The organism is Desulfopila sp. IMCC35006 (assembly GCF_005116645.1).
GTDB lineage: Bacteria > Desulfobacterota > Desulfobulbia > Desulfobulbales > Desulfocapsaceae > Desulforhopalus_A.
In genome coordinates this window covers 1-45,020 of record NZ_SWCM01000024.1, presented here as the reverse complement: position 1 = coordinate 45,020, position 45,020 = coordinate 1, and the positions used below count along the sequence as shown (strand labels likewise).

Below are 45,020 nucleotides of genomic sequence, written 5' to 3'. Positions count from 1 at the left end.
GAAGAAAAAGGAGGGGAAGAAGATTGGTTTATTTTAATTTTTAGGAAGAAAATCAAGAAAAGGAAAAAGAGAGATTATACATTTTCAAACCGCTGAAGAAAATACACTTTCAGATCGCCGCTGACAGTAAACACTTCTGCGAACATTCTATTTAAAGAATTTTACGATACCAACAAGCTAATATTCATTGTTGCTTCAATAGCCTCAATCGTTATCTTTGGGATTATGGTTTATGGCTTGATTGCATCCGAGGGAATGAGTTCCTCAACCAAAGCCACCTTTTTTTTCGTATTTGATATTAAAAATAACAGATTTATTGATATTGATTTTCACCCACCAAGTATTCATGCGAGGGTAGATTGGGAATCACTGACAATTGAACACCGAGAATACTTATTAACACTTTTGAATTATGATGATTTTTTTGAAAGTGATTTTAGTAAATTTATTGATTCTATAATTCAACTTTTAGTCATTGGAATTGTAACAAGAAATGTGGGGTTAATTGAGAAAAGTTATAAGAAAATTACTCTAAACCAACTTCCCAAATTTATAACGAATAAAAAACGTTTAGAAGTGTTCCCTGAACCTTTAATACAAATCCCACACGATGTATCTATAAGTAGAGTTACAGAAGATGAACCCTTTATCAAGTTTTTGTCAAAATATGGTGATCTAGTTTTTTCTTGGAGCATGGGCTTCGCGATGTTTCAAACAGATTCTAAACCATTTATTGAATTTGGGCACGAATATGGAGACGAAGATATTTGTGAAATAGTAGTAAATGTTGAATGTAAGTCCCAAATAAACTACTGGAGAATATTTTCTGGAGAATCAAGTATATTTTTTGATTGGGCTGAAAAAGTCCAATCATATCTGCAAACCATGTGCTGGGATCAATCCAAAGAAAATTATTTAATATTCCTTATGAAAAAAATTCATGAATCCACTGTTAATAATAAAATATAATCTGATTACCCCTGAAACTCAGCTTGTGGAGAAAAAATTCAGGGTAGTCACTATATGATACCCCAGGTGTGTCATACTCCTCTTACCTAAAACAAAAGGAGGAGATGACATGGCAAAGAATTCGGTTCAATTTCAAAAAGGGTACAGCTTGCCTAAATTCCTTAAAGCATACGGCTCTGAAGAAAAGTGCCGGGAAAAGCTCTTCAAGTATCGCTGGTCTGAGGGTTTTCAATGCCCAAAATGTGGCCACACTCACTACTATGAGCTAAAAACCCGTCAACTTTTCCAGTGCACTCGATGCAGACATCAGTGTTCCATCACCAGCGGCACCATTTTTGACTCATCAAAATTGCCTCTTCCTACGTGGTTTCTGGCAATCTATCTCATAACGCAAGCAAAAGAGGGAATGTCCGCCCTTAGTTTGCGCCGGTTCCTGGGCATATCAGTCAATGCAGCTTTTAAAATGAAACACAAGCTGCAGCACGTGATGAAGAATGCTGATGATCAACTTGTCCTTGAAGGCTTCATTGAACTGGATGACGTGTACTGGGGCGGCAAGAAGAGTGGTGGTAAACGAGGTCGAGGAGCGCCAGGTAAAACACCGTTCCTTGCTGCCGTTTCACGTAACGAACAAGGCCACCCTATTCATATGAGGATGAGTAAAATAAACGCCTTCAACTCATCTGAGGTAACATTTTGGTCTCAAAAGCACCTTCATCCAGATGCGGTGGTTATTTCTGATGCTTTCAATCCCTTTAATTGCTTATCCGATCTCGTAGCTTTTCATGGCAAAATCAAAACCTCTGGAATTTACGAGAATCCTGACAACAGGATCTTTCACTGGGTCAACACCATGATCAGCAACGTAAAGAGGGCTATTCATGGAACATATCATTCTATAAGCTCAAAGCATTTACCTCGTTACCTGGCCGAATTTTGTTTTCGATTTAATAACAGGTTCTATATAGGCGCAATGATAGGAAATTTGATTAAGCATGCAGCCAATACGAAGCCTAGACCTCTGCGCCTCTTAAAGCTTGCTGAGTAAGAGGGGTAATCAGAAAATATAATATCAAAAACTTAACCAAACGCTAAACACAGACCCCGCAAACAGCGCGGGTCCGGTTAGCTCCACGTTATGCCATATTCACTAATTAAACAAATATTGGAGGGAGAGACATGAGCCCTACAGGAAACGTCTTCCAACAAGGTCAAAATGGTGGTAACACTAATGTGTATTTTAATACGTGCTATACGGACCATTTGAACAATGAAAAAATGCTACACAAAAAAATGCGAAATATATTACTTACATCAAAATTTGCTTTTGTAATCCCTCTCATGGCTGCAGGAGTTATAATTAGTGATGAAAGAATCTACTTGCTTATCGCATTTATACCTTTTATTGCAATTTTGTATGATATTTTTATAATGAGTGAAGACTTTAAGGTGAAAAGAATTGGTGTTTTCTTGTCTCAGAATTCTGAATATGAACTAGAAAAAAAATGGGAGGATTGGTTAACAATTGAAAACAGTAAAAACAGAGAGCCCTTTGCAAGGTGGGCATCACTAATACTCACTTTTGCAATATTCGTTGGAAGTATCACTATATTTTTATATAAATATAGTTTATTTGAAAAAATCAAAACTAACAATTTCCAGTCTAATGACGCATTAATTTTTGGTTTGCTGATTGCGTACAGCCTGACTGCGCCTATGCTTATATTCACGGTTTACCATTTATTTAAAAAGAGCTATAAAAATATAGCTCTTGTAAAAAATGCATAACAAGCTAATAAAGACGGATCCGCAAAAATCGCAGACCGGCTATCACACCGTTATAGCCAAAAAATATGATAAAAGGCCTCAGTCATATCACCATTATTGTTAGAGATCTTGAAAGAACCTCTAAATTATTTTGTGAAGGATTAGCAGCCAAAGAAATATATGACAGTTCAAAGAAAAACTTTTCAATCTCAAAAGAAAAGTTCTTTCTAATTGGTGGCGTATGGGTCGTTGCCATGGAAGGAGTGGTAACTGAGAAATCCTATAGACATGTTGCCTTTAAAGTCGAGCTAGGGGACTTGCCTGAATTAGAAACAAGAATCTCTAGTCTTGGAGCAACTGTTGTCCCATCCAGGTCGAGAGTCGAAGGTGAAGGTGATTCATTGTACTTCTATGATTACGACAATAATTTTTTTGAATTGCACACTGGAACATTAGAAGAAAGATTAAATAAATACAAGCTATAACCACCGGCTCCACGCGGACCCTGCAAACAGCGCGGGTCCGGTGAGCCGGACGTTGAGCCTGTAGAAAAAAGTAAAAAATATCGGAAAAACTGACATTTAATGGTATATTGTTGTGTGAAACCAGCAGTTTGACCGCTTAACCATGACAAAAGTGGGGGCACAATGGCAAAATATAAGCCTTACTCCTATGCTCAAGGTCAGTTTATCCCCGTCTTCTTCAATAAACAGATCCAGGAGGGTACCTTTGAGTACTCACTCAGTTATCTTGTTGATAACGAACTGGATCTGTCGATCTTTGATAAAAGATTCAATAATGATGAGACAGGCGCGCCGGCCTATGATCCACGCATCCTGTTGAAGGTAGTTCTCTTTGCCTATTCCAGAGGAATTACCTCAAGTCGGGCAATAGCCCGCTGCTGCGAAGAAAACGTGTTGTTTATGGCGTTATCAGCAAACAGCAAACCACACTTCACCACTATTGCCGACTTTATCTCCAGTATGGATAAAGAGATCGCCCATCTATTTCTTGAAGTCCTCTTGGTTTGTGATCAGCAAAAACTGATAGGCAAAGAGATGTTTGCCATAGACGGTTGCAAGCTGCCAAGCAACGCGGCAAAAGAGTGGAGCGGCACCAAGGCTGATTTCCAGAGAAAAGTCGCGAAAATGGAAAAGGCTATTGCAACAATGATAGCCAAACACCGGGCCCAGGACGACTCTTTGATAGAACCTGACGTGATAAGCAAAGAGAAGAAATATTTAGCAAAATTAAAGAAACAAGCGGCAAAGATCAAAGAATGGCTTGACGATAATGATGACCGCACGGGTTCCAGCGGCAAACCAATCAAGTCCAATATCACCGATAATGAATCGGCCAAGATGAAAACCTCTAAAGGTGTTATTCAGGGTTATGTTGGAGTAACTTCAGTAGGCAAGAAACACCAGGTAATTGTTGGAGCAGAAGCTTTTGGCCAGGGCCAGGAACATAACCTGCTGATTCCGATGATAGAGAAGATTCGAGAGAATTTTTCCGAGATCGGTCACAAAGGTGATGTGCTCCATGGAGCGCAGTTGGCAGCGGACAGCGGTTACCATTCTGAAAAGAATATGGAGTACATCTTCCAAGAGAAGATTGATGGCTATATAGCAGATACCAACTTTCGCAAACGAGATCCACGTTTTGTAGCCTATGACCGTTTTAAAGATAGATACAGAAGAGAGATGAAACCAGGCCAAGGTGGGCGAAAGATTTTTGCTCCAGCGGATTTTGTTTTTCCAGCTGATTTTAGTTATTGCCTGTTCCCAGGAGGAAAGAAGCTGTACCGGAGTGGTGGCAATGCACGAGTTAAAAACTACAGGGCAATTAAATTCAAAGGTGCCAAAAGGTCCTGTCTGCCCTGTAAACTGAGAAGAGAGTGTCTGCGCTACCCTAATAAAACAGGGACCAGACAGGTGGCGTACTTCACAGGTAAAAACGCCAAAGGACAACAACGATTTACCGAAAGAATGAAGCGCAAGATTGATACCGCGATTGGTCGAGCAATTTATAGCATGAGGCTGGCAGTCGGTGAACCACCCTTTGCACACATTCGTTCTGTACTGGGGTTGGACAAATTTACTCTTCGAACCAAGCGTAAGGTCAGTACTCAGTGGAACCTGTTCTGTATTGTCCATAACCTGAAAAAGATCCACTCCCATGGAGTAGGCTTTGTTTAGGTTGGTCTCAAGGGGCAGGAAATGGAGCGAAAACATCAACAAATAGGGCTGAATATGACGTAGAAAGACCTTCCTCACCAAAGTGAAAAGACAGTCAACGCGGCCGATATGATTTTTTTAAAATTCGAGCGCTAAGGGGACTTTTTAGCTTTGTGAAATGGCTTTTTTTACAGGCTCGTTATGCTTTATGAAACTGAAAATTGGTTATTTAACCAACCTCGATACTTAATAACATGCGAAAAATATTAGCAAAAACGTGGAAGGATCCTGTTGGCATCAAAGTTATTGCAACGGGAATAATAGCTCTAATCTCTTCGTCTTCCTTTTACTTATTTAGCTATCTGAAAAATATAACATTTAAACAAGCATTTCAGCAATTATTAGATATTGTAAATTTACCTTTAATAATACCATTATGGAGCGTGTTAGCGATTCTTTGTGTGCTCATATTAATGGCAAAATACTTTTTACTTAAAAGCACAAAAAAAACTGAAAGAGAACTTAATGAAAATGACCAAAAAGTCATTAATGCATTGCTAAATCCTAAATACACCTTTCGATATCTTGGTGGTATCGCAAAGGAATCTGGAATACAAAAGAAAGAAGCACTGAGCACATTAAATTGGCTCTTAGAAAACAACTTCGGTAAATTCACAGAGGGTGAGCATGGACGATTGTGGAGTTTAACCGCAAAAGGTAAAGAAGCATTTAAAATTACATAAAAAGTCACTTCAGAGGGAAAAATGAGGTCCGGGGTTTGGGTAATTTCCGTCTCGCAAAAAAGTACGTGGTAACTCCAATCTACTTGCCACGTATTTCATATTTCCGCTGAGTTCGAACGTTCGGCGTTCAATTAGGAGATATTCAAGAATGGGTTTCTCTATAACTTGGTGTGCAGTCCATGAAAAGGATGCGGACAGGCTGTTGGAAGACTTGAGTCTGTTGCCGACCGGTGAAACAGAAGAATTTCCTGAATCTCATGTATCAATGGCAAAGCTCGATTCGGGCTGGCGTATTATTTGGTGCAATAAATACAACAGCCCCATTATCGAATCAAAAAGGCTGGCAGAAATATCTCGGGAACGTGATGTGCTTTTTTGTCTTGTTGAAGAGCATGTGATGGCTAGCTCATCGGAGTTCTGGTCGGGCGGCAATCGCAGATGGTGGATATCCCATCAAGGCGAGAATGGTCCAAAAGGACTTGATGTTACAGGAGAGGTTCCCGAGTGCTTTCCTGCAATAAAAAGGGAAATGGAAGAGGCTCAACAAGCCGAAGATGGGGGAAGCGCAGAAGTCGACTATATCTTTGAAATACCATTAAAGGTTGCTCAAGAACTTGTCGGTTTTAAACATGACGAGGATTGTTCACAGATTTTAAAAGAGCAATTTATTGTTTTGGCGAGCCCATCTCCAAAGAAGGGATTTTTCTCAAGGTTGTTTGGTAAATGAAAAACTTGCCGAACAAGGCGCTCCAGGCGGCGCCAAAAAGCGGCGCACCTGAACTTGGTCAGTACTGCCTCTGAATTATATGATTGAAATACAACCATATAGCCCCGACGATGAAACTCAAGTAGTGCGATTATGGACTGCGTGCGGTTTGGTCACGCAATGGAACAATCCTCATCGCGATATAGAACGGAAACTGAAATTGCAGCCGGAACTGTTTTTGGTTGGAAGTCTATCCGGCAAGGTAATAGCAACTGTAATGGCCGGGTATGAAGGCCATCGAGGTTGGATCAATTATCTTGCTGTTCATCCAAACCATCGACGCAGCGGAATTGGGAAATATATGATGGAGGCGGCTGAAATTCGTTTACAGGCAGCAGGTTGCCCGAAGATCAATCTGCAAGTGCGCACTTCCAATACTGTGGTTTTGGAATTTTACAAGGCGATAGGATATCAGGCAGACGATGTTGTCAGCCTTGGAAAACGATTAAAAAGTGATACATAAGCAGAACAACTGCTTAGGGAGATGGGGTTGCTACGTTGCCGCTATGCAAAATCCCACTGAACACGAGTTAAACCCCTATGAAACCAAATATACAGATTCGAAGAGCCAGACCGGAAGATAATGACGAGGTGACGGCTTTCGCCTTTGAGATTATGAGATCCTTAGGTGTTGAACCAGACCCCGAGAATATTGACTACGCTCTGGCGACACTTGGCAAAGAGCGAGAAATCCCTTTTCGTGATTTCGTCGCCGTAGATGGGGAACTACTTGTAGGGTCGGTTATCCTCAAACCCATCACTGCAGCTATTGCTGAAATGACCGGCTTCTATGTGAGAACCGATTTTCAGGGGCAGGGAGTTGGCTATAAGCTCATTCAGACCGCGCTGTCTGCTGCTGTTGAAACTGGATGTGAACAGGTTGTATTGACAACAAACAGCAATATGACAGCGGCGATACGTCTCTACGAATCTTTTGGCTGGGTAAGACAGCAGATGAAGCCAGACAACGGGGCAGATTACCTCTATCGGCTACGTTTGCAAAAGAGTGTTTAACAAGGCAGGGCACCTGGTTACCATTGCGCTGTGCTCCATGGCAATCTGCGATCGGCACCGTTGAAAACAGAAAAAATATGATGAGGGAAACTTTTCGTGCCACCAACTAATTACGTACTCATTGATTTTGAAAACGTTCAGCCTAAGAACTTAGAAATATTAAAAAAGCATCCTTTCAATATTCTCGTATTTGTCGGTGAAAATCAAGTCAGAATCCCCTTTCAAATGGCGAGCGCCCTCCAGGAGTTCGGAAAGGATGCCAGGTACATAAAGATATCTGGCAATGGGCCAAACGCATTAGATTTCCACATTGCCTGCTATCTTGGTCAACTCGCAACTGAGGATAAAAATGGCTACTACCATATCGTCTCAAGAGACACTGGTTTTGATCCCCTCGTTAAACATTTGCGAAGCAAGAACATAAGAGTAAATCGAGTTAACGATCTGGCCGAGATTCCGATACTGCGAATATCGAACACAACCGATAATGATGAGAAAATAAGTGCCATCGTGAAAAATCTTGCAGGTCGTGGGCAATCGAGGCCACGGAAACTCAAGACTCTGTCGAATACCATAAACTCTCTTTTTACTAACAAACTTGAGGAAAACGAACTGGCAAATGTTATTGATAATCTCAAAATGAAAAAATATATCGTGGTAAATCAAGAAAACGTTTCATATAATCTACCCAAAAATATCTGACAGGGCATCACCTTGGAAATATTTTGCCTTCCGCGCCAGAAGTTAGTAGAAAGCGGGGGGAGCAAAGAGCTCCCCGGGCATCATAGATAATTGTAATACCGGAAGATACCTAACATGACCAGCCTTGTCGCTTTCTTTGGATCGAGTCTTTTTTTTACACCGTTTATCTATGTTGCTGTCTATCTCTTCATCGAGAGAAACTTCCGCCACTATCCCCTGGTCCAATACGTACTGAGGATCTTCACCGTGCTGGGAGGGCTTTTTATAATTATCTACGCCTGCACAGCACCGCTTGATTTTACGGTGCTCATGCCATCCCGAGGCGGGGCGAAAAATTACATAGCGGCCCCGCTCTTCCTGGTGATCATCGGTGTCGCAACGATGGCCCTTCCGTTTTACAGCAGGTATATCAAGTTCTCGAACAGAAACGATTAAGCAAGTCGCCAGGGTATGAGATTGGGGGATAGATTGAGCAGATGGAAGTGGTAAAAAGGTTCGGCTTGAATAGAGGAATGAATACATGTCATACAAAAAAAGAGGATCAATTTTATGTCGGAATTTAAAAACGTAACAGCCATTAGGGAAGCAAATATTTATTTTGACGGCAAGGTGACCAGCCGGACCTTAGTCTTTGCTGATGGGTCGAGAAAAACGCTTGGCATCATGTTTCCAGGCAAATATGAATTCAGCACGGCTGACAGGGAAATTATGGAAATCCTGTCCGGGGAGCTGGAGGTTCTGCTTTCTGCTGACGACGGCTGGAAAACGATTCAAGGCGGTGAACAGTTTGACGTACCGGCAGAAACCACATTCAACCTGAACGTGAAAAGCCTGACTGACTACTGTTGTTCTTATATTAAATGATGCCATACCCTGTCGCGTCACCGGGCACGTTGCCCTGTGCGTAACAAGATGGTGGGTCTGCAGTTAAGCCACTTCAAGGAATCCACATGAACAGAGCTGTTCTGGTTATTGATGTTCAACGGGGGCTGTGCGAGGGGCCTGATGCAGCGTTTGACTGTGCTGGAATCATTACCAAAATTAACCTGGTCACGCGTCATGCGCGACAAGTCGGAGCCCCGGTAATCTTCGTGCAGCACGAATCGGCGTCCGGTTTTCTTCTGTATGGCTCAGAGGCATGGCAGTTGGCCGATGGTCTTGAAGTAGAGCCTGCCGATCTGTTCATCCGAAAAACCACCCCTGATTCTTTTCTGCGCACTGGGCTTGAGCTTCTGCTCAAAAAACACCAGGTAGAGGGCCTGCTCATCTGCGGGATGCATACCGAATTCTGTGTCGACACGACCACAAGAAGAGCGCTTGCTCTGGGATTCCCGGTTATACTGGTCTCCGACGCGCATACCACATCCGCGAACAGCACGCTGTCCCCGCAGCAGGTTATTGCCCACCATAACCTTACGCTTGCCAGCATTTCGAGCTTTGGCCCCAGGGTTGTCGCAGTTCCAAGCCACGAGGTGAATCTTTTCGTTTAACACGATGGTACATAGAGAAATGAGCACTATAAAACCCGGAATTTACAAACATTACAAAAACAAGAATTACAAGGTTCTGTGCGAAGCGACGCATTCTGAAAGCGGAGAGACGGTTGTTGTCTACCAGTGTTTGTACGGGGACAACAGCATCTGGGTGCGGCCTAAGGAGATGTTCCTTGAACTCGTTGCCGTGGATGGCATAAAAATACCAAGGTTTGCCTATGTGTCTGCAGTCGATGAAAAATAAGCCGGATATATTGTACTTGTCCCATGGCGCAGGGCCAATGCCGCTTCTTGGCGATGAAAGCCACCAAGAGATGGTTGCGTGTCTGCGGGAGATCGCTGCGAAAATTGACAAACCATCGGCTATTATTGTGATAAGTGCGCATTGGGAAGAAAACATACCAACCATTACATCGGGAGCAAGTCCGGCCCTGCTCTACGATTATTATGGATTTCCAGAAGAAGCCTACACAATCGAATACCCCTGCCCGGGGGAACCATTGCTCGCTGAGCGGATCTGCAAGGTACTGAAAAATGCAGGTATTGCAGCTGAGCTTGATGGGCAGCGGGGATTTGATCACGGCCTGTTTGTTCCGCTCACAATAATGTATCCGGCTGCCGATATTCCGTGTGTGCAGTTGTCCCTGGTCAACACTCTCAATTCTGCTGAGCATGTCCAAATAGGCCGGGCCCTTCAGGATCTTGATTATGCGAATCTGCTCGTCATCGGCTCGGGCTTTTCCTTCCACAATATGCGCGCTTTTTTCGCGCCGGAAACGAAAGAGACGAAGGCGATGAATATAACGTTTGAGAACTGGCTGTTGGAGACCTGCTGCAATAGGGACTTCAATGAGCCGGAAAGGGCGCAACGGTTCATCGAGTGGACCAAAGCCCCTGCTGCCCGCTTTTGTCACCCAAGAGAAGAGCATCTGCTGCCATTGCATGTCTGTTATGGCCTGGCGCAGACCGGTTGTTCCGAGTGTTTTGAGCTGCCCGTTCTCAATAAGAAATCGAGTATGTACCTCTGGACAACCGAGTGATGATATAACGGGATGGAGCAACGTTGCAATGGAATCAGTTTGCGCAAGACACACTCAGCAGCATTTCAAGAGCGGAACGTGCCACTCCTGTAATCCTTTGCCTCCATAAGCGACCAGAATGAAAGAAACCTACACGTAAGGAATCGTTGCCATATGCGTACCAAAGATGATATTTTCTACCTCCGGGAGGCAAATGAAGTGGCCATCCAGGCAAGAGCTGCCGGGAACACACCATTTGGCGCAATCCTGGTCGGGCCCGACGGGGAGATCCTCCTGCGCCAGGGAAACGTAGAGATAACCGAGCACGACTGCACGGGACATGCCGAAACCACCCTGGCCAGGAAAGCTTTCACAAAGTATACCAGGGATTTTCTCTGGCAGTGCAGCCTGTACAGCACCTTTGAGCCCTGCGCCATGTGCTGCGGGGCTATCTACTGGGCCAACATCGGCAGAGTCGTTTACGGCACCACCGAAAAGAAGCTTTTAGAGCTTACCGGGGATGATAAGCAGAACCCGACGTTTGACCTGCCATGCCGGGATATTTTCGATAAGGGGCAGAAAGACATACAGGTAGAAGGACCTTTTCCGGAGTTTGAAACGGAATCGGTAGCGCCACATAGAGGGTATTGGAACAAATCTTGCTGATGGTTTTCCGCAGATGCCAAAGAGTAATCAATAACATTTACCCAGGTGAGAGATGATGAAAATCTTTAAAGGAATTTTGCTTACCATCGCTTTTATGATGGTGGCAACCGTATGTTTGGCCGATGACAAGATCAAAGTTGCGCTTGTCATTCCCAGTACAATTGACGATCTTGCCTGGTCCCAGGCGATGTATGAAGGTCTCAAGGCCGCGCAGCAGGAGCTTGGTGCGGACAAACTCACCTTTGAGGTCAGCGAAAGATTGTGGAACGCAGTGGATGCCGGCGCCGCCATCAGGCAGTACGCCATGCACGGCTTCAATATTATCATTGCCCACGGTGCCCAGTATCAGTCGCTGCTGACTGAAATTGCACCGGATTTCCCCAAAATCTCATTTGCCTATGGGACGGGGTTTGCGACACCGGAGAAAAATATTTTTGCCTATGATCCCCACGCCCAGGAAGGTGCCTACCTCCTGGGCATCCTTGCCGGCCTTACAACAAAATCCAACATCATCGGCATTGTAGGCCCGGTTGAAGCCGGTGATGCGATCAAGTACAACAAGGGTTTTGAGCAGGGCGTCAAATCCGTTAACAAAGATGCCCAGGTACGCATAGCCTACACCGGCAGCTTCGGCGATCTTGTGGCGGCAGCAGAGATTGCCCGCACCCAGATCAAGGCCGGAGCCGATGTTCTGACGGGTACTTCCCAGCAAAGCGTGGGTGCTATAAACATCGTTGCCGAGCAGAAAGGGCTCTACTGGCTGGCCTCTGATATGGACCAGAAATCGATCGCCCCGAATACTGTACTCGCTGCCCAGGCGTACACCTTTAAAAACGTCATTATGGAGATCATCGACAGCAGGGCGAAAGGTGTCTACGGCGGAAAACACCTGGAATTGTCGCTGGCCAATGGCGGCCTGCAACTGGTCTTTAACGACAAAATCATTGGCAATATTCCTGCCGGAGCAGAAGAGGCTGTTCTCGAGGCAAAAGCAAAAATCATCGACGGCTCCCTGAAAATAGACATCAAATAATCTTCTTAACGGACAGCCTTCCGGATCTGCCCACTGTCGATTGATCTGGGAGGCTGTCTTGTTTTGTAATGGTCAGATGCAGATAGAGCATATAGAACTAAAAAATATCACCAAGCGTTTTCCCGGCGTCCTGGCCTGTGACAATATCAACCTTGCGCTGAAACAGGGGGAGATTCTCGCCCTTTTAGGTGAAAACGGTGCCGGGAAAACCACCCTGATGAACATCCTCTACGGGCTCTATCAGCCGGATGAGGGGGAGGTCATCGTCAATGGCCGGCAAACCGCCATCGATTCACCGCAGAAGGCCGGGGCACTGGGGATAGGCATGGTGCATCAGCATTTTATGCTGGTGCCGAACCTGACCGTCAGAGAGAACGTCGCCCTGTGCATGTTCAACGACAGAACGTTCCATTGCGATATTGCCTATGTCACTGAAACCATAAATAGAATATGCACAGATCACAGAATTAAAATTGATCCCGATGCCTATATCTATGAGCTGAGCGTGGGCGAGCAGCAGCGGGTCGAACTGATAAAAGCCCTGTCGCTTGGGGCAAACCTGCTCATTTTAGACGAGCCGACAGCGGTCCTCACCCCGCAGGAGACCGACAAGCTCATCCTGCTGCTCCAGGAGATGGCCGCAAGTGGCTGTTCGATCATTTTTATCAGCCACAAGCTCAACGAGGTCAAGGCGGTGAGCCATCATGTTGCCGTGCTGCGCGGGGGGAAATTGGTCTATAACGGCAGCACCGATGACCACACAACAAACGAACTGGCGTCGCTTATGGCGGGCCGGGACATCAACTTGCCGGTCGCCAAAGAAAAAGAGCCAAGTGATAAAATTATCCTCGATATTCAAAATGTTACAGCCATTGGCGACCGAGGCACGCAGGCTTTGAATGGGCTCAGTCTCGCTTTGCGCAAAGGGGAAATAATGGGGATAGCGGGTGTCTCCGGCAATGGCCAGAGTGAACTTGCCGAGGTTATCAATGGAATTCGTAAGGTACAGTCCGGCCGGATACTGTTTGACGGAGAGGATATCACCAACCGGACCCCGCAGCAGATTATCGACCGACGGATGGGGTATATTCCCGCCGACAGACTCCACGAAGGAACGGTTGCCGGCTTCTCGGTTAAGGAGAATATGATCCTCAAGGACTATGCCCGGCCGCCCCTGGCACAGGCGACTTTTCTCAAAGACAGGGCCATCTGCCGATACGCGAACGATCTGGTCGCCAAATTTGCGATAAAAACCCCGTCCATCGATACCACCTGCGCCTCCCTTTCCGGCGGTAACATCCAGAAGGTCATTGTCGCAAGAGAAATGAACAGAAGGCCCAAGGTCCTCGTCGCCGTCTATCCCACCAGAGGCCTGGATATGGGCGCGGCCGAGTTTGTGCACTCGGAACTTCTGGCCGCACGGGATAAGGATGAAACTGTCCTGCTCATCTCGGAGGAACTGGAAGAGCTGATTAATTTATCGGACAGGATCGCCGTTATTTATGAAGGCAAGATACTGAAGATCATCCCGGCCAAACAGGCACAGAAAAGTGCGCTGGGACTCTTGATGGCGGGGGTACAAAGCCATGGGTAACAGCCGCAGGAGGCTGCAGGAATTGACCTTCAATGTCGGTCTCACCGCCTTGAGCCTGCTGCTTGCCCTGGTTATTGGTGCCGTTCTTTTTCTTATCGCCGGCGCCAATCCGATCAAGGCGTATGGCGTAATGTTCACTGCGCCGCTGGAGGATATTTTCGGCATAACCGAGATATTTGTCCGTGCCGCGCCGCTGCTCCTGGTGGCGCTCGGCATCTCCATCTCCTTTCGCAGCGGCATCCTCAATATCGGGGGAGAAGGGCAGATACTGGTCGGCGCCATCTTCGGGTTGTGTATCGCCTTGTATGCGCCGCCAATGCACTGGTCGATCATGATGCCGCTGATCTTTGCCGCAAGCTTTGCCGGCGGGGCACTATGGGGCGGCATTGCCGGCTGGATGAAGGCGTATCTGAACGTCAACGAGATCCTCAGCACGGTGATGCTGAACTATGTTGCGATCCAGATCTACAGCTACCTCATCCGTGGCCCGATGATGGATAAACAGGAGATTGTTTATGGTACCGGGGCTTCGCAGACAGCACGTATTGCCCGGGAATACTGGCTTGCCAAACTTATTCCCGGCGCCAGGATGCACTCGGGCATGATTATCGCCGTTGTCCTGGCGGTGATCGTCTTCTTTTTTCTGTGGAAGACCATATATGGCTATCGCATGCGGGCGGTGGGGGCTGAAATTCGGGCGTCCAGGTACGCAGGCGTGAACACCAGATGGTACCTGCTGCTGGCTATGCTCCTGGCGGGTGGTTTTGCCGGACTGGCCGGGGCCGTTGAGGTACTCGGAGTACACCACCGGGGACTCGAGTCCATTTCCGCAGGATACGGTTTCAGCGGCATTGTTGTGGCTCTTTTTGGCGGCCTGCATCCACTGGGTGCCATACCGGCTTCCATTATTTTTGGCCTGCTCATAGTCGGAGCCGACATGATGCAGAGAGCTGTACATGTGCCCGCCTATATCATTCTGGCCATTCAGGGACTGATTATCCTGGCGATTGTTTCGAGCAATGTTTTTATCACCAAAAAAGGCATGCGGGCAAAGATGGTTAAATTTCTCGGTAAAGCAACAGGGAGAAAGTAGATGCTTGGTGAAATTATTATAGGCATAATTTCTGCTGCAGTCCCGCTCTCGATCACCTTTGTCCTGGTCGGCTTAGGGGAGATGTTCAACCAGCGGGCAGGCGTCTACAACCTCGGGGCGGAAGGCATTATGATGGTCGGCGCCTTTATTGGCTTCTACGTCGAATATACGATGCAGAGCGGCCCCGGCAGTTCCACGCTGGGCATGCTGGCGGCAATTGGGGTGGGGGCTTTCATGGGCGGGATCATGGCTCTGGTATGCGTTACGTTTAAGGCGGAACAGGGAATTGCCGGAATCGCGCTCTATATGCTTGGCTGGGGTGTTGCCGGAATGCTGTTTCGTGTCTATATCGGCGGCACCACAACAATCGTCGGCTTGCAGGCGGTCAATGTACCGTTGCTTGCCGATATTCCCGTACTTGGCCCGATCTTTTTTTCCCAGAATGCAATGGTCTACGTCACCCTCTTTCTCGTCCCTCTCGCCTGGTACATGTTGAACAAGACTGTCTGGGGACTGAAGGCAAAGGCGGTGGGAACGGCCCCCATGGCCGCTGATACCATGGGCGTCAAGGTGGACCGGACGCGCATCCAGTGTGTCGTGCTGGCTGGGGCCATGGCCGGTCTGGCCGGAGCGTATTTGAGTATTTGTCAGACCCATATGTATGCGGACAATATCACGGCAGGGCGAGGATTTATCGCCGTTGCCCTGGTCTATTTCGGCAAATGGAAACCATCCGGGGTACTCTTTGGCGCGCTTCTCTTCAGTCTTGCCCACTCCTTCCAGAGATCCATTCAGGTTTACGGTATCGATTTTCCTTATGAAGTGGCGGTGGTCTTCCCCTATCTGCTGGTTATTGTGGTGCTTGCATTTTCGGGCCGGTCAAACATTATGGCCCCTGCGGCCCTTGGTAAACCGTATTACCGGGAGCTGAGAGACTAACTTCCCGGGGCCTCTGCCATATCTGGACAGCATTTTTGCTGCAGATGTACTGAAGCGAACACCAACTCATCGCAGTTATCCTGCGCGGCATGACAGGTTCATATCCCCATATTGCTGAGATTGAGTGGTAATCACATTGTCTAAAGGACGAATAGTAACTCTGGATTATTGATTTCCGCCAAAGCCGAATAATAGTGTGGAAACAATCGGCGAACGAACACCGATTTTTCCACCCTGATCCTTCCTATCGCACAGTATTCTCAACCACCACATCTTAGAAAGGGGAAATCATGAGCTACGTTCAATCGAGCTTTTTGTCAAATATACTCTGTTTTCTGTTGATGTTCGCACTGCAGCCAGGCTCGGTTCTTGCCCAGAACAAAATGAGCGCTGAAGAAGAGGCTATATATAAGAGCATGATTAAGAGCTCGGGCAACGATCCGGAAATGGTGGAAGAGGCGATGAAGCAAACTGAATTCGCCCGGAACTGGACTGAGGGCAAGGACGGCATTGTCTACTACCATATCGTTGGTGTCTATGCGGGACAGACCAATGTTGTCGGCGGGAGTAACTGGATAGGATATGCGGACGTGACCGACCGTGTCGAGATAGACTTGCAATGGATGCTGTCCGAGTCAAAAATGGTGGGAACGCCCACCATTCAAAACTCAAAATCTGAAGTCAGGAATCCACGCAATCCTGAACCCTCCTGTTCACCGCCGGTAATCAAGGGCGCATACGAACACTATGAACTACAGGGGATCAAGCCGGGCTTGAGTGGCACGCTCGAACTGCAAGTGCAAACAAGCTACCCTGTTGTTGAAGTCGCGCAATTTTGTACTGGCAGCCGCAAATCCGTACCTGCAAGCAGCAAAACGAGACCTGAAGTACTGGCGGTGCCCTCGCCGGTGATGCTTGCAATGTCGCTGCCTGATTCGGATGAGCTGCGCATTTCTCCAGACAAGAACTCCCTGATCCATAAGAAAGGCGGCTGGACCTGGACATTCACACCGAGCATTAAGGAATAATCGCGCATTGCAAACCCGATCCGGGAAGAGGCCGGCAGAACGTTTATTGCAGCCGCATGATCCATCTTGCCGACTCTCAGGTTGTGCAACTCCGACAAAATAGAGTGCCGGGCAAGTGGCTGCAGACTTGTCCGCCGAAGTCATTGATGATGCGTTTATGTTTTGCGGCAAATGACAAGTTTGCTCTTGCCTGAGGGGGTGTGTGATAAAGTGACGTCGGGAAATATTTTCGTGAACGGGGAGATACCCTGTTTGACGAACTCCCTGGCGTCAGTAGGCCCCATCATCAGCATCCTTACGTAAAACAAAACCTTCACAACAGGATGCCGCGGGACTTCATGCTCCATGATCAAAACCTGGCCCTCGGGCTTCAGCACTCGTTTCATCTCCCGGAGAGCCTCTGTCCTCACCTGGCCTTTCAGTTCGTATAAGGCATGGGAGCAGCAGACTATATCAAAACAGTCATCAACAAATGACAGATTTGCCGCGTCACCATTGACAAGACGTATGGTCTTGGCCGCATCCTTCTCTTTTGCTTTCTGCAGCATTCCAGCCGAAAAATCATAACCAATTGCCAGGGCATCAGGATATTTTTTCGCAAAGGAAAGAATGACCGATCCGGTACCGCAACAGATATCCAATATTCTTACCTGGGTTGTGCCGGCTATTGGTGCCGAATCGACAAGAAAACGGCGTGTCTCGTCTTGGTGGTGACCGGAGTGTATTTGTATGAAAAAATCATAAAAATACGAAAAAACATTATAAAACTTCTGTCGACCGGTTCGTAGTTTTGCCATGGTGGAGCCCTCTTCCCAGTGTCGCAATTTTTCTTGGGTGACCGCGTGTTATTTTGGGCATATGTCCTTTTAGGTATTACAGTTATCTCTACCGAGTAAAGAAGTCAAGTTTTGATGGTGTCGGAAAAAGATGTAAACGGGGTGCTTGTTAACCTGAGAGGTGTGCATGGAGTCCTCGGAAAAAACTGCCTGGTTATCGATTTTGACCAACCTGCTGCTGGTGGCGATAAAAACAGCTGTGGCCTTTATTTCAGGTAGTGTTGCCGTAGTCGCGGATGCTATTCACTCCCTGTCCGATGTGCTCTCCTCGTCCATTATCCTGATCGGCATAAAAATTTCAGCCCGTCCCGCCCGGGGTTTTCCGTATGGGCTTTACAAAGTGGAAAACCTGGTTGCAATGGTGACCTCTGTCCTGATTTTTTTTGCCGGCTATGAAATTATTAAGGCCGTATTTTTGGGCCACGGCAGAGCTCTACCAACCCGGATTCCTCTGGCTGCTGGAGGCATTGGGGCAACCATTGTCATCAGCTGGCTGTTTTCCCGGTATGAGCTTAAAAAGGGGAAGGAGACCGGATCGCCCAGTTTGATTGCGGATGCCCGGCATATCTGGACCGACATGCTCTCCTCAGCGGTTATCCTGATGGCTCTTCTCGGCAGTGCCATTGGCTTTGCGGTGGACAGATATGCTGCGGTAATAGTGGTCCTGTTTATCGCCCGATCTGCGCTACGCATTTTTCTTGATTCCATCCGGGTTCTTCTCGACGCCTCCCTTGATTACAACAGCCTGGCTCGAATCCGTGAAATTGTCCTTGCCGATTCCCGGGTAGCAAACATCAATACCCTTTGGGCCAGAAATGCCGGCCGCTACATATTTGTCGAACTGGATCTGACCCTCCGGGTAACCGACTTAGAGGAAGGACACCGTTTATCGGAAGAGATCGAGAACCGGGTAAAGATGGAAATTGGCCAGGTGGACCGGGTGTTGATCCATTTTCAACCCCAGCCGCGGGAGATTCTCATCGTTGGAATTCCTCTCGCCGATGACCGGCTGACCATCTCAGCCCATTTTGGGGAGGCACCTTTGTTCCGCCTTCTCAGGTTGCAGAGTACAGAAGGTACAATTATCGAGGATGTTGTCCTCAAGAACCCCTGTCTGCACGAAGAGAAAGCTAAGGGCATTAAAGTGGCCCAATGGCTGCTTAAAAAGGGGATGAACATGTTGATTTCAAACCATGACCAGGTCGGTAAAGGGCCTGGCTTTGTCCTGGGCAATGCCGGGGTTGAGATGCTTCTCACCAAAGAGACCGATGCTGCAAAAGCCCTGACCACCCTGTTGAACGTACCGGAAAACAATTTGCACCAGGGAGTGGCACAAATAAAGAAAGAGGATTGATGGATCCATTGATAGAAATTTACTGCGCGAGAGCCCGGGGTTCACGCAGGCTTTATGTTGCATGTATAAAAATTTGCAGATCCAATATGAGAAATTTTGTAACTGCGGGGGCAAAATAATAAAGTTTCATCGTGCTACAGATGTTGATGCTTCTCCCAGCGTGGTGGAGAGCGGATATCTGTCATCATTTTGACGACTTCCTCTGTTTTGTCGGGGGGCTCTTCGATGGCATGGATCATGCAAAACCAAGAGAGGACAGCTGTATCAAGAGACATACGCCCCGCAAGGAGGGCTTGAACAGAACAGCCCGAAAGGGATACGCGGAAGATCCTATCAAGCACAATAAAGGAGTTACCCATGGAAATGAAAGAAGAGTTTGCCAGGTTAGTTGAAAAACTGCGGATGGAACGGGATGAGATAAAATTGAAAATCCACCTTGCATCCATGGATGCAAAACAAGAGTTCGAAGCGGCGGAAAAGCAATGGGGCCATTTAAAGATCAAGGCCTCTGAAATAGCGGATGGTGCGGTGGAAACTTCCGAGGAATTGATCGGCAAGTCGAAAATTGTGGGCGAAGAGCTGAAAGAGACCTACAAGCGTATTGCCAAACGCCTTTCGGAATAAGAGGCGGCGGACGCTCCAATGAAAGCCGATGCCGATGCCACCGCAAAAGTTGTCCTGTCTGGCGGTGCAATTGGGCTCAATTCTATCACCGGGAGGAACAGAATATGAAGTGGATGCAGTTTTTTACCCCTGTCGCTTCGATCAACTGGGAAGAGGCAAATAAGCTGGTTGATGAACATGCTGACGAGGTGATCTTTCTCGATGTCCGTCAGCCGGGGGAGTATGAAGGCGGTCATCTCCCTGGTGCGAAATTACTGCCCCTCGGTGACCTGGACAACCGCCTGGGAGAGCTCGACAGCAATAAACATATTGTCATATATTGAGCCATTGGCGGACGCAGCCGGGTTGCTGCGCAAATGCTTTCCGGCAAGGGATTCAGTAAGGTATATAATCTCTCAGGCGGGATCAAGGCCTGGAAAAAAGAGGTTGCCGTGGGGCCGGAGGATACAGGATTGTACCTGTTTTCCGGGGAGGCGAGCGCCGAGGAAGTTATCGTCACCGGGTTTGGTCTGGAAATGGGCCTGCGGGATTTCTATCTGTCGATGCAGGCAAATGTTTCCCGGGATGCGGCAAGGAGCCTTTTTGGTAAACTTGCTGCCATTGAACTCAATCATGAGGAGCGACTGGTCGACCTTTATAAGGAAGTCACCGGCAATGCCCTTACCCTGCAGGAGTTTGCCAAAAAAATCGCCGAACCGAGCATGGAAGGTGGCTTGACGACCGAAGAGTATCTTCAGCGTTATAAAATAGATAAGGAATCGGAACTTGAGATCCTTTCGCTGGCGATGGCGATTGAAGCACAGGCTCTTGATCTGTATTCACGAGCGGCGGAAAAAAGCAAAGACGATGCAACCCGCCGGGTTTTGCAGCAGATTGCTGCTGATGAGCGCAGCCATATCGCCAGGCTGGCCGCTTTTCTGGATGAACAGCAGGCACTGGTTTAATGGTTACACATTCGGGGTATGCACTCTTTGAAGATGTTCCAGGGAACGTTTACGAAAAAGCAGCTTCTCATAGAACTTGGGGCCGGAAGAGGTTATCGGTAAAGGCGTTACAAAAGACTTCTGGCCTGCTGTGCATAAAGAGTGCGAACCTCGTACAATATGACGTAACTCATGCAGCATGAGGCCGAGTCAACTCATCAAGGAGGTGTTTCATGGTCAAATACAAAAAGGTGCTACTCCCCGTCGACGGTTCCGTGAGTTCCAGAAGGGCCATGGACAATGCGGTCAGCCTGTCTAAAATCATGAACCTGGAGATCGTGCTTCTCTATGTTACCGGTGCAATTCCTGTGGTTATCACCGGCACGCCACGGCAGGAGGCTGAAAACTCACAGAAGGAAGAGGCGGATGTGGTGCTTGCTCCATATCGGGAATTCCTCAATGATAACAAGGTCAGTTTTAATGTTATGGTCGTGCCGGCGTTCAGGGTCTGGAACAGGATCTGTAAGGTCGCGGAAGAAGAAAAATGCGACATGATCGTCATGGGATCCCGCGGGCTTGGCGACTGGGAAGGTGCGATGGTTGGCAGTGTTACCCATAAAGTGCTGGCCCATTGTACGATTCCGGTGCTTGTCGTGCGGTGATTGTGCAGGGACTGCGGGGGCAGGCCCCGCAATCAGTGCGACCTCCGCGTGACAGAATGTGCTGCCATAGAGGAAAATGTATCGTTGTGTGATTTGACATTCGTGGTGGGGAAGCCTAGCGTATTGCCTGAACCTGGTATCTTTTGGACCTTTCGTCCAACTGGGTAACCGTTCGTAATGTCGCACTGTTTCTTCCTCGGAGGATGTCTATATGAAAAGAAGGCTGTCATTGTTGATTATCGTTGTGTTTGTCTCGATGTTTTTCGCCGCACCCTTTGGCGCAATAGCCGGACCATCAATCGAACAGGTGGAGAAAAATGTTGAGAATCTCTGGAAAAAGATCAGGGAAAGTCAGCCCCATGTTACTGTTGTGGAATTTAAAAAGATTATGGAGAGCGGAAAAAAGCTGGTCCTTGTCGATGTTCGTACCGATGATGAGTATGCTGCGGGCCATCTTCCCGGGGCGATTCACATCAATCGGGGGCTTATCGAATGGGTTATGCCAAAAACGGTGGAGGATACCGATGCAAAAATATATGTGTATTGCCGAACAGGTGCCCGTTCAGCTTTTGCCGTCCAGCGGCTTCAGGAGATGGGTTATACATCCGTTACCAATATTTACGATGGCTTTCGGGGATGGGTTGTCGCGGGATATCCGGTGTACAATAGACACGGAGAGTTCACCCTGAAACCCCAGGCGTTTGAGAAGAAGGATCCTTATATTGTCGATTAACCCCGGACGCAGCTGGTTATCGGCAAGAAGTCAGGTTTTCTCTTGAGAGGTCTTCCTCAGGGACCTGACTTCTTTATGCGGAGATTGTTGGAAAATGGCCGTGTTTTTTCAGAGGCGTTAAAGCGATCGTTATGAGCTGAAGACAAAGTCTTTAGGTATGACAACAATTCCTTTATCCGAAAGGGTGAATCGATTTCGGTCTTTCTCCAGGTCATACCCGATCTGCTCGCCGGGGGGAATGTTCACGTTTTGATCGACAATACAGTTTTGTAATCTGGCACCGGCACCAACATGAACACCCGCAAATAAAATTGATTTTTCTATCGTGGCTGTATCATCAATAATTACATCGTGAAATAATATGGAATGTCGAACATTGCCGCCGGAAATGACCACACCGCCGGCCAGTATGGAATTGTTGAATACGCTTTCGGCTCCAGAGTTTCCCGTAATACTCCTGGCAGGAGGCGACTGGGGCTGATAGGTCCGAATGGGCCAGTTGCACTGATAAAGGTTTAACGGAGGAACAGGCTTCAACAGATCCATATTCGCCTCGTAATAGGCATCGAGCGTGCCCACATCCCGCCAGTAGCGATCTGGAGTCACCCGGCCCCGTACGCCGCCAAACTTATAGGCGTGCACTTTATGCTGCTGCACCAGGAGCGGTAAAATATCTTTGCCAAAATCGTGATTTGAAGCATTATTGTGCTGATCCTGGCGTAAGGCCTGGCTTAACAGTTTTGTCGAAAACACATATAAGCCCATGGATACGAGTGAATTTTCCGGATTTGAAGGGAGGGGTGTAGGTTGGCTGGGTTTTTCCTCAAACGCAGTTATTTTGAGATCCTCATTGGCAACAACCACCCCAAATGCCCTTGCTTCCGCAACAGGAACTTCCATGCAGGCTATGGTGACGTCCGAGCCCTGCTCTTGATGAGAGCTGAGCATTGCCGCATAGTCCATTCGATAAATATGATCCCCGGAAAGGATTAGGGTATATTGGGCATTGCTGCGTTCCAGTAAATTCAGATTCTGAAAAATAGCATCGGCGGTGCCTTGATACCAATGTTCTCCACTGTTCATCTGGGCAGGAACAGCCGTGATGTATTCGCCTAACTCTGGATTAAATATAGACCAGCCATCACGCAGATGCTTATTCAGGGAATGGGATTTATATTGGGTTAAAACCAGGATTCTTCGTAATCCCGAGTGCAGACAATTGGCCAGAGTAAAATCAATAATCCGGTATTTGCCGCCAAAAGGAACTGCAGGTTTGGAGCGTTTCGAGGTCAAAGGGTATAAGCGGGAACCTACACCGCCAGCTAAAAGAAAAGTTAATGTGTTATTTTGCATGGTGATGCCTTTGCCTGTTAAAGATCAACAATGAACATACAATTACTTTCAGAAATCTACTGAAACATAACAAAACGCGGCTCAAGTATGCAACGCTATAAAATTATTCATCGTACGTACTACAACTATTCAGGCGAGGTGACCCTTGGACCACATACCCTGCTTCTGCGTCCAAGAGAAGACCATGAACTGCGCATAGAGTCTTTTGCCCTGAAAACCACACCCCTGTCAACGCTGCATTGGCACCGGGATGTGGAAGACAATTCAGTCGCTATCGCAAATTTCGATGTGCCCGCAAGTCAGTTGGTGATTGACAGTGAAGTTATAATCCAGCAGTACAATGAAGCCCCCCTTGACTTTATGGTGGCTGATTACGCAATAGTCTACCCCTTTGCTTATCAGCCGGATGACCAGGTTCTGCTGTTTCCCTATATGGCATTACCTGGTCAGGAGACAATCGATATGCTGAATAAATGGATTGCCACTTTCTGGCAAGCCAGTGAACGGATTCAGACTTACACGCTTTTGCAGCGGGTTGCTGTCCACATTTATAAAACATTGTCATATCAGGTCAGGGAGGAACCCGGTGTACAGACCGCCCGGCAAACACTGTCTTGCGGGACTGGATCCTGCCGCGATTTTGCGATGCTGTTCATGGAAGCCGCACGGTGCCTGGGATTGGCGGCACGCTTTGTGAGTGGCTATCTCCACGCTCCGCTCATGTCCCATGTCATTGGTACTACCCATGCCTGGGCCGAGGTCTATCTGCCCGGTGCAGGATGGAAGGGATTTGATCCGACTATCGGGGAAATGGCCGGAACCGATCATATCGCCGTAGCGGTAGCACGATTGCCCGAGTCGGTGCCCCCTGTAGCGGGATCGTTCGTTGGCGCCTCGGGTTCGGTTCTTGATGTCGGAGTATGGGTAAGCAAGTGTTGATCAGGGGACTTGGCCTGCACCTGTTGGTGGCTGACTTTTATTTATGTGATTACCACTAAAGTTCAGCTTAGAAGGTCCAGAGGGATATGAGGAGCCCTTTGCACGGGACGCCATAAACCCATCCCTGGGGGCTTGACCGCAGCCATCCAGGCTGCGGAACACCCGTGCAAAGGGCTCCTCATATCCCATGTAGCTGAAGTTTAGTGGTAATCACATTTATTTATAAGTGGAGTGTCTGTAATCGGGAGGGAATCGTGATAGAGCCATTGAGTCAGGAAGTAATAGGCCATAAATTGAAATTACTTAATGATAATGCAACAGAGCCCTGGGGGCTTGTCGATGGAAAGTTATACCGGGAGTTTAAGTTTCCAAGTTTTGTTGCCGCATTTGGATTCATGACCCAGGTTGCAATTCTTGCAGAAAGGGCTGATCATCATCCAGAATGGTCAAATATTTACAGGAAGGTAAAAATTTATCTTATTACCTATGAAGCCAGGGGGATTTCACAACGCGATTTCGATTTGGCCCATGAAATATCACAAATTCTCTAGCACGGCGTTTTCACTGCATTCGTTTCACCCATAGGAACCTTCATGTTTCCAGTACTTATGCATGTGCATCGCCAGGAGACTGGTCCAGGCAGGAATTCGATATGAAAAAAATCTTACTGATCTTAATCCTTGGTATAGCGGCCTACGGATTTGTCCAACAGGCGCCGAAATATTTCCCTGAAGATAGGTTTTTCGGTTCGGAAACTGCGACGAGTAATGTTGCGCTGGACAAGGCTTTCAAGAATAACCTAAGTGATGTTCAGGTAGGCGGTTCAGGTAAGGTCGTAAAAATTCTGCCGGATGACACAAAAGGCAGCCGGCACCAGAAGTTTATTGTTAAACTCGACTCGGGGCAATCTGTTTTGGTCGCCCACAATATTGATATTGCCCCCAGGATTGGAAATTTCAGCGTTGGCGATCAAGTGGATTTCTATGGGGAATACGAATGGAACCCGCAAGGTGGGGTGGTGCATTGGACCCACCGCGACCCCAGCGGTCGTCACGAGGGGGGATGGCTAAAGCATGGTGGGAAAATATTCCAATGATCGTGCACAACGTATTCTGCCGGATAGTTTTTAAAGGCTGCTTCAAAATTTTTGAACTCTACCCAGGTAACCAATAATTAAAATGCTCCAGGTCTATTCAGCACAACACCCAACAGAAGCGCATTATGTGAAAGGACTTCTGGAGTCAGGGGGAATTGCTTGTGTTGTCCGGGGGGAATCTTTGTTTGCGGCAAGGGGTGAGTTGCCGATCACAACAGAAACAGCACCGTCAATCTGGATAGTTGATGACGCAACATATAACGATGCCATAGAAGTCATCAATGAATATGAGAAGTTACGAAATAAAGACACGGCAAACGACCCGAAATGGGTATGCAAAAAATGCGGTGAAGAATCTGAAGCCCAGTTTACCGATTGCTGGAATTGTCTGGAGCCTCGAGATCCTGAATAATAAAACCTGATCACCCGTAATGGTCAGCTGCTGAACCAGGATGTGAGCTGTTCCTCTGGCCACGGTTGCACACAATGCGGGAAAAATATCACCCTGGTTCTGCTGGATGCAGCCCTTTTCCTGGCAAAAAATTACGATATATAGGCGTTTTTCGATGTTCCCTCCAGACTCTTGATGAGTCCGGCCCAGTAGCTGCCGCTCTCGGCACGCCACACCGCCTGATGCAGCCATTGCAGGGTCTCCCGGTCCTGGGCAAGGATACTTTGTTCGCGGATGTTCAGCCTGGAGATGCCCTCGTCGAGGCAGCGGCGCCGCAGGTTGTGCAGCACATCCAGTTGCTCCCTGCCGTGATGCCGGCGCGCAAAGGCCTGGTGCAGTTTGTTCACGGCCGGGTCGAGAATTGCTTCCTCAAAGACGGTCAGGGTCGCATGACTGGTTGTCCGGATCCCGTGATTTTCGATTTCGTCGAGGAGGGCGTTTCCGTCTATCTCTTCGGGAATACGCAGCAGGCCGATGTTGCTCAGGACTTTGCCAACTCTGACTTTGCCAAGAATAATTGATATAGGGGCGGCAAGCAGCAAAGGGATAACCACCGGGAGCGACCACAGGAAAAAAATGAGATCCAGCTGATAGGTGAACGCCGCCCAACATGCAGCAAGCAGGGTTCCCGGCAACTGGCTGATCAGGGTCTGCTGCCAGGATGTTTCACTGCTGCGATTCTGGCCTGCCCATTTGAGATTGAGGTTGAAGAGGGCTTCCATGACGAAGCGGGAGTGAGCAAGCATGCGAACCGGTGCCAGCAGGGAGGAAACCAGGATTTCCAGGATCATGCTGAAAAAAGTCGACACAATACCGCCAAATCCAGAGAGCCTTCGTTTGCAGGTTGCATCCAGAACAGCCAGAAATTTTGGCAGGAACAGCAAAAGAAAAGTACTCGAGACAAGAGCAAAAGCCAGGTGGGGATTCCACTCCGGCCAGACCGGAAACGGACTGTTCTTGTCTGGGAAATAGTCGATCGGCCACAGGATAAGCCGGGTGGCAACGCCGGTCGACAGGATCAGAAAGAGCAGCCAGAGCGGAGAAGCGACATACGACATGACCCCATTGAGAAAGGCCATGCGGTGCGCCATCCTTATGTTTTTGCCCCGGAACACCAGCCAGAGATGCTGCAGATTACCTTTAGCCCAGCGCTTGTCCCGGGTGAGGTCCTCTACCAGGGTCGGGGGGCACTCTTCGTAGGAACTGGTCAATTCCGGCTCAAGCCAGACCTCGTATCCGGCCCTGACCATATAGGCGGCCTCGACGAAATCGTGGCTCATGATCGCCCCGCCGAAAATACCCCAGCCGGGAAGTTTCTTCAGGCCGCAATGGCGCATGAACGCCTCGGACCGGATGAGGGCATTGTGGCCCCAATAGGCCGCCTCGCCCAGCTGCAGGGCAGCAAGGCCGGTGGTAAACATCGGCCCGTAGAGGTGATTGGCGAACTGCTGCACCCGGGCAAACAGCGATTCGGCATTGACAATGAGGGGGGCGCTCTGCAGAATACCGACTTTTGGCTCTACTTCGAGCAGGCGGACCATCTGCAGGATGGTTTCGCCGGCAATAAGGCTGTCGGCGTCAAGGACCATCACATACCGGTAATTCCGGCCCCAGCGGCGGAAAAAGTCGGCGACATTGCCGCTTTTATGCTTCAGGTTGACGGGACGGCGGCGATAGAAGAGCCGGCCGTCCGCGTTCAGTTCCTTGCAGAGATGGTACCAGACAGCCTGTTCGGCCAGCCAGTATTGCGGGTCGTGGCTGTCGGAGAGGATGAAAAAATCGAAATGTTCGAGATGGCCCGTTGCCGCAAGAGAACGATATATTGCCTGGAGACGGGCAAAGGTCCGGTCCACCGGTTCATGATAGATCGGCATGATGATTGCCGTGCGGGCCGGCTGGACCGAGGCGAGCGTGTCCGGGGGATGTCGGTGCAGCAGGGACATCCGGTCGCCGCCGAACAGACGGACCACGAAGCCGTAGAACCCTAACCAGAACCCTACGGAAATCCCGAAAAAAAGCAGGCTGAAAACTCCGGCGAGGCTGATTTCAAGGAGATCCCCCCCATGATAGGGCAGCACCCTGATCATGCCCCAGGTGGCAATTACCGTCTGGCCGAGCACCAGCGTACCGAGCACGGTTCGGCGCATCATTGCCCGAAATTTCCAGGCCTGGACAGTTCTTTTGCCGGCCGGCTGAGCCGGGGCGGCAATGTGTGTGGCGACCATTATTCGTCCTGATAGCCTATGCTGCCCCTGTTTACCAGGGGACAGAGAAGGGGAAGAGAGAGCTCGGGTATCTGCAGGCGCTGCGGCAGTTCGATAATAATCCGGTCAAGGACGTCGGTTGTATCGCCGGCGAGGATTTCCTTGACCAGTTCCAAGGCGACCAGGATGGAATCCCGCTGAAGCGGCACGCCACTCAGGCGGAGATAGCTGCAAATTCTGTCGAATAAATCTTCAGATGTAATGTCCTGCATGGCACCCTCCTGTCTGTCAATCGGCGTTGACGCGAATGTCGTTGTCATAGTCCAGTCGATATGTCCAGGTTTCAGTCAGGGTTTCCTTTCCTTTTAGCAGAAAAGCGCGCAGCAAGAGAGGTGAATTTTCGACCGGTTTCGCGAGAATTGACAGTCGCCAGCAATGGAGCGCCGGCACATATTCGACATACTGGTCGAGAATTTCACTGTCGCCCTGGGCGGTAACCGACGCATTCAGCCTGGTCTCCGGAGAGAGTTTGGCCAGAGGGCCCCCGGCAAAATCGACGATAATCCGGTATGCACCCGCGGAAGAACCGCCGCCAATCCGGCTGCCGTCGCCGACCAGGGTGTTGATGGCCGACCCCATCTTCTCCCCGGTGATAGAATAGTCACCAACCTTCAGCGCGTATTCCAGCGTAACCGGCTTGTCAGGAGTGACTTTCGCTGACGGGGTCCAGAACGCAACGATATTGTCATTGGTTTCATCGGGAGAGGGTAACTCTACAAGAACCACCTTGCCTGAGCCCCAGTCGCCCTTGGGCACAACCCAGGCACTCGGTCGTTTCTGGTAATGTGCTTCGTTATCAAGATAATCGTGGAAATCGACGTTCCGCTGGAGCAGACCGAAACCCCGTACATTTTCCGTCTGAAAGTAATCCATCTGCAGCTTTTTGGGATTGACGATCGGACGCCAGAGCCATTCTCCGGTTGCACCGTTGTCGATGAGAAGCCCGTCCGAATCATGTACCTGCCGCCGCCATTCACCAACAGGCCGTCCGGTGTTCTCGCCAAAATAGAACATGCTGGTCAATGGTGCCATGCCCAGTAATTCCAGTTCCGTGCGCGGAAAGATAATCGCCTTGACATCCGCAGTCGTTGTTGATCCGGGGGTAATCGTAAAAGAATAGGCACCGGACATGCTTTTACTGTCAAGCAGACCATAGACCGTCATTGTCTTGGCGTCCGGCGCCGGCCGAACCAGCCAGAATTCGACAAAAGACGGGAATTCCTCGCCGGTTGGAAGCCCGGTATTAAGAGCTGCACCGCGAAATGACAGACCAAAGGAGTTGTCTCGCCCGACCGCCCGGAAATAACTGGCGCCGGCAAATACCATGAACTGGTTCTGTTCATCTTTTTTCTGCAGTGGGTAGGTGAGTTTGAAACCTGCATAGCCGAGATCGTCGGGAATTCGCTTTTCCAGCTCGGGATCGGTAAAGGTAAAATAGCTGCGACGATAAGGCAGGGTATGGGTGCCTGATCCATCGACAATATTGATGGCAACGGCATTGCCGTAGAAAAGGCCGGGAGACATGAGCATAACCTGAAAACGGGACTGGGCTTCTTTCCAGAGATTTTTTTCCGGGTCGAATCGAATATCCTGATACTCGCTGTAGGTCAGCTCCTTCATGAACTTCGGGATGGGCGCAGGCTCCTGGTATGGATTCGCCGCCAGTACTTTCGCCTTATCGATAACCGTCTGAAACTCAAAGGCGGCAGCCGGGACGGCAGCCGGGGCACCCAGGGAGATGGCGAGGGCAATACAGGAGATACAAAACAAATGGACAATTCTCATCGGTGACTTTTTCCTCATCATGGCGACGGTGATGGCTTAAGCGTGCACGCTTTGCGGTGTTCGGGGATACATCGGCTCTGTCCGTATCCGGACCTACACGAAATGGTACACGCCACGTTTGTTGATTCGATTAAATTTTAATTAGAAAAACCGGGGAGGGATCTTGTGAATGGCAGCGTTAAGGCAGGAATTCGACGTATCCCTCACCAATGAGTACCTTCCAGATTATTTTCTCATTTCTGGTCATGAGAAAATGGGTCGCAAGGTACGTTTCCACCTCTCTAGGGGTACTGAAAAAAGTAACCTCGAGGGGCTTTGCTCAAAATCCCGGTTTTTCCTGTCCACCGGGACTGAAAATTTGCCCCCAATATAAGGATGAAGTCTTGAAATAGCAAGATAGTCGTGCTACTGAATACACAATATATAATCGGTTTAACGGCCATAGAAACCAACGACCAGCATGTCCAAAAAAAGAGTCTTCCTTTTGCTCCTGATGACCTGTCTCACCCTCTTTTCCTGCCGGGAAAGAGAAGAGCCGGTTGACGTTTCCCTCGATAAGCGCCAGGAGATTACATTTCGGCCGAGATTACCAGCAATTACTTATGCTTATCTGCCGCAATACTCGCACACGGAATCGTTTCAACGGCATAATCGTCTGGTGGAATATCTCGCCGAACAGACCGGCCTGCCGATTCGCCAGGTATTCCCGGACACCTTTGACAATTATCTCAGCATGTTCGGCCAGGGGAAAATCGATATTTCCTTCTCCAACCCGTTTATTTACGTTAAGCTGGCCAACCGTTATGGTGCCAGGGCCATGGCCAGAATCGTCGAGGCCGATGGACGGGCGGAGTTCCGCGGCCAGATCATTGCCAGAAAAGACAACAAGGCAATACAAACGCTTCAGGACTGCCGCGGAAAATCGTGGGTAGCTGTCGATCCGTCATCGGCGGGAGGCTATCTGTTTGCCCTTGGGCATTTTGTCGATCACGGCATTACCTTAAAGGACTTCAAGGAGGTCATTTTTGCCGGCGGCAGACAGGAAAATGTAATTTTAGGAGTATATGCCGGATTGCACGACATCGGCTCGATACGCGAAGGGTCACTCAGCGTCGTGCAGGACAAAATCGATATCAACCAGATAAAGGTGGTTGACAGTTCCAGACGATACCCGGGATGGGTCTATGCGTACAGTCCACGACTTTCAGCGGAGGTGGCTGACAGGATACGTCAGGCCATGCTGCAACTCGACTATGAACATAATCCCCAGCACCGGCAGATTCTCGATGCAGCCAAATTCATCGGCTTTGTCCCCTCCGATGACCGGGATTTTGACCCAATCCGCGAACTGAGTAAAAAAGTGGGGTTGAATCTTGATTAATTATCTGTCGAGATTTCTGCATCGCCTGCGATTCAGAACCAAGATTACCCTGGGAATGACCTTGATGCTCGTCTTCTGCGGGCTGGGGGTCGGGTTGATCCTGTCTTCCATGTCATCGAATGCGCTGCTTGAGGAAGGTCGAAAAAGGGGCATGGCCATCACGTCAAGCCTGGCATATCGTCTGGTTGAGCCGATCCTGGCCATGGATTTTCTGCAGATGAAGAATCTTATCGATAATGTCGATCACCAGTATGACGACGTTATCTATATTTTTCTGACCGACGCCGGCGCCAATATCCTTTCGCACACGTTCACCGGCGGCTTTCCCACCGATCTTCTCCAGGTCAATGCAGATTTTAACAAAACGCAGCCGATTCTCTTATCCACTGAAAAGGGCCTGGTTTACGATTTTAATGTCAGGGTGAGCCTGGGCGACAAATATCTTGGCTCCGTCAGGCTGGGCCTGTCAAGAAAGGATATCGATGCCCAGATCCATCGGCAGAGATTGACCAGTCTTTTCAGTACGATGGGGGTGGTTGGCCTGGGGATTGTCCTGGCCCTCTGGTTTGCCCGTACGGTGACCTTTCGCCTGAATCGATTAAGAGAATCGGTGGAGGAGGTTGTCCGGGGTAATCTTGATGTGCATGCCGGATTCTCGCTGGAAAAATACTGCTGGGAGCTCATGGACTGCAACCGGCATGATTGTCCGGCCTACGGCGATGTCCAGCGACGCTGCTGGTATCTGGCGGGAACCCTGTGTCCGAATTGCGGCGATAAAGAGTATCCTTTCAAGATGGAGAACTGTCGGCAATGTTCTGTCTTCAAACATAATTTCGGTGATGAGATCCAGGACCTCGCCGAGGCGTTTGACGCCATGGCCGTCACGGTGAAGAAACATATCGAAGAGCTTACCGAGCAGGGAAAAACCATTGCCAGGCAGCAGGGACTGCTCAAGACCATTATGAACGTCACCCCGGACTTCATAACACTGCAGGACAAGGATTTGAACTATACCTTTGCCGGCAAGGCTTTTTGCGACTATTTCAAGCTGGATGAGGCGGAAATCGTCGGCAAGACCGATGCCGACATTTTTACCAGAAAGCAGGCCGAAATCAATGTCAAAGAGAGCCGGCAGATTCTTGAAACGGGTATTCCCCTGGCAAAAGAAATTACCTTCAAGCGGGCCAGGGACCAGAAATGGTTTCATGTCCTCAAGGTTCCTGTCTATGATCAGGACGGCAGTATAATCGGCCTGCTGCTCACCGCGAGAGATATTTCCATGCTCAAGAAATTCCAGGAGCAGCTCATCCAGTCGCAGAAAATGGAAGATCTCGGGCGCCTGGCCGGTGGGGTGGCCCATGAAATCAACACGCCTCTGGGCATCATTCTCGGCTATACCCAGTTGCTGATGGACGATATTGAAGATGAAGAGATCCTTGAAGGTATGCAGATCATCGAAAAGCAGACCAAGGTGTGCCGGAAAATCGTCGCAGATCTCCTCGGTTTCTCCAGAAATTCACAGGCAGTCAGTGAAACTGTCGATGTCAACGAGTCAATTCTCCAGGTCGTCAGGCTGGTTGAGCATGCATTTTTTATGAATCGGATAAAAATAGTCTGTACTCTGGATGAACATATTCCACCGCTCTGCGGTGATCAGGAAAGGTTGAAGCAGGTCTGGCTCAATCTGCTCAACAACGCGGCGGATGTCATCGGCCAGGATGGCGCGATCCATGTGCAATCCAGGTTTCTGGCCGAGGAACGAAAGCTGGAGGTGAGCATTGCCGATACCGGCAAAGGCATTGCTCCCGAACACCTGGGCAGAATTTTTGATCCGTTTTTTACCACCAAGCAGGTCGGCAAGGGGACCGGGCTGGGGCTGTCCGTCTCGTTTGGCATAATCAAGGACCACGGGGGAACAATTTCGGCGCTCAGTCCCATTCCAGCAAAATATTTAACTGCGGATTTTGTCAGAGGCGAAAAATGCGGACCCGGCGCAGTCTTTGTCATCGTACTGCCTCTCGATGGGCCAGGGGATAAAAACGGGAAAGACGATAAGCTCAACGAGACACTTCCGTAGAACATGCACCGGTATCTTCGACAATTAAATTGAAAAGTCCGAACCGGTAGGGTAAGAACGGAATCCTTATACGCCAGTGCGTGAAGCTTGAATGGTATTTTTTTTGAGGTATCGTCTATGCAATCAATGAATACATCAGTTCGCAAGTATCTTGTTCTGCTGCTTACCATGCTCTTGCTGCAGAGCTGTGCCGTCTATGTGGCCTACGGCCTCTATCGGACCGTGACCGATATTAATGCAACCCTGACCCTGGTCGACAAGTCGATCACCAACATTCAGGGGGTGCTCAGCGAGGGAAAAAACCTGAAGCGAGCGGCTGCCGACGGGAAACTTATCAGCACCCTGGCGGAAAAAATTCCGTCTCTTATCCAAAAAGACGTGGCTCTCGCAACGAAAGAAAAAATCGTGAAACTTTCCGGTGACCTGAAGTTTTCCTCGGACGATTTTACCAACAAGGCGACGGCCGAAGACCTGCCCGGGGCGAAAAAAGCCTATAACGATATGACCACCACCTATGGCTCGTTTACCGATCTGATGAACGACCTGTCAGACTCCGTCGGGGAGCCTCTCCGCTAGCTGGATTCGCCGTTCTGGTACATTCGATAATCAGGGGATGATTCTCCCGATTGCATCCTCTTTGCATGAGCTGGCCATGTTTGGAGGTTGGATATTTTGCGCAGTGCGTTTATAGTTCGTCCCAGGAATATTACCGCCGATGAAAATCAGCAGATAATTTCTACAGTACCCTGGAGGACGCGATGGCCGAAGAACATGCAAGCGGTGTCAACAACCAGGCAACCGATCGCAGTACCATAGAAAAACTCAAGCGCGGCTTTGCCTACAAACTTTTCTATCAGCAGGGTGTCTGGACCCAGAACGCATCGCTGAACGATTATTATCTTGCGGTCAGCACTACGGTGCGGGACCGTATGCAGCAGCTGTTTATCAATTCGATTCGGGCGCTCCAGGAAAAGGACAGCAAGATTGTCAGTTATCTGTCCGCCGAGTTTTTGGTGGGGCCCCATCTGCTCAACAATCTGATCAACCTCGGCATGTATGACCAGATAGCCCAGGCGGCGGAGGAATCCGGTCTTGATCTGCAGCAGATCATCGATCATGAAGAGGAACCCGGCCTGGGCAACGGCGGCCTGGGCAGGCTCGCGGCCTGCTACCTGGATTCCTTGTCCAGTCTGGAGATCCCCGCCATCGGGTACGGCATCCGTTATGAATTTGGCATGTTCGACCAGGACCTGGACAACGGCTGGCAGAAGGAGCTGAGCGATCGCTGGCTGCAGCCTGGCAACCCCTGGGAGTTTAAAAAAACGGATATGGCGGTGGAAGTAGGTTCCGGCGGGCATACCGAACGTTACCTGGATGACCACGGCAATTCACGGGTACGCTGGGTCCAGGGTCGACTGGTCAAGGGCATTCCCTACGACACGCCTATTCCCGGTTACCGGGTCAACACCGTCAATCTGCTCAGGTTGTGGAGCGCAGAGGCGCCAAAGAGCTTTGACTTTGCCGAATTTAATACCGGCGATTATTTTGGGGCGGTGCATGAGAAGGTGCTCGCCGAGAATATCACCAAGGTCCTCTATCCCAATGATGAGCAGTTCAAGGGCAAGGTGCTCCGCCTGCGGCAGCAGTATTTCTTTGTCAGCTGCTCAATGCAGGACATGATCCGCATCCACCTGTTCCAGTATGAAAGCCTGGACAACTTTTCCGATAACTTTGCCGTTCAATTGAACGATACCCACCCGGCTATTGCCGTGCCCGAGTTTATGCGGCTTCTGGTCGATGTCCACCATTATGAATGGGACCGGGCCTGGGAGATCGTCACCAGCACCTTTGCCTATACCAACCACACCCTGCTGCCGGAGGCGCTGGAGAAATGGCCGGTGGCAATGCTGGGCCGGCTGCTGCCCCGGCACCTGGAAATCATTTATGAAATCAACAGTCGGTTTCTCGATCTGGTCCGTCTCGAGTACCCCGGAGATGAGGATGTCGTGCGGCGGATGTCGATTATTGATGAAACCGGGGAGCGCTCTATCCGCATGGCCAACCTCGCCTGTGTCGGCAGTCATGCAATCAATGGTGTTGCCGAACTGCACACCAAGCTGCTCAAGGAGCACACCCTGGCTGATTTTCATCGATTGTGGCCGGCTAAGCTGATTAATATCACCAACGGGGTCACACCGCGCCGCTGGATGGTGGTCAGCAATCCGCGCCTGACCAAATTGATCAGCTCGGCCATCGGGGAGGAATGGATTACCGATCTGAACAAACTGCGGGCGCTGGAGCCCCTGGCAGATGATCCGGCGTTTTGTGAGCGATGGCAGGAGGTCAAGTTCGAAAATAAACAGGACATCTGCACCATGTTTACCTGCGACCAGGCAGTGCGTTTCAATCCTCATGCCATGTTTGACGTCCAGGTCAAACGAATCCATGAGTATAAACGCCAGCACCTTAATCTGCTGCACATCGTCACCTTGTACCACCGGCTGAAGAACAGCCCCGGTCTTGCTCTCCCTCCCCGGTTTTTTATTTTCGGCGGCAAGGCGGCACCTGGCTATGCCATGGCCAAACTGATTATAAAATTGATAAACTCGGTGGCCGAGGTGATTAATGGCGATCCCGATGTCAACGATCGCCTTCAGGTCCTGTTTATTCCCAATTTCAATGTGCAGATCGGCCATATCGTCTATCCCATGGCCGACCTCAGTGAACAGATTTCACTTGCCGGCAAGGAGGCATCGGGCACCGGCAACATGAAATTTTCCATGAACGGCGCCTTGACCATCGGTACCCTGGACGGAGCCAACGTGGAAATCCGGGAAGAGGTCGGGCCGGAAAATTTCTTTCTGTTTGGTATGAACGTGCAGGAAGTAGAGGCGCAGAAAGCGGCAGGCTACAACCCCCAGGTGATCTATAATCAGAACGAGGAGCTGAAAGCCGCCATAAACCTGATCGCCACCGGCCATTTCTCCCATGGCGACCGTGAACTGTTCCGGCCTCTTATCGACTCACTGCTCTATGAAGACCCGTATATGGTGCTGGCCGATTACCAGGCATATATCGATTGCCAGCAGCAGGTGGGCGAGGTCTACCAGGAGCCGGGGAGGTGGAGCAGGATGGCGATCCTCAATGCCAGCCGGATGGGCAAATTTTCCTCGGATCGTTCCATAACCGAATACTGCGAGAAAATATGGCATGTCAAACCGTTTCCGGTGACACTGAAACTCCAGCGGCTGCCGGATAATGGGATTAAATTCCCTAAACGCAATAGAATTGTGCGTACGTGAGGGTGCTCGATTATATGATGCATTGCCCGGCGAAAATCTTTCCCCGAAAAAAAATGACACCGGTGCACGGGGGCAATGCATTGACCGGAGCTCTTGGTCTGGTTTTTTTATTTTTCAGCTTCTGCTCCCCGGTCTGGGCGACGGAAATGGCGACGCTTCGGCCCTACGCACGGCAGATCTCTTTTACCGGTTTTACCCGGCCGATTCAGGAGCTGACTATAGCCGCGGAAGTGAGCGGTACGTATACCGCTGTGTCGGTTGATGTGGGCGATGTCGTCGGCACCGGCGGCGTGGTGGCCGAGATTGATGCCACTTTTGTCAGACTGGCTCTGCAGAAAAACAAAATCGCCCGGCAGCAGGCAGAACTCGAGCTGGTACTGGCGAAAAAAAACCTCGCCCGCTTCCAAAACCTGATCGATAAAAAATCCACCGCCCAGGCAACCTACGACGAGACGGTTTTGCGTGCCGAAATCCTTGATCTTACCCTTGAAAATTTAAAAAACGAACAGGAAAATTTAACGGAGCAGCTGCAGCGGCACACCCTTCGTGCTCCGGTCGGCTGGTCGGTTATAAAGCGGCATGCCGAACCCGGGGAGTATGTCCGCCAGGGGGAGCCAATTCTCAAGCTGGGAAATTTTCAGAGTGTATGTATTCCGTTTCTCTTTACCTACGAGGAACTGGCCCTGGTGCGTGGCATGGCCAGGCTGCATGTTTTTCTGCCCGATCTGCACAGAAAGGTCGAGGCCGAGATATACCGGGTTTCTCCCGATTTTGATGAGAAGAGCAGGAAAATTGGGGTAGATCTGCGCATTCGCCCAAAGGAGATGGCTGCCAACCCCGGCCTGCGGGGCGGCGTTCGAGCCCAACTCACCTTAGAGGGAAATAGAGAAAAGAATTCTTTTCTCATTGAGGCAACCGCCCTGGTCAGTCGTTATGATGCGCACTGGCTTGTTGCCCCGGATGGCGCGCAGCGAAAGGTACTTTTTCTCGGTATGACCCTGGACGGGAAAGAGGCGATTGTCAACAGCAGTGAATGCAGGCCGGGCGATCAGTTTATGCTGCGTCCCGGTCCGTCCCTCAAGAACTGACGCACAAGGCGAAAACCACTCGCACCATAAATCAGCCATGGCGATGTCAAATATGCTGGAGCCAATATTCTAATATAATGCAACATTTTGTCCTTTTCACGCTCAAGCAAAGGGTTGTTCTGAACCTCCTTTTTGTTCTGCTGATGGTCGTTGGCGCTTTCACCCTGCTGCGAATGCCGGTTGAGCGATATCCCAACATCCAGTTCGGCAAAATGTATATCAATACCTTTCTGCCGGGGGCCTCCGCCAGCGATGTCGAGACCCTGGTCACCACCGAGATCGAAAAGGGTCTGGAAGATCTGGAAGAGGTAGAATATATCCGCTCCGTAAGCTATGGCGAACGTTCTAATATTGTCATAAAATTTGTCGACGACAGTGATTATGAAAAACGTTTTGACGATGTCCGCCTGAAAGTACTTTCTATTGTCGGGGACCTGCCGGATCGGGCCGAACCGCCGGTATTTAATTTTCTCGACGTCAATGACTGGTTCCCCACCATAAGTGTCAATGTCGCCGGCAGGCAAGGCAACAGCACCCTGACGGACATTGCCGAGACGGTAAAAATCCCTCTCGCCCAGATAGAAGGCGTCAAGGAAGTAACGGTTTCCGGCGATTATACCCGGGAGTTTCACCTGATTCTGTCCCGGGACAAACTGCGCGCAAGCGGCATGACTTTTCAAGATGTCGCAGCTGTCCTGCGCAAAAGCAACGTGAGCTTTCCCGCCGGCTATGCGGCGACCCCGGAAAACGAGTTTATTGTCAGGGTCGATGAACAGTTCAGCAGCAGGGAGGAGTTGCTGGCGGCTGTCCTTCGCCGGGACAGCGATGGCTCCTTTGTGCGTCTGCAGGATGTGGTCGAAGCCGCTTATTATTCCTATCAGGATCCCTTTCTCATGACCTCCCTCAATGGCGAGGATTGTGTCACGCTGCATATCCTGAAGGATAGGGAAGGCAATGCCCTGTTCATTGCCGATGCCGTGAGAGACATCCTGAAAAAGGCGCAGCCTGCCTACACCGAACTTGGGGTGTCTCTTGCGGCAACGCAGGACTCCAGCACGAAAATCGAAGATTCGATCAGGGTCCTTGGCATCAACCTGCTGCTCGGTATTCTTCTGGTCTGCACTATTATCTGGCTGTTTATGGGCTTTAGAAATGCCGCGCTCATAACCATCGGTATTCCTTTTTCCTTTCTGGTCACCCTGGTGCTGATGTATATGACCGGCAATTCCATAAACGAGGTGTCGCTGTTTGCCTTTGTGCTGGTGTCGGGAATTATCGTCGATGACGCCATTGTCGTGGTGGAAAACATGTATCGCCATTATCAGAGCGGCAAGTCGCTGCTAGACGCGATAACGGAAGGCACTGCCGAGGTTTTCCTGCCGGTTTTTGCCGCAACCTTGACGACGATTGTCGCTTTTCTGCCCATGCTGATCATGACCGGGATGGTCGGCGATTTCTTTGCCATAATACCCAAAACGATAGCCTTTGCCCTGCTTGCGTCCCTGTTTGAGTGTCTGGTCATTCTTCCCTGTCACTATCTTGATTTCGGCCCCCGGCAAAGAGCTGTCGCTCCTGCAGCTTTTTCCTACGCTGCGAATATTTTCGCCCTGCCGAAAGAAGGACTGCTGATGGGCGTTACCCGGTGGGTATTTACCAAGCTCATTTTACTGGTGCTTCGCTTTCGTGTTACCTGTCTCCTGCTGGTGGCCGCGGTTTTTATAGGCGCAGTGACCATCTTCCTCGGTTCGGTTCAGGGTAAAACGAGCCTGGTCCGGATTAAATTTTTCCCGGAGAAATATTCGCTTTATTACGTCGAGATTACCGGGCCTCAGGGCACATCTCTTGCGCAGACCAATGTGCTGGTAAAAAAGGTTGCCGCTCGTCTTGCGGCAGACGGCCGGGGGCAGGTTGAATCCGCCCTAGGCTACTCCGGCTATTACATCAATGAAGACTTCAGCCCGCAATACGGCCGCAATCTTGGCTATGTCGCAGTAACTCTGCCGCCTCCTGCGGCGAGGCGGTTTGCCGACTATCCGGAAAATGATGTCGTCGCCCATCTCGAAGATGTGCGGCAAAAAGTGCAGACACTCCTGCCCGGGGGATTCACCCTGGCTGTTCGTCCGGAAAAAGAAGGGCCGCCATCCGGTGAGGATTTAAATATCAGAATTCTGGGTCAGGATGCAAACAATGTCGCCGCCCTCGCGGCAGATATCGGTCGCTTCCTGCGCGATGACAAGAATATTGCCCCCTGGCTGGTTGGCCTGAAAGACGATCAGGGCGGCGATGCCAGGGTCTTTCGCATAAAAATCGATCAAGAGAGGGCGGCGGAATACGGGTTCACCGTGGAGGAGGTTGCAACCCTTGCGGCATCGGCGATGGATGGCCAGATAATCGGCGAGATGAAGCGCGCCGAAGAGTCCATCGATATACGATTGAAAGTTGATAGAGGCCAGGGCCCGGACATGTTCTCAGCCATGGACCTGGAGGTCGTTAATTCGCCGGCGGGAGCTGTACGGCTTCGTGATCTCTGTCAGCCCGTTTTCAGCCTGGAGCCGAGCTATCTCAATCGTTTCCAGCGGCAGCGCGCCATAACCCTTACCGCCAATTTACAGGCCGGGGCCCCCATTACCAGCCCGGTGGTCGTCAACCGGGTAGATGCGTATTATGCCTCTGTCCGGGCGAAATATTCCGGGGCGTCGCTCATCTTTGCCGGGGAGCATGAATCGACCCAGAAATCTTTTCTCTCACTCGCCTATGCCTTTATCATTGCCCTTATTGCCGTGTATCTCATCCTGGCCGCCCAGTTCCAGTCATCTACCCAACCGCTGATAGTCATCGCCGCCGTTATCTTCGCCCTGACCGGGGTAATCCTGGGTACCGTCTTCTCGAGAACCATTTTTACGATAAACAGCTTCGTCGCCGTGATTGGGGTAACCGGTGTGGTGGTCAATGATTCCCTGGTACTCGTTGAATTTATTAATAAATGCTATGCCAAGGGGATGAAGAGGCGTGATGCCCTGCTGCAGGCGACACACATCCGCCTGCGTCCGATACTGCTCACCACCCTGACCACAACTCTTGGCCTTCTGCCCATGGCGCTTGGCATCCCTGAATTTTCGGTGATCTGGGGGAGCATGGCGATGACCTTTGTTACCGGGCTGTGTACCGCCACCTTTCTGACAATCATCATCATCCCTCTGCTCTGGGATATGGTTACTACGCGTTCGGATCGTCAGGATGACAATTGACATGAGGGCAAATCATTTGTCGGAGAGTAATAAAGTACAATACTGAGCGGTTGTTCGGTTATGAACCGAATCAACCTGATTGGTAGAATCAAGACGAAACCGGAATATCACAGCAGAGATTATGGCTGTAACCCGTTGTCCACTAAGTAGTGGTCGTACTTTTTAGATCACCACTTGGGCAGATATATTTGGCAGCTTTCAGTGTAAAATACAATCTAGCTGTTTTTTAGCTGGATTAATTAAGCTTGCATGTGGTAATTTGCGCATTCATGATTTTTGATAAAAATATCTGATTTTTTAAGAAAACATAGATCCTTACTGTGAGCTTTCTTTTGTAAAGCGCACGACATCTCTCTGGAGTAGAAAAAGTAATAAATTGCGCCAATGAAAAAGAATGTGGATGAACAGCGGCTAGAGGCTGCAATTGAACCTGACGAGAAGATGAACACTGTCCACGATAAGGTTAAATTCGAAGTGTTTGGTGAGGAGATGCTTGAAAAGAGTGTCAAATCAAGTGGTAACAGTGGAAGGATTTATCTGCCGCCTGATTGGGTCGGTCATCGAGTTAAAATCATTAGAATAGATTGATGTAACAGAGAATAATATGAAACTATCAGAAAATGATTTGTCCATTAGAAACTGGAGACCTGAGGACGTCGCTGGAATCTGTGAGATTTCCAGCCTTATAACCAATAAAGCCGTTGATGCCGATTTTACTCGAATAGTTCTGGAAAGAGCGCGTGATACCGGCAATGGGGCCCATTTTGTTGCTGAACTTGATAAGAAGATTGTAGGTTTCATGATTTCCTTTATCCTGCCTTTTGGTTTTGGTGCTGAAGACTGTGCATACATTGCCACAATGGGAGTACATCCCAAATATATGGATAAGGGCATAGGAGCTGGAATGACCAAAGAGGTCTTTATGTTTTATAAAGCCAAGGGGATTTCCAGAGTCTATACTTCTGTTCGCTGGGATTCGACAGACCTACTGTCATTTTGTAAAAGCATGGGATTTGAACGGAGTGATTATATCAATCTGCATGTGAACATTGACGTACTTGAATGAACTGTATTTTTGGCTGAACAATAGTTCCTGCTCAAATGGATAGTGCAACCAAACTCCTTGTTGTTAACAGGTAATTCCGATAGCAAAGGTCAGCTCCGCGACGAACTATCTTTCTGTGGTTACACTTACTTAATAGATTGATTTCGAGCAACGCATCCTTTGGTTGAGGGAGGAAGAACCAGGTCGTCGATGAATTTCTCCCCACCGTCTCTATTGACCTTACTTTCACATTAACCGGGCGAATTTAGCAAAAGAGGTTAATCCTTGTCCTGTTTTTCCCTACCTTATAAAATCCGGTTTGAAGATTGTGATCCAGCCGGCATAGTTTTTTACCCTCGATACATCTTAATGCTTCATCGTTTTTTTGAAGATTGGTTCGATGCAGGCCTGGGTCACTCGCTCGGCACAATTAATGTTGGGCTAAAGGTCGGGTTCCCGGTCGTCAATCTGCAGGTTCGTTTCCAAAGAGCCAGCCGTTTGGAAGACATATTAATTTGGACTCTCACAGTCGTCGGAATAAGTAAAAGAACTGCCACTCTTGCGATTAAGGCTACATGCAATGGCGAAAAGCGCCTGTCAATTGAAATCACCGTGGTCGCAGTCAACCTTGCAGCGGAGGACAGGATAGTTTCACGAGAAATCCCAGCTGAAATACGAGATCAAATGAACAAATTTTTAACTGAAAAAACACCCCATTAATAACTACCTATGTCTACTAATCTACATAAATTACTGGAACTTTCCTGGGTTGAACTTGAGGCTCTCGACAAAAACCAATCGATTGTCCTGCTACCCTTAAGTCCCATTGAGGAGCACGGTCCTCACCTGCCACTTGGCACCGATATTTTGGCGGCACAGGATATCGCAGAAACCGCAGCCGGGTATCTCTGCAAGGATAATCCGCTGCTGCAGGTGGTCCTTTCTCCGACCATTCCGCTGGGCTGTTCCGATGTTACGGCAGACTTTCCGGGCACTATATCCTTGAGAGGGAAAACGCTCTATCATCTCCTCGTTGATTTCTGCTCTGGCCTGGCCAAAAGTGGTTTCACGTACATCATTATTGCCAATCACCATCTCGATTCCGTGCACCTTAAGGCAATAATGGAGGCGATTGAGACGGTCACGGCAGAATTTCAGGTACAAATTATTGAAACGGCAGGCCGAATCCTCTATTCAGGAATGACACTTGCTGAAGTCACAAAGGGAGAGGAGCTTGGGCTTTCGATGAAAACGGAGGTCCACGCCGATGTACGGGAGACCTCCTATATTAAATACAGGTACCCGCATTTACTGAAACAGGCACCGGAGCAGCTGTCCCCCGTACTCATCAACGTAAGGGAAGGAATAAGAAATGGCCTCAAGACGTTTAAGGCCATGGGTGCCGAACAAGGCTATATTGGCAGCCCTGCGCTGGCATCGGAAAACCTAGGCCGGATTCATCTTGAAGAACAGGCTCGAATAATAGCCGAGATGGCCATAAAATTGATGGCCGGCCAAGCCCTTCCAGAGATAAATCCACATATAATTAAATACTTGAAGACAGTGGTCAGTTTGTAGCCGATCACATGTCATTCGACCTTCCAGACCTACAGTCCCCGCAAATATTCCGACTTGAGCCTAGCCGGGTTCTGTATGGCGTTGCTGATAGAGCCAAGCATCTGTTCTTTGTGCTCAGGAAGATTGCCACGGAGGGAGAGATAGTTAGAAGCATGGTTTGCCCTGAAAACAACAGGCCAGGAGGTCTCAATATTTGTAATCAGCAAATGCAGCTCTTGAAGAACATCAAGAGGGTCTGTAACAAGCTCGAAGGTTCGCTCCTTTACCATATAGTCGAGTACCGTACCGGGGACCACCATGAGAGTCAGGGCAGCTAAATAGGAAGGGTTCATGGCCGTGATGACCTTGCCTGTATTGATAGCGTGCTGCTCGGACAGCTTTTTGCCACCCAGGCCCAGAATGACCGATACCGATGTTCGCATCCCTGCGTCATTGGCCTTGATTACTGCCCGTATCTGGTTCTCGACAGTGGCTCCCTTATTCATCAAATCGAGAACCTGCTGGTCACCACTTTCGAGCCCGATAAAGACCAGATTGAGACCAGCCTGGCGAAGTTCGGTCAGTTCTGCTGGATCTTTTCTTATAATATCATCACTGCAGGCATAACAAGAAACCTGCTTGAGATGAGGGAACATCTCGTAGCACTGTCGAACTATTTTGAGGAGTTCCCTGCTCTTTATTACCATTGCGTTTGAGTCAAGCAGAAATATCTTCTCGACCTGAGGCCCATATAATTTTCTGCCCCGGACAATGTCTTCCAGAATTTCTTCCGTCGGCCGGATTCGGAATTTTTTTTGTGGAACTGTCTGATTGAAAACGTTCGAATTGCAGAAGTGACATCGCCCAGCCGCTGCAGCTGAACATCCGACGGATGCCTGTATCAGTAAGGAGGCATGCTCGCTTGGTGGCCGATATACCGGCTCTGCATAGTACATTTCTGTCTGTCTCACGTGACACCTCATGCCTAAGGTTCGTTATTGTTATGGAATGGTAGAAAAATGTTTCATTTACTAAAACAACAAAACAGCGATTGGAGATGATGCAGCAGCACCAATAAGCAACTCTGGACCAGCCTCGATACAATCTCCCTGCCTTGCAGGGCGGCAGTGGCGTCGATAGACGGCTGGACCAGAGTTACCACCCCGGAAATTTAGGCTACATATTTTCCCGCAGCAGAAATTGATCCGGCTATTTTGCTTCTGATCGTGATGATATCTATCGGAGTGTGCTGGGTGAGCTTGCTGAGATTTTTCTGCATCTGCACCAGAGTACTTCCGG

The 45,020-nt window shown here is 49.3% G+C and carries 46 protein-coding genes; 40 read left to right on the top strand and 6 right to left on the bottom strand.

Going from position 1 to position 45,020, the window contains the following annotated elements; genetic code table 11:
- Positions 1–225 precede the first annotated feature (225 nt).
- From FCL47_RS23360 to FCL47_RS23260, 21 genes are all read left to right on the top strand, one after another.
- On the top strand, positions 226–969 hold the full coding sequence (locus FCL47_RS23360) for a hypothetical protein (protein ID WP_136816136.1): 744 nt from the start codon (positions 226–228) through the stop codon (positions 967–969).
- A 109-nt stretch (positions 970–1,078) separates the two neighbouring features.
- Positions 1,079–2,017, top strand: a complete 939-nt coding sequence (locus tag FCL47_RS23355; RefSeq protein ID WP_136816135.1) for an IS1595 family transposase — start codon at positions 1,079–1,081, stop codon at positions 2,015–2,017.
- A 131-nt stretch (positions 2,018–2,148) separates the two neighbouring features.
- Complete coding sequence (locus tag FCL47_RS23350; RefSeq protein WP_136816134.1) at positions 2,149–2,757, top strand: hypothetical protein; 609 nt, start codon at positions 2,149–2,151, stop codon at positions 2,755–2,757.
- A 65-nt stretch (positions 2,758–2,822) separates the two neighbouring features.
- Complete coding sequence (gene fosX, locus FCL47_RS23345) at positions 2,823–3,221, top strand: FosX/FosE/FosI family fosfomycin resistance hydrolase (protein ID WP_167496615.1); 399 nt, start codon at positions 2,823–2,825, stop codon at positions 3,219–3,221.
- Between the two features lie 162 nt (positions 3,222–3,383).
- Positions 3,384–4,934 (top strand): transposase, encoded by a 1,551-nt coding sequence (locus FCL47_RS23340; RefSeq protein ID WP_136816133.1) that lies wholly within the window; start codon positions 3,384–3,386, stop codon positions 4,932–4,934.
- Between the two features lie 233 nt (positions 4,935–5,167).
- The gene (locus FCL47_RS23335) at positions 5,168–5,656 is read left to right on the top strand and encodes a hypothetical protein (RefSeq protein ID WP_136816132.1); all 489 of its coding nucleotides are present in this window, start codon (positions 5,168–5,170) and stop codon (positions 5,654–5,656) included.
- 148 nt (positions 5,657–5,804) lie between these two features.
- A complete protein-coding gene (locus tag FCL47_RS23330) occupies positions 5,805–6,383 on the top strand; it encodes a hypothetical protein (RefSeq protein WP_136816131.1) in 579 nt (192 codons plus the stop codon).
- Between the two features lie 79 nt (positions 6,384–6,462).
- The gene (locus FCL47_RS23325) at positions 6,463–6,885 is read left to right on the top strand and encodes a GNAT family acetyltransferase (RefSeq protein WP_136816130.1); all 423 of its coding nucleotides are present in this window, start codon (positions 6,463–6,465) and stop codon (positions 6,883–6,885) included.
- 77 nt (positions 6,886–6,962) lie between these two features.
- Positions 6,963–7,436 carry a GNAT family N-acetyltransferase gene (locus FCL47_RS23320; RefSeq protein ID WP_136816129.1) on the top strand — a complete coding sequence of 158 codons (474 nt, stop codon included), beginning with the start codon at positions 6,963–6,965 and terminating at the stop codon, positions 7,434–7,436.
- A 96-nt stretch (positions 7,437–7,532) separates the two neighbouring features.
- Positions 7,533–8,138 (top strand): PIN domain-containing protein, encoded by a 606-nt coding sequence (locus FCL47_RS23315; RefSeq protein ID WP_136816128.1) that lies wholly within the window; start codon positions 7,533–7,535, stop codon positions 8,136–8,138.
- Between the two features lie 114 nt (positions 8,139–8,252).
- Positions 8,253–8,573 carry a hypothetical protein gene (locus FCL47_RS23310; RefSeq protein ID WP_136816127.1) on the top strand — a complete coding sequence of 107 codons (321 nt, stop codon included), beginning with the start codon at positions 8,253–8,255 and terminating at the stop codon, positions 8,571–8,573.
- A 114-nt stretch (positions 8,574–8,687) separates the two neighbouring features.
- Positions 8,688–9,002 (top strand): pyrimidine/purine nucleoside phosphorylase, encoded by a 315-nt coding sequence (locus FCL47_RS23305; protein ID WP_136816126.1) that lies wholly within the window; start codon positions 8,688–8,690, stop codon positions 9,000–9,002.
- A gap of 86 nt (positions 9,003–9,088) precedes the next feature.
- On the top strand, positions 9,089–9,628 hold the full coding sequence (locus FCL47_RS23300) for a cysteine hydrolase family protein (protein ID WP_136816125.1): 540 nt from the start codon (positions 9,089–9,091) through the stop codon (positions 9,626–9,628).
- A 19-nt stretch (positions 9,629–9,647) separates the two neighbouring features.
- Positions 9,648–9,875, top strand: a complete 228-nt coding sequence (locus tag FCL47_RS23295; protein ID WP_205747419.1) for a DUF1653 domain-containing protein — start codon at positions 9,648–9,650, stop codon at positions 9,873–9,875.
- On the top strand, positions 9,865–10,671 hold the full coding sequence (locus FCL47_RS23290; protein ID WP_136816123.1) for a class III extradiol ring-cleavage dioxygenase: 807 nt from the start codon (positions 9,865–9,867) through the stop codon (positions 10,669–10,671). The genes FCL47_RS23295 and FCL47_RS23290 overlap by 11 nt, the downstream gene beginning before the upstream one ends.
- Before the next feature lie 153 nt (positions 10,672–10,824).
- A complete protein-coding gene (locus tag FCL47_RS23285) occupies positions 10,825–11,316 on the top strand; it encodes a nucleoside deaminase (protein ID WP_136816122.1) in 492 nt (163 codons plus the stop codon).
- Positions 11,317–11,368: 52 nt separating this feature from the next.
- The gene (locus tag FCL47_RS23280) at positions 11,369–12,349 is read left to right on the top strand and encodes a BMP family protein (protein WP_136816121.1); all 981 of its coding nucleotides are present in this window, start codon (positions 11,369–11,371) and stop codon (positions 12,347–12,349) included.
- 58 nt (positions 12,350–12,407) lie between these two features.
- Positions 12,408–13,943, top strand: coding sequence for an ABC transporter ATP-binding protein (locus FCL47_RS23275; RefSeq protein WP_205747417.1), 1,536 nt, complete (start codon positions 12,408–12,410; stop codon positions 13,941–13,943).
- On the top strand, positions 13,936–15,036 hold the full coding sequence (locus FCL47_RS23270; RefSeq protein ID WP_136816120.1) for an ABC transporter permease: 1,101 nt from the start codon (positions 13,936–13,938) through the stop codon (positions 15,034–15,036). Before FCL47_RS23275 ends, FCL47_RS23270 begins: the two co-directional genes overlap by 8 nt.
- Entirely contained in the window at positions 15,037–15,975 is a 939-nt protein-coding gene (locus tag FCL47_RS23265; protein ID WP_136816119.1) for an ABC transporter permease, read from the top strand.
- Between the two features lie 290 nt (positions 15,976–16,265).
- On the top strand, positions 16,266–17,003 hold the full coding sequence (locus FCL47_RS23260) for a hypothetical protein (RefSeq protein ID WP_136816118.1): 738 nt from the start codon (positions 16,266–16,268) through the stop codon (positions 17,001–17,003).
- A gap of 155 nt (positions 17,004–17,158) precedes the next feature.
- Here FCL47_RS23260 and FCL47_RS23255 read toward each other — a convergent pair whose 3' ends face one another.
- Positions 17,159–17,800, bottom strand: coding sequence for a class I SAM-dependent methyltransferase (locus FCL47_RS23255; RefSeq protein ID WP_136816117.1), 642 nt, complete (start codon positions 17,798–17,800; stop codon positions 17,159–17,161).
- 166 nt (positions 17,801–17,966) lie between these two features.
- Between FCL47_RS23255 and FCL47_RS23250 the strand changes: the two genes are divergently transcribed.
- From FCL47_RS23250 to FCL47_RS23225, 5 genes are all read left to right on the top strand, one after another.
- Complete coding sequence (locus tag FCL47_RS23250; RefSeq protein ID WP_136816116.1) at positions 17,967–19,193, top strand: cation diffusion facilitator family transporter; 1,227 nt, start codon at positions 17,967–17,969, stop codon at positions 19,191–19,193.
- A gap of 357 nt (positions 19,194–19,550) precedes the next feature.
- A complete protein-coding gene (locus tag FCL47_RS23245) occupies positions 19,551–19,817 on the top strand; it encodes a hypothetical protein (RefSeq protein WP_136816115.1) in 267 nt (88 codons plus the stop codon).
- 104 nt (positions 19,818–19,921) lie between these two features.
- Positions 19,922–20,761 (top strand): rhodanese-like domain-containing protein, encoded by an 840-nt coding sequence (locus FCL47_RS23235; protein WP_304992190.1) that lies wholly within the window; start codon positions 19,922–19,924, stop codon positions 20,759–20,761.
- 212 nt (positions 20,762–20,973) lie between these two features.
- Positions 20,974–21,402: a universal stress protein gene (locus FCL47_RS23230; RefSeq protein ID WP_136816112.1), complete on the top strand. Its 429-nt coding sequence runs from the start codon at positions 20,974–20,976 to the stop codon at positions 21,400–21,402.
- 211 nt (positions 21,403–21,613) lie between these two features.
- On the top strand, positions 21,614–22,135 hold the full coding sequence (locus FCL47_RS23225; protein ID WP_136816111.1) for a rhodanese-like domain-containing protein: 522 nt from the start codon (positions 21,614–21,616) through the stop codon (positions 22,133–22,135).
- Between the two features lie 129 nt (positions 22,136–22,264).
- Here the strand turns inward: FCL47_RS23225 and glgC are convergent, their stop codons facing one another.
- Complete coding sequence (gene glgC, locus FCL47_RS23220; protein WP_136816110.1) at positions 22,265–23,488, bottom strand: glucose-1-phosphate adenylyltransferase; 1,224 nt, start codon at positions 23,486–23,488, stop codon at positions 22,265–22,267.
- Between the two features lie 87 nt (positions 23,489–23,575).
- Between glgC and FCL47_RS23215 the strand changes: the two genes are divergently transcribed.
- The 4 genes from FCL47_RS23215 to FCL47_RS23200 all read left to right on the top strand — a co-directional run bounded on the left by FCL47_RS23215 (position 23,576) and on the right by FCL47_RS23200 (position 25,935).
- Complete coding sequence (locus FCL47_RS23215) at positions 23,576–24,427, top strand: transglutaminase family protein (RefSeq protein WP_136816109.1); 852 nt, start codon at positions 23,576–23,578, stop codon at positions 24,425–24,427.
- A gap of 254 nt (positions 24,428–24,681) precedes the next feature.
- Positions 24,682–24,978, top strand: a complete 297-nt coding sequence (locus tag FCL47_RS23210) for a 4a-hydroxytetrahydrobiopterin dehydratase (protein WP_136816108.1) — start codon at positions 24,682–24,684, stop codon at positions 24,976–24,978.
- A gap of 101 nt (positions 24,979–25,079) precedes the next feature.
- Positions 25,080–25,523 carry a DUF3465 domain-containing protein gene (locus FCL47_RS23205; protein WP_136816107.1) on the top strand — a complete coding sequence of 148 codons (444 nt, stop codon included), beginning with the start codon at positions 25,080–25,082 and terminating at the stop codon, positions 25,521–25,523.
- A gap of 82 nt (positions 25,524–25,605) precedes the next feature.
- The gene (locus tag FCL47_RS23200; protein ID WP_136816106.1) at positions 25,606–25,935 is read left to right on the top strand and encodes a DUF2007 domain-containing protein; all 330 of its coding nucleotides are present in this window, start codon (positions 25,606–25,608) and stop codon (positions 25,933–25,935) included.
- Between the two features lie 131 nt (positions 25,936–26,066).
- On the opposite strand, the gene mdoH is transcribed toward FCL47_RS23200, so the two are convergent.
- From mdoH to FCL47_RS23185, 3 genes are read right to left on the bottom strand one after another with little or no spacing between them, the layout of a single operon-like run.
- The gene (gene mdoH / locus FCL47_RS23195; protein ID WP_136816105.1) at positions 26,067–28,199 is read right to left on the bottom strand and encodes a glucans biosynthesis glucosyltransferase MdoH; all 2,133 of its coding nucleotides are present in this window, start codon (positions 28,197–28,199) and stop codon (positions 26,067–26,069) included.
- A complete protein-coding gene (locus FCL47_RS23190; RefSeq protein WP_136816104.1) occupies positions 28,199–28,450 on the bottom strand; it encodes a hypothetical protein in 252 nt (83 codons plus the stop codon). Before FCL47_RS23190 ends, mdoH begins: the two co-directional genes overlap by 1 nt.
- A gap of 16 nt (positions 28,451–28,466) precedes the next feature.
- Positions 28,467–30,023, bottom strand: coding sequence for a glucan biosynthesis protein G (locus FCL47_RS23185; RefSeq protein ID WP_205747416.1), 1,557 nt, complete (start codon positions 30,021–30,023; stop codon positions 28,467–28,469).
- A gap of 460 nt (positions 30,024–30,483) precedes the next feature.
- Between FCL47_RS23185 and FCL47_RS23180 the strand changes: the two genes are divergently transcribed.
- From FCL47_RS23180 to FCL47_RS23135, 10 genes are all read left to right on the top strand, one after another.
- Entirely contained in the window at positions 30,484–31,404 is a 921-nt protein-coding gene (locus FCL47_RS23180; RefSeq protein ID WP_136816102.1) for a phosphate/phosphite/phosphonate ABC transporter substrate-binding protein, read from the top strand.
- A complete protein-coding gene (locus FCL47_RS23175; RefSeq protein WP_205747415.1) occupies positions 31,397–33,481 on the top strand; it encodes a nitrogen regulation protein NR(II) in 2,085 nt (694 codons plus the stop codon). Before FCL47_RS23180 ends, FCL47_RS23175 begins: the two co-directional genes overlap by 8 nt.
- Before the next feature lie 126 nt (positions 33,482–33,607).
- The gene (locus tag FCL47_RS23170) at positions 33,608–34,057 is read left to right on the top strand and encodes a hypothetical protein (protein ID WP_136816101.1); all 450 of its coding nucleotides are present in this window, start codon (positions 33,608–33,610) and stop codon (positions 34,055–34,057) included.
- Between the two features lie 182 nt (positions 34,058–34,239).
- On the top strand, positions 34,240–36,783 hold the full coding sequence (locus FCL47_RS23165; protein WP_136816100.1) for a glycogen/starch/alpha-glucan phosphorylase: 2,544 nt from the start codon (positions 34,240–34,242) through the stop codon (positions 36,781–36,783).
- Positions 36,784–36,836: 53 nt separating this feature from the next.
- Positions 36,837–37,871 carry an efflux RND transporter periplasmic adaptor subunit gene (locus FCL47_RS23160; protein ID WP_167496614.1) on the top strand — a complete coding sequence of 345 codons (1,035 nt, stop codon included), beginning with the start codon at positions 36,837–36,839 and terminating at the stop codon, positions 37,869–37,871.
- 77 nt (positions 37,872–37,948) lie between these two features.
- Positions 37,949–41,119, top strand: a complete 3,171-nt coding sequence (locus FCL47_RS23155) for an efflux RND transporter permease subunit (protein ID WP_136816098.1) — start codon at positions 37,949–37,951, stop codon at positions 41,117–41,119.
- A 441-nt stretch (positions 41,120–41,560) separates the two neighbouring features.
- The gene (locus tag FCL47_RS23150) at positions 41,561–41,707 is read left to right on the top strand and encodes a DUF2080 family transposase-associated protein (RefSeq protein WP_136816137.1); all 147 of its coding nucleotides are present in this window, start codon (positions 41,561–41,563) and stop codon (positions 41,705–41,707) included.
- Positions 41,708–41,723: 16 nt separating this feature from the next.
- Positions 41,724–42,185, top strand: coding sequence for a GNAT family N-acetyltransferase (locus tag FCL47_RS23145; RefSeq protein WP_136816097.1), 462 nt, complete (start codon positions 41,724–41,726; stop codon positions 42,183–42,185).
- Between the two features lie 264 nt (positions 42,186–42,449).
- Positions 42,450–42,884, top strand: a complete 435-nt coding sequence (locus tag FCL47_RS23140) for a thioesterase family protein (RefSeq protein WP_255580827.1) — start codon at positions 42,450–42,452, stop codon at positions 42,882–42,884.
- Between the two features lie 9 nt (positions 42,885–42,893).
- Positions 42,894–43,742, top strand: coding sequence for a creatininase family protein (locus FCL47_RS23135; protein ID WP_136816095.1), 849 nt, complete (start codon positions 42,894–42,896; stop codon positions 43,740–43,742).
- Between the two features lie 29 nt (positions 43,743–43,771).
- Here FCL47_RS23135 and FCL47_RS23130 read toward each other — a convergent pair whose 3' ends face one another.
- A complete protein-coding gene (locus tag FCL47_RS23130; protein WP_167496613.1) occupies positions 43,772–44,692 on the bottom strand; it encodes a radical SAM protein in 921 nt (306 codons plus the stop codon).
- Positions 44,693–45,020 lie beyond the last annotated feature (328 nt).

Bases quoted from the DNA above. Each gene is read 5' to 3' on its own strand.
- FCL47_RS23360 (WP_136816136.1), top strand. From the start codon at position 226: ATGGTTTATGGCTTGATTGCATCCGAGGGAATGAGTTCCTCAACCAAA.
- FCL47_RS23355 (WP_136816135.1), top strand. From the start codon at position 1,079: ATGGCAAAGAATTCGGTTCAATTTCAAAAAGGGTACAGCTTGCCTAAA.
- FCL47_RS23350 (WP_136816134.1), top strand. From the start codon at position 2,149: ATGAGCCCTACAGGAAACGTCTTCCAACAAGGTCAAAATGGTGGTAAC.
- fosX (WP_167496615.1), top strand. From the start codon at position 2,823: ATGATAAAAGGCCTCAGTCATATCACCATTATTGTTAGAGATCTTGAA.
- FCL47_RS23340 (WP_136816133.1), top strand. From the start codon at position 3,384: ATGGCAAAATATAAGCCTTACTCCTATGCTCAAGGTCAGTTTATCCCC.
- FCL47_RS23335 (WP_136816132.1), top strand. From the start codon at position 5,168: ATGCGAAAAATATTAGCAAAAACGTGGAAGGATCCTGTTGGCATCAAA.
- FCL47_RS23330 (WP_136816131.1), top strand. From the start codon at position 5,805: ATGGGTTTCTCTATAACTTGGTGTGCAGTCCATGAAAAGGATGCGGAC.
- FCL47_RS23325 (WP_136816130.1), top strand. From the start codon at position 6,463: ATGATTGAAATACAACCATATAGCCCCGACGATGAAACTCAAGTAGTG.
- FCL47_RS23320 (WP_136816129.1), top strand. From the start codon at position 6,963: ATGAAACCAAATATACAGATTCGAAGAGCCAGACCGGAAGATAATGAC.
- FCL47_RS23310 (WP_136816127.1), top strand. From the start codon at position 8,253: ATGACCAGCCTTGTCGCTTTCTTTGGATCGAGTCTTTTTTTTACACCG.
- FCL47_RS23305 (WP_136816126.1), top strand. From the start codon at position 8,688: ATGTCGGAATTTAAAAACGTAACAGCCATTAGGGAAGCAAATATTTAT.
- FCL47_RS23300 (WP_136816125.1), top strand. From the start codon at position 9,089: ATGAACAGAGCTGTTCTGGTTATTGATGTTCAACGGGGGCTGTGCGAG.
- FCL47_RS23295 (WP_205747419.1), top strand. From the start codon at position 9,648: ATGAGCACTATAAAACCCGGAATTTACAAACATTACAAAAACAAGAAT.
- FCL47_RS23290 (WP_136816123.1), top strand. From the start codon at position 9,865: ATGAAAAATAAGCCGGATATATTGTACTTGTCCCATGGCGCAGGGCCA.
- FCL47_RS23285 (WP_136816122.1), top strand. From the start codon at position 10,825: ATGCGTACCAAAGATGATATTTTCTACCTCCGGGAGGCAAATGAAGTG.
- FCL47_RS23280 (WP_136816121.1), top strand. From the start codon at position 11,369: ATGATGAAAATCTTTAAAGGAATTTTGCTTACCATCGCTTTTATGATG.
- FCL47_RS23270 (WP_136816120.1), top strand. From the start codon at position 13,936: ATGGGTAACAGCCGCAGGAGGCTGCAGGAATTGACCTTCAATGTCGGT.
- FCL47_RS23265 (WP_136816119.1), top strand. From the start codon at position 15,037: ATGCTTGGTGAAATTATTATAGGCATAATTTCTGCTGCAGTCCCGCTC.
- FCL47_RS23260 (WP_136816118.1), top strand. From the start codon at position 16,266: ATGAGCTACGTTCAATCGAGCTTTTTGTCAAATATACTCTGTTTTCTG.
- FCL47_RS23255 (WP_136816117.1), bottom strand. From the start codon at position 17,800: ATGGCAAAACTACGAACCGGTCGACAGAAGTTTTATAATGTTTTTTCG.
- FCL47_RS23250 (WP_136816116.1), top strand. From the start codon at position 17,967: ATGGAGTCCTCGGAAAAAACTGCCTGGTTATCGATTTTGACCAACCTG.
- FCL47_RS23245 (WP_136816115.1), top strand. From the start codon at position 19,551: ATGGAAATGAAAGAAGAGTTTGCCAGGTTAGTTGAAAAACTGCGGATG.
- FCL47_RS23230 (WP_136816112.1), top strand. From the start codon at position 20,974: ATGGTCAAATACAAAAAGGTGCTACTCCCCGTCGACGGTTCCGTGAGT.
- FCL47_RS23225 (WP_136816111.1), top strand. From the start codon at position 21,614: ATGAAAAGAAGGCTGTCATTGTTGATTATCGTTGTGTTTGTCTCGATG.
- glgC (WP_136816110.1), bottom strand. From the start codon at position 23,488: ATGCAAAATAACACATTAACTTTTCTTTTAGCTGGCGGTGTAGGTTCC.
- FCL47_RS23215 (WP_136816109.1), top strand. From the start codon at position 23,576: ATGCAACGCTATAAAATTATTCATCGTACGTACTACAACTATTCAGGC.
- FCL47_RS23205 (WP_136816107.1), top strand. From the start codon at position 25,080: ATGAAAAAAATCTTACTGATCTTAATCCTTGGTATAGCGGCCTACGGA.
- FCL47_RS23200 (WP_136816106.1), top strand. From the start codon at position 25,606: ATGCTCCAGGTCTATTCAGCACAACACCCAACAGAAGCGCATTATGTG.
- mdoH (WP_136816105.1), bottom strand. From the start codon at position 28,199: ATGGTCGCCACACACATTGCCGCCCCGGCTCAGCCGGCCGGCAAAAGA.
- FCL47_RS23190 (WP_136816104.1), bottom strand. From the start codon at position 28,450: ATGCAGGACATTACATCTGAAGATTTATTCGACAGAATTTGCAGCTAT.
- FCL47_RS23185 (WP_205747416.1), bottom strand. From the start codon at position 30,023: ATGAGAATTGTCCATTTGTTTTGTATCTCCTGTATTGCCCTCGCCATC.
- FCL47_RS23180 (WP_136816102.1), top strand. From the start codon at position 30,484: ATGTCCAAAAAAAGAGTCTTCCTTTTGCTCCTGATGACCTGTCTCACC.
- FCL47_RS23170 (WP_136816101.1), top strand. From the start codon at position 33,608: ATGAATACATCAGTTCGCAAGTATCTTGTTCTGCTGCTTACCATGCTC.
- FCL47_RS23165 (WP_136816100.1), top strand. From the start codon at position 34,240: ATGGCCGAAGAACATGCAAGCGGTGTCAACAACCAGGCAACCGATCGC.
- FCL47_RS23160 (WP_167496614.1), top strand. From the start codon at position 36,837: ATGACACCGGTGCACGGGGGCAATGCATTGACCGGAGCTCTTGGTCTG.
- FCL47_RS23155 (WP_136816098.1), top strand. From the start codon at position 37,949: ATGCAACATTTTGTCCTTTTCACGCTCAAGCAAAGGGTTGTTCTGAAC.
- FCL47_RS23150 (WP_136816137.1), top strand. From the start codon at position 41,561: ATGAACACTGTCCACGATAAGGTTAAATTCGAAGTGTTTGGTGAGGAG.
- FCL47_RS23145 (WP_136816097.1), top strand. From the start codon at position 41,724: ATGAAACTATCAGAAAATGATTTGTCCATTAGAAACTGGAGACCTGAG.
- FCL47_RS23135 (WP_136816095.1), top strand. From the start codon at position 42,894: ATGTCTACTAATCTACATAAATTACTGGAACTTTCCTGGGTTGAACTT.